The organism is Streptomyces sp. NPDC018964 (assembly GCF_044390325.1).
Lineage (GTDB): Bacteria > Actinomycetota > Actinomycetes > Streptomycetales > Streptomycetaceae > Streptomyces.
On sequence record NZ_JBIRYZ010000019.1, the window covers coordinates 1 to 57,671 of the forward strand.

Below are 57,671 nucleotides of genomic sequence, written 5' to 3' on the forward strand. Positions count from 1 at the left end.
TCCTGGTGGGTGGTGGACGAGGAGGTGGGCGGTGCGCTGGAGCGGGCGCTGGACGCGTTCGTGCCGCGCTGGATCGCCGAGGACTGGCCCTTCGAGCGGCCGCGTTTCATCGGCCGGGACGTCACCTGGGAGGAGTGGCTCCGGCTTCCGGACCATCCGTGAGCGGGGCCGTCCGGCCGGTGTGCCGTCCACTCCGGGCCGGCCGCCGGTGTTCCGCCGGCGTCCCGTGTCACCCATGACGCCGGATCCGGCCGGTTCGAGGGTGCTGCGCCGGTTCCGGTGGGCAGACATGCCCCTGCCGGTGATCGAGCGAAGGGGACAAGGTGACACGGAACTCCGCTGACGCGGTGGAATCGATGGAGCAGCTCGCCACGGTCTGGCGGGTGATGGTCCTCGACCGGAATCCGGGCGCGGACGTACGGGACCTGCCGGGCATCGCGGTGCGCTGGGCGGAGTGCCGGTTCGGTTTCTGGAACTGCGTCACGCTCACCGAGACGGGGACGGACGCGGACCTCATGGAGGAGCGGCTGCGTCAGGCGGCGGACATCATGCGCTCGAAGAGGCACGCCGGCTTCCTGTGGGTCTTCGAGGACCTCCTCGACGCCGAGGCGCGCCCGCGCCTGACGGAAGCGGCCGGGCGGGCCGGTCTGGTGCACGCCTTCTCGGGCGTCGGCATGGCCGGTGACCTGCTGCCGGTCCCCGAACCGACGCACCCGGACCTGACGTTCGTGCGGGTCGCCACGGACGAACACCTGCGGGCCTACGCCGACCTCAACTCGCGTGCCTACGGCATGCCGCTGGAGGACGGCCGCGACGGCCTCGCGGGCTCGGGGCTGTGGCGGACGGGGGTGCACGCCTACCTGGGCCTGCGGGACGGTGTGCCGGTGACGTGCGCCGGGACCGTGGAGGCGGACGGCCGCCTCTTCGTCGTCCTGGTGGCCACGGACCCACGATGGGAGCGCAGGGGGTACGGGGAGGCGGTGACCCGCAAAGCCCTGTACGAGGGTGCCCGGGCCACCGGACTGACCCGCGCCACGCTGCACGCGACCGCCGCCGGGGCTCCCGTGTACCCGCGGATCGGCTTCGAGCCGAACAGCCCGCTGCACTTCTTCGCCCCGGGAAGCTGACGGACCGCGCCGGGAGACCCCCTGTCACCGGGTGGACGGCGGGCCGCCGGGGCGGCCTCGGACCGGGCGCGCCGACGCACGCCCGGTCCGTGGTCACCGGGTTCCTGTCCGCCGGCCCCGTGGCGCACTCCCCCGGCCGGCCCCACCACGCGCCTCGCCTTGTTCGCCCTGGCGGCCTATCGGTCACTCCAGGTCAAAAGCGGCAGGTGGCGGGCGATTTCAGGGTCAGGGCAGGGTCCACTTCTGGTTGGCGCCGGTGTGGCAGGTCCACAGGTGGACCGGCGTTCCGTCGTTCCAGGTGCCGCCCGAGGCGTCCAGGCACTTGCCCGACTGCGGATTGCGCACCGTGCCGTCCGACTGGGCCGCCCACTTCTGCGCCCCCGTCCCGTTGCACGTCCACAACTGGATCCGCGTACCGTCCGCACTCCCGCCACCAGAGACGTCCAGACACTTGCCCAACGCCCTCAACGAACCGTCGTCGGCCACCGTCCACCGCTGCGCCGCCGTCGTGTTGCACGTCCAGATCTGCACCTCCGTACCGTCCGCCGTGCCCGCGTTGTCCACGTCCAGGCACTTGCCGCCGACCCCCTTCACCTCACCCGTGCGCGGGTCGGACGGGGTTCCGGCCTGTTTGATCCGGATGTTGCGGAAGGCCGCGTCGTCGCCGTCGCCGTGGTTCTGGAGGCCGATGTGGCCCTGGGCCAGGCTGCGCGCCGGGTCGGTGTTGGTGAAGTCGTTGATCTTCCGGCCGTTGAGGAAGACCTCCAGCCGCTCTCCGGTGACGCGGATCTCGTACGTGTTCCACTCCCCCGGCGGATTCAGCGCCGCGTCGCGCGCGGCGAGGTCGGCGGACCGGAATCCGTACACGGATCCCGTGGTGCGGTCGGCCGTGTCGGTGGCGTCGATCTGGATCTCGTAGCCGTTGTCCACCGCCGACCAGGGGTCGTCGGAGGCCGGGAAGCCCACGAAGACACCGGAGTTGTCGTCACCGTTCAGCTTCCAGTCGAGCTTCAGCGAGTAGTCGCCGGTGAACTCCCGGGCGTCGTACCAGAGCAGGCCCAGTCCGCCGTGCGAGGTGAGGGTGCCGTCGGCCAGGGTGAAGCCGCCCGGTCCCGCCTGTTTCCAGCCGGTCGTGCCGGTGCCGTCGAACAGAGGCGTGTAGCCGGTCTCCGGGCGGCAGTCGGCCTTGGTCGTGCCGGCCGCCCAGCGGATGCCGCCGAGCAGGTGACGGCGGAAGGCGGGGTCCGCGTAGGACTCCTCCGTGTGACCGCCGCCGGTGTAGAAGGCCCGGCCGCCGGCGTAGTCCTTGCACCAGGCGATCGGGTGGTCGCCGGACATGGAGCCGCCGGAGTAGCTGGACTCGTCCAGCGAGGCCAGGACGTGGGCGGTGGTGCGGGGGTTGGTGCGGTAGTTGTACCACTCGTCGGTGCGCTGCCAGGTGCCGGCGAGGTGCGCGGTGGCGTCGTGCGCCCGGTCCTCGACCTCGACGGTCGCGGGCTGGATGGCGGGGTGGGACTGGAAGAGGGCGCCGGCCAGTCCTTCGTAGAAGGGCCAGTCGTACTCGGTGTCGGCGGCGGCGTGGATGCCGACGTAGCCGCCGCCCGTGCCGAGGTACTGCTCGAACGCGGTCTGCTGGGCGGGGCCCAGGACGTCGCCGGTGGTCGACAGGAAGACCACGGTCCGGTACTGCGCGAGGTTGGCGGTGGTGAAGGCCGCCGGGTCCTCGGTGGCGGTGACGGTGAAGTTGTTCGCCGCCCCGAGGTCGCGCAGGGCCGTGACGCCCTCGTCTATCGAGGAGTGGCGGAAGCCCGCCGTCCGGGAGAAGACGAGGATCTTGTACGCCGGGTCGGCCGCCGCGGCGGCCGTGCGGTCGGCGGTGTCAAGGGCCGCCGGTGCGGTGCCGGGCAGGGCCGTGGCCCGGGGTGTCAGGCAGAGCACGGCGCCGGCACACAGGCTGAGCGCTGTCTTGAACAGGGTACGCATCGTGGGTCGCCTCCTTTCTACGGCAGGGTCCACTTCTGGTTGGCGCCGGTGTGGCAGGTCCACAGATGGACGGGTGTCCCGTCCTCCCAGGTACCGCCCGAGGCGTCCAGGCACTTGCCCGACTGCGGATTGCGCACCGTGCCGTCCGACTGGGCCGCCCACTTCTGCGCCCCCGTCCCGTTGCACGTCCACAACTGGATCCGCGTACCGTCCGCACTCCCGCCACCGGAGACGTCCAGACACTTGCCCAACGCCCTCAACGAGCCGTCGTCGGCCACCGTCCACCGCTGCGCCGCCGTCGTGTTGCACGTCCAGATCTGCACCTCCGTACCGTCCGCCGTGCCCGCGTTGTCCACGTCCAGGCACTTGCCGCCGACCCCCTTCACCTCACCCGTGCGGGTGCCGCCGGTGGCGGTGGTGAAGGAGAACTCGTCCACGTCGAAGAGCGCGCCGCTGCCGCCCTTGAAGACGAGGTACAGGGTGGTGGTGCCGGCCGGCTGACCGGTCAGGGGCGCGGTGACGTCCTGGAAGGTCTCCCAGCCGCCGGTGACCGGTGCGGTGGCCGTGCCGAGCAGGGTGCCGGTCGGGGAGCCGGCGCGGACCTCGAGGGTGCCGCCGGTGCCGGCCGAGGAGACGCGGGCGGTGAAGCCGGTGGTGTTGTCGAGGCTGTAGGGCGTGAAGGAGATCCAGTCGCCGTTGTGGATCTCGCCGACCGTCTTGCCGCCGTGCGCGTTGGTGTGGTTGATGACCTGGACGCCGGAGGAGCCGCCGTAGTGCTCGGCCTGCCGGTGGCTGGGCTGGGTGATGTGCTGGTCGTGCGTGGTGAGCGCGGGCTGGCCGTTGGCGCCGTTGTCGGTGTACTCGGCGTCGACGACGCCGAAGATGTTGGCGTTGGGGTCGTGTTCGCCGTCCGCCAGGGTGTGCAGGGTGCCGGTGCAGCCGGTGGCGGAGGTCTGCGGGTGTCCGTGGCTGTCGTGACCGACGATGAAGGTGACCTTGACCTTGGCGCAGTCGACCGTGCCGTCCTCGGGGTCGGTGACGGTGACCTTGAAGGGGATGGCGGCGCCGAAGTCGTAGATCCGTCCGTCGGCGGGGGTGTCGAGCCGTACGGTCGGGGCGGTGTTGCCGACGGTGATCTGCACGGAGGCCGTGGCGGACTTGCCGGTGGGGTCGGTGACCTTCAGGGTGGCGGTGTACTGGCCGTTGGTGGTGTAGGTGTGGGACGGGTCGGCGGCGGTGGAGGTGGCGCCGTCGCCGAAGGTCCAGGCGTGGGTGAGCGCGCCCCCGTCCGGGTCGGAGCTGCCCGCCGAGGAGAAGCCGACGGTCAGGGGGGCCTTGCCGGAGGTGGTGTTCGCCTTGGCCTGGGCGAGCGGTGCGCGTCCGCCGGTGACGTGCTCGATGCGGTAGAGGGCGGAGTTGGCGTCGCCGTTGAAGTAGCCGGTGCCGTAGTCGAGGACGTAGAGGGCGCCGTCCGGGCCGAACGCCATGTCCATCACCTGGGTACCGCTCCAGGGGAAGGCGTTGACGGCCTGCACGGTGCCGTCGCCGCCGGTCTCGATGCGCTTGATCCAGCGGCGGCCGAACTCGCCGGCGAAGAAGTCGCCGTCGTACTCGGCGGGGAACTTCACCTCGGAGGCGGAGTTCGCGTCGTACCGGTAGACGGGTCCGCCCATGGGGGACTCGGATCCGTTGCCGAACTCGGGGACGGAGCCGCCGTCGTAGGGGATCCAGGCGGGCTGGGCGGGCGGCAGGTCGGTGAGGCCCGTGTTGCGCGGTGACGTGTTCCTCGGCGCCGCGCAGTCGAAGGACGAACCGGAGGCGCCGGTGGCGAAGTCGTAGTCGACGTAGGCGTTGTTCTTGCCGGTGCAGTAGGGCCAGCCGAAGTTGCCGGCCTTGGTGATCCGGTTGAACTCGACCTGCCCGCCGGGCCCGCGGGAACCGCTGGCGGTGCCCGCGTCGGGGCCGTAGTCACCGACGTAGACGGTGCCCGTGGCCTTGTCGACGCTCATCCGGAAGGGGTTGCGGAAGCCCATCGCGTAGATCTCGGGCCGGGTCCGGGCGGTGCCGGGTGCGAAGAGGTTGCCGGCCGGGATGCCGTACGTGCCGTCGGCGTTCACCTTGATGCGGAGGATCTTGCCGCGCAGGTCGTTGGTGTTGCCCGAGGAACGCTGGGCGTCATAGGCGGGGTTGCGGGAGGCGCGCTCGTCGATGGGGGTGTAACCGTCCGAGGCGAAGGGGTTGGTGTCGTCACCCGTCGACAGGTACAGATTGCCCGCGGCGTCGAAGTCGATGTCGCCGCCGACGTGACAGCACAGCCCGCGGGAGGCGGGCACGTCGAGGATCTTCTTCTCGCTGCCCACGTCGAGGGTGCCGTCGGTGCGCAGGACGAACCGGGACAGCCGGTTGACGCCGTCGAACGGGGTGAAGTCGGACGCCGATCCGTCGGCCGGAGCGTCGCCCGCCGGGGTGTCCAGCGGGGGCGCGTAGTACAGGTAGACGAAGCGGTTGGAGGCGAAGCCGGGGTCGGCGGCGACGCCCTGCAGGCCCTCCTCGTCGTGGCTGTAGACGTTCAGCCGGCCGGCGACGGTGGTGGTGCCGGACGCGTCGGTCCGGCGCAGGGTGCCGTCGCGTGAGGTGTGCAGTACGGAGCGGTCCGGCAGGACGGCCAGGGTCATGGGCTCGCCCGTTTCGGCCACGCCCTTGGCGAGGGTGACCTGCTGGAAGTCCTCGGCCGCGGCGGCGCCGACCGGTCCGGCCGGGGCGGAGGCGGGCGCCGCCGCGGCGGGGCCCACGGGCAGCGCCAGGCCCGTGGCGCACGCCAGGGCCGTCAGCAGTACGCGGACACGTCTGTGTCCGATCGGTCTCGTGCGCACGGAAGTCTCCTGGATATGGGGGGTGGCGGCAGGCCACGGGGCCCACCGTGAAGGAGTACGGGCGCGCGCCGTCGCGCCGTCGAACACCGGCCCGTCACCCCCGACAGGGGCATGACCGGTTCATTTCAAGGAAGTTAGCGGGCCTCGCGTGAACGCGTAACCCCTTTCGCACGGGGTCCCGCTTCTTCTTCCTCGCGTGGGACAAAGTGCCGGTGTGGCGTCAGTGGAGCGTGCGGCAGTACAGGGCGTCCGGGGTCCGTGAGGAGCCGATACGGCCGGTGTAGGCGATGCCGGCGGCGTACTCGCCGTCCGCGCACTGGCCCTTGTAACGGCCGTGCGCGAAGTCGCCTCCCTCGGGCAGGGGGCCCCGGTTGTCGCTCCGGTCGAACCAGACCGTACGGCCGCCCGTGCCGGTGATTCCGCCGGGCACGGCCTTCGCGCACAGGGCGGCCGAGACGGCGGCGCCGCGGACGCTGTAACCGGTGAGGAAGTGGCCCTCGGGGCAGTGGAGTTTGGTGTATCCGGAGGCCCAGTCCCCGCCGGGCGGGACGTGCCGCTCGTCCTTGACCACTTCGTGCCCGCCGTCCGGATCCCACAGCGGTCCGGCGGTCACGTCGGAGCACAGGCCCCGGTTGCCGGTGTGCCCGAGGCCCAGGAGGCGCTGCCCGTCGGGACAGACGGCCTTGCGCGCGCCGGAGTCCCAGTCGGGCAGCGCGCGCATGCGGCGCGAGGCGACGAAGTCGGCGTGGTCGGGGCTGAGCATCGACCAGTCGGCCACGGGGTCGACGTGGCCGGTGCGGCCGGTGGCCCCGACGAGACGGGTCCAGGCCGCTGCCCGCCAGTCGTCGCCGTCGTGGACACCCATGCGGCGCCCCGCGGAATCCCAGTGCAGCAGTGCCCAGCCGTTGCCCCGGCGGTTCTCGTGCCATCCGACGAGCGGCCAGTACGCGAAGTCGGTGTCCGCGCGGATCAGTCGGTCGACGAAGTTCTCGAACCAGGCGCGCGGGGCGGCACCCGTCTCCTCGCGGCCGCCGACGCCGAACTCGCTGATCCAGACGGGGGCGGTGAAGTGCCGGTCCTGTTCGGCGGTGACGAAGAAGGCCTGGCGGTCCAGTACGTCGGCCAGTTCGGCGGGTGAGAGGTCCTGGTAGCGGGGGTCGGTGGTCTCGCCGATCCCGGTGGCGCCACTGTGGTTCGGGCCGGTGTAGCCGTAGAAGTGGGCGGAGTACACGAGTTTGCCCGATTCGACGAGGGTGTGCGAGAGACGGCGTACGGGCTCCAGGGTGGGGCGCCCGTGGGCGAACCCGTCGACGGGGATGCCGGTCCAGTTGATGCCCTCGACGACGATGAGGAGATCGGGGTCGGCCTCCGTCAGGAGGCGGTCGCCGAGGCGCTGGGAGGCGCTGAACCAGTCGTGGTCGTCGCCGAGGCCCCAGTTGGGGTCGTCCCAGATGTCACGGCGGACCTCGTTGTAGAGGTCCGCGCCCACGACACGCTTGTCGTCCCGGTAGCGGCGGGCCATGAACAGCCAGTCGTCCTCCCAGGTCTTCGTGGACCGGCTCGCGTTCCAGCGTTCGTTGCCGTCCACTCCGCAGCACCAACGGGTGGTGTTGGTGTGGTTGTTGAGGATCACCGCGAGGCCGGAGCCGGTGAGTTCACGCACTACGGCGTCGTAGACCTGGAGCGGGGTCCGCCCTCTCAGGGCGGGGTTGGCGGCGACGGCGTCGTCGGTGACGGGGCGCGTGTCGTGGATCATCTCGTTGGAGAAGGGCAGCCGGACGCTGTTGATCCCGATCTCCCGGAAGCCGGCGATGATGTCGGCCATGGGGGCGCGGTCGAGGCCGAGCGGTATCCGGCCGGCGTTCTCCCCCGCGTGGTGGTTGGCGCCCTCGTCCGCGCTGCCGGTGCCGTTCCACGTGCCGCTGGCACCGTGCCAGTTGCCGGAGCGCAGTCTGAACCGGTTCCCGTCCGCGTCGACGATCCAGCGGCCCCGTGTGCTGAGCGGCGCCGTCCAGTCCGTGGCGGCACGAGCCTCTTCCGCGCGGGAAGTGCCCTGGTGCGGGGCCGCCGTCGCGGGAGCGGGCGCCAGGAGCGCCGGCAGGAGGAGAGTGGTCAGCAGTGCCTTGCCCAGGGAGCCGCGCACGGTCACCGTCCCGGTCGTCATCGCGACGCATGGTGTGTCATGTAAGCGTCATAATGCGGGAGGGAGCCGCCGTCGTCCAGCTCCGAAGGCATGGGCTCGGTGCGCGCGGCCGGCCGAGGGCGCGTCGGGTCAGGACCCGGGGGCCGGACGAACGGAGTCGTTCCGCTGGGACGCATGCTCACGAAGAAGAGGTCCTGGCCCGGATCGCCAAGGGGCTCGTCCACACCGAGCCGGAAGCGGCCTTCCAGGCTCCCCGGCGCCGCACCGAGGAGATCTTCGAGTACAACCACACACCGCCGGCAGTGTCGTCAGCCGTGACGTTCCCCCGATGACCGTCGCGCTCGGCACCCCTTGCCGCGTGGTCCGCGCCATCCCGACGAGGATCTCGCCACACGTACCGCCGGCCGGTGAGTGGCGTCGTCCTGCCGTGGGCCGGGGCCTCGGGCGGGGCGCGCCGCGCCTGAGCAGGTCGGTCCTCCGAAGCTCTTCCGCGGGTTCAGCCTCGGGGACACGCACGGTTCAGTTCTGGGGGACGCGCAGGGCCAGGAGGGCGACGTCGTCGTCGTTGCCGGCGGGGCGGACACGGTGGAGCAGCTGGTCGGTGAAGGGGACGAGGGGGCGGTGGGCGAGGGCGGCGGCGTGCCGGCGCAGCCGGTTCAGACCCGTGTCGAGGCTCTGGACGGGTGCTTCGATGAGGCCGTCCGTGTACAGCACCAGGGTGGACCCCGGCGGGAGCAGCGCTGTGGCGTCGGGGCGCCGGAGGCCCGCCTGGGTGCCCAGGAGGATGCCGTGGCCGTCGGTGAGGTAGCTCGTCAGGCCGTCCCGGCTGATCAGCAGCGGCGGAGGGTGGCCCGCGTTGGTCCAGGACAGCCGCCAGTGGCCGTCGTGGGCCGCTTCGATCCGGCCGAAGATCATGGTGGCCATGGCGACGTCGGTGATGTGCTGGATCGCCTCGTCGAGCCGTTCGACGATGCGGCTGGGGGGTTCGTGCTGGGACCAGGCGTAGGCGCGGAGCATGTTGCGGACCTGCGCCATGCCGGCCGCCGCCTCCAGGTCGTGGCCGACGACGTCGCCGATGGCCAGGGCGGTGGACGCGTCGGGCAGGGGGAAGGCGTCGTACCAGTCGCCGCCGACGTGCGAGGCGTCGGGTGCGGGCAGGTAGCGGACGGCCATCTCCAGGCCCGCGACGCCCGGCATCTGGGGCAGCAGGTGGTTCTGCATGGTCTCGGCCACCTTGCGCTGGCGCTGGTAGAGGCGGGCGTTGTCCAGTGCCAGGCCGGCCCGGCGCGCGATGTCCTCGATCAGCGGAAGGTCCATGGGGGCGAAGGCCACCGGAGTCTCGGTACGGCCCAGGGTCAGCGCGCCCAGGACCGCGCGCGTGCTGCGGATGGGTGCGATGGCCGCGGAGTGCATTCCCGTGGCGCTGAACAGGCGGGCCTGCTCGACCGCGATGCCGGAATCCGGCGTCCCCTGGTAGGTCCGCGGTCCGGCCAGGGTGGAGGAGACACCGCGCAGGGCTCTGGACAGGGGCATCGGGGATTCCTCGGGGATCGGCGGCATCGGCCCCTGCAGGTCCTCGCGCTGCACCAGTGTGTCGCCCTCGGCGTGGATCACCACGGCGCGCCAGACCTCGTCACGTTCGGTGATCAGGTCGACGACCGCCCAGTCCGCCAGCCGGGGCACGACCAGGGCCACCAGCCGGCGCAGCGCCTCGTCGGCGTCGAGGGTGGAGGTCAGCTGCGTGGTGGTCTCGGCCAGCAGGGCCAGCCGTTGCAGTTCCGACAGCGACCGGCCCGCCGGCTCCGGTCGCGGGCCGGTGTCCCGCGGCTGTTCGGGGACGTGGAAGACGACGAGTGTGGCGGCTCGGTGGTCGCCGACGCCGTACGGGGTGATCAGCCAGGAGACCGGCAGCACCGAACCGTCGGCGTGCACGAAGTAGTCCTCGTCGGCCTGGGCGGTGTGTCCGGCGTGGAACGCCTGTCGCATCGCGCATTGGGTCCTCGGCAGTTGCTGCCCCTGCGGACCGCGGTGCAGCAGGTCGTGCGCGTCATGGCCGAGGAGCTCCGCGGCGGGCCGGCCCAGCAGTTCCTCGGCGCGGGCGTTGACGGCGGTGATGCAGCCCTGCTCGTCGACGACGTAGGCGCCCGCGCCGATGGCTTCCAGCGCGGCGGAAGCGGCCGGCACGGACAGCCCGTGGACCTCCGTGTGCTCCGGTCCTGTCATCGTGACCTCCTTGCCGATCGGGTCGGTGCCCCGCCCGCCGCCCGTGTGCCCGGCCGCATGTGCCTTCGCCCGCTTTCCCGCCTTCCCGTATGCCTATGCGGGTGAGAATCCCACGTCGTCCGACGGCTCCGGTGAAGTTCGCCCCGCTGAAGCCGGGCGGGAGCGCGCATGGATTCCCCACCGTGTTTCACGCCGGCCTCGACCGCGCTCGACGCGTCCGCCGCCCGGGAACTCGCGCGGTTCTGCCAGGGCCTGCCCGGGCGGCCACTGCGGAAGGAGGGGCCGGATCAGGCCGGGCCGGGGCGGGCCGCGCCGGGATCGGACCGTCCGACGGCGGCGCCGGACCGTCGTCCCGGAGCCGCTCTTCTCCCGCCCGCGATGGCCCTCCAGCCGGATCGGACAGCGCGGGACGGCGCATCCGGACATCGGGGTGGACGACCCGTCGTCGGCCGTCGAACCCGCCCTCCCGCCTCGGGGTCGACCTCGGCCGGCTTGGTACGCGTCCTGCGCGACCCGGCGGGCCGCCCGTTCCGCCCCTTCACGCGCGCCGGGCCGGGCGACTGACGGGCCGGGCCGGCGCCGCGCACGCGGAAAACCAGGGGCGCGTCGCCGGGCCGCGGAGGTAGCGTCCCGGAACGGTGTCCGGGAGACCGCTCCCGGAGGAACGAGGAACGGAGACGGGGCATGACGGGCGAGGACGTGGCCGGGCTGTTCGCCGACGAGACCCGGGTACGGGTCTTCGCCGCCGTGGCGCTGGGCGCGACGAGCACCGCCGAGGTCGTCGAGCGGACCGGGCTGCCGGCCAAGGAGGTCCTCCTCGCGCTGCGCCGGCTCGAGGAACGGGAGGCCCTCGCGGCGAACGCCGACGGACTCGTGGTGTCCTACGACTCGTTCCGCCGCCTGGCGCGCGAGGCGGCCGGGCGGCGGCCCGCGCAGGACCACGGCACCGGGGACGAGCGGGGCGAGACGCTGCTCCGCACGTTCGTGCGGGACGGACGGCTGGTGAGGCTTCCCGCGCGGTGGAACCGGAAGGAACTCGTACTGCGCCACATCGCCGAGCACACGTTCGAGCCGGGCCGGGAGTACGCGGAGAGCGAGGTGGACGAGAGGCTCCGCGCCTGGTGCGCGGGGGGTCGCACCGACCACGTGACCCTGCGTCGATACCTCGTCGACCTGCGCCATCTGCACCGGAGCGACGGCGTCTACCGCCGTCCGGCCGAGGACACGGCCCGGATCGGCTGAGGAGCGGGCGGGCTCTCCCGGTCACCAGACGGGGGGCACGTCGGAGCCGAAGCCGCCGCCGGCCGGGCGCTTCTCGAAGTGGAGGTGAGGGCCGGTGGCGTTCCCCGTGGAGCCGACTTCTCCGATTTTCTGACCGGCCTTGACCGGGCCCTTTTCCACCGTCTTATCGGAGAGGTGGCAGTAGTAGAAGTCGAACCTGTCGACGCGCAACACGAGGAAGTCACCGAAACCGCGGTTCTCGTGTCCGCTGCGGACGATGGAACCGTTGCGCACCGCCACACAGGGCTTCCCCTCCGGAGCGGCGTAGTCCGCGCCGGTGTGACGGCCCAGGATCCAGTGGGGTCCCTTCTTCCCGTGGGGGGTCGTGACGCCGTGCCCCGGTACGGGAGACGCTGCGCGGTCACCGCCGGGCGCCGGGGCCGGTGGAACGCGGAGCCGGTCCCAGCTCGTCCTGCCCGGGATGCCGTTGGCATCGGCTCCCTCGAACCCGATCTTGTGCTGCCAGGCGGCGTACGACTGCCGGTCGACGTCGGTCCACTCGGGGCCCGGACCCGTCCGGTACTTGCCGCAGCCTTCCGCCACCAGGCGTTTGCCCATCGAGGCGATCACAGGGCTGCGTTGTCCCTTGTGGAAGAATCCCGCTCCTGGGAACGGTGCCGTCGCGGGCATGGCCCTCTCCTTTCCACAGGGCTCGGCAAGGCACCGGACGATGGTGCGGATTCGTCTGCCGCATGCGCGAGATGTCACCGTACCGGTGCCAAGAAGCGGCCGATCGGCGTGGGAACCGGCAAGGAGCGGCCTGCCGGGCAGGCGCGGGGAAGCCCCTGCCCGGGAGCCACGGATCTTTCCCGGACCGTGCACCGCCGGCTGTCACCGTCGCCCTCTTCCACCATGCGCCTGATGGAGGTGGCGCGCAAACCCTGGAAATACGCTGACATGCGGGTTTCCTGACGATCCGTCGGCCGGTTCCGACACGGGTCCTTCCGGCGTGACACCCGCACCGCCCCGGCCGTCGGGGTCGGCCGGCCGGGAACGCCGTCGGCGGAGCTGCCCCCGGGACCCGGTTTCCGCTGCCAGGCGGTGCGGGACCTCACGTCGCCCGGTCCCCGCACGTCGGTGCCAGTACCGGACGTGCGGTGGTCGCGGTCCTCGGCGACGAGCCGGTCGTGCGTTTCCGCGACGACGGGCGATGCGCGTCCCGCCCGGAGGGACGCCGCCCCGGGAAACGGCTCGGCCTGGACCGCTCAGGGGCTGTCCGGAAGGAAGCCGGAGAGATCTCCGTATCACTCGGACGGGCGGAAAGCACGACGTCCTGGCGGCGCGACAGGCGCCCCGCCAGGACACATAGGACAGTAAGACCATGAACCGTCACCGACGCCCGCCCCGGCGTGCCCCGTGGATCGCAGGCGGCGCCGCTGTGCTCGTCCTCGGTGGCATCGGCGTGTGGGCATGGGTGGCGCAGGACGGCGGCACGCCCGGTCCCACGCCCTCGGCCTCGAACGACCTGTCCCTTCCGACGCTGAACCCGTTGCCGTCCTGGACGTTCGGAACGGAGCCGTCGAGCACCGCACGGCGGACGCCGACGCCCACCCTGTCGCCCGGGCCAACGACGTCCCCGCCCCGCCGGCCGGCCTCGCCGGACCGGCGGCCGACGACCCGGCCGGTCCCGCCGGCGCAGCGACCGACCGGCGAACCGCCACCACCGGCACGGCGGACGGCAACCGAACCGGTACCGCCGGGACAAAGGCCCACGACCCGGCCGGCGCCGCCCAGCCGCCGGCCGGTGCCCCACCGGACCTCGGCCGGCGCTTCGACCATGCGCACTCCGATGACGGGACCGGCGACACCACCGCCACCGACGCGGTCCGCGGCACCCCGGCTTTCACCGGACTCCCCGGCACCCACGCCCCCACCTCCACCTCCGCCCTCGCCCTCGCCCTCGCCACGGTCCGCCATGCCCGAACGACCGCCGAAGCCCGCCACACCCGAACCACCACAGCGGCCCACCGCACCCGAACCAGTGCCGAAGTCCGCGACGCCGAAGCCCTCGGCGTCATCCGCCCGCCCGGCGCCGGCACGGACACCGGCGACGCGGCCGGCGCCCTCGAAGCACGTACCGACGCCGTCCGCAAGGACGCACAGGCCGACGCCGACGACCGGTGGCGACGAACGGACGACCACCACGTGGTACACCTCCCCGGCCGCGACGGCCGCCGCCCGCCGCATGGCGAACGCCGACGTGGTCGGTGACCCCGCCTGCTCGATGGCGTCCGTGGGCCGGCCGGACCCCGGCCTGGTTCCGCGGAACAGCCGTATCGGCATCGGGCATCACGGCGCGTACTGGTGCCTGATCTGGTGAGGCGGCACCCGGCAGCGGGCGGTCACCCGGTGAGCCGGCCGACGTCCGGCCCGGGCCTTCCCCCGGGCCCCGTGACGGACGGCCCGGCGCGCGTGGTCCGTGCCGGCACCGGGACCTGGCAGGACCGGCGACGGGTCACCGCGTAGGCTGCCCTCGGCACGGACACGGCGGGGTGGGGGAACACATGACGGCTGGGGCGGCCCCGAGGTGGGCGTCGGCTCTCGATTCGGTGGTGGTGTACGCGCGGGGCGCGCTCTGCCGCCGCCTGGCCCGGGGCACGGTGCCGACGGACGGACGCGTGCGGGTGGCGGGACTGCCCCGCTCGCTGGACCCGGGCTCGTTGCGGGCACGCGTCGTCGGAGCGTCCGGGGTACGTGTCACCGAGGCCCGGGTGGAGGTGGAGGCCGAACTCCTCGGCACCGAGCCGTCCGACGAGTTGCGGCGCGAAGAGGAACGGCTGCGCGACGACTGTGCGGCGGTACGGGGTCGCCGGGACCGGCAACTGGGGCTGATCCAGGAGGTCGCGGCGCTCCGTCCGGTGCCGCCGGCCCGCGAGCGGGACGATCCGCACCGCCGTACCCCGGTCGACGCGTGGCTGGAGCTCTCCGAGTTCGTCGACGAGCGCCTGACCGGGCTGCACGGCGGGCTCCGCGAGCTGGAGGAGGAGCTGCGCCGGGCCGAGCACGAGCTCGCGGTCGTCGTGGACAGGATCTCCCGTGCCTCCACCGATGTGCCCTCGGCACCGGTGGCCGGCTCGATGTGCGCGGCCCTGACGCTGGACGGCGCGGGCGGAGCGGGCGGCGCGGAGGTGGAGCTGGAGGTGGAGTACGGGGTGCCCGGTGCCGTCTGGGTGCCCGCCTACCGGCTCACCCATCGGGAGGGCGAGAGCGACGGGTCCCTGGTGCTGCGGGCCTCGGTCGCCCAGCGCACGGGTGAGGACTGGACCGGTGTCCGTATCGCCCTGGCCACCGCCGATCTGCGCCGTCGCACCGGCCTGCCCCGGCTCCGCTCGATCCGCGTGGGACGCAGTCAGTCCGCTCCCGCGCCTTCGGGCTGGCGTGAGCACCCGGCGGGGCTGACCGATCTCTTCGCCGGTTACGACACGGCGGGCCCCCGCCCCGGCACGGGGCCGGCGCCCGATGCGGTGGCCGGTGCCGCGCCCGGCCCCGTTCCCCCACCACCGCCCGTCCCGTTCCCGGAGGGCGCCTCCCCACCGGCCTTCGGCGGCGCCGTGGCGCCGGTCCGGGCCCGGCCGGACGCCGGGCCGCGCACCGCCGCCCGGCGCTCGGCACCCGCGGCACCCGCAGCACCAGCGGCCTACGGAGCGGCTCCGCCACCGCCCGTCGCGTCCGCGGCCTTCCCCGCGTCCGCGCCGCCGGTGCCCGTGGCCGGTCCTCCGCAGCCGGACGGCGCCGAACTCGACTACTCCGCACTCGTCCTGTGCGGCCCGGACGAGCCTGTCGGCCGCCGGGGCAGGCTGTTCCCCGACTCCGGTTTCGACCCGGTGGCCGCCGAGCACCGCCGCCGCGCCGAGACGGTGGGCGCGCTGCCCCTTCCCGGGTACGCCGTGCGGCCCCGCGAGTCGGCGGGCTCCTTCGACCACCGGTTCGATGCCGCCGCCCCCGCCGACATCCCCTCGGACGGCACCTGGCACACCGTCACCGTCGGCGAGATCCCGGTCGGTCTGCGCACCGAGTACGTCTGCGTTCCGTCCGTGGAGCAGACCGTGTACACGACGCTGGTGCTCTCCAACGCCACCGATCAGGCCCTGCTGGCCGGTCCGGTGGAGGTCACCGTGAACGAGGATTTCCTGCTGACCGCCGCGCTGCCCACGCTCGCCCCGGGCGGTGTGTCCCGGGTGGGGCTCGGACCGGCCGAGGCCATCGGGGTCACCCGCCGGGTGAATCTGCACGAGTCGACCGCGGGGCTGCGCAACAACGTCACGGTGCTCGACCACCGCGTCCACGTGGAGCTGGCCAACCGGCTTCCGGTGCCCGTCTCCGTGGAGGTGCGCGAGCGCGTGCCCGTCACCTCCGACGCGGACATCCGGATCGAGGAACGGGCCGGCTGGACGGCACCGGGGGACGACACCGGCCTTGAGCGCCACGCGCCGGGCACCCGCCTGTGGCGGATCGAGCTGCCCGCCGGCGGCACCGCCGCCCTCGACGGCGGCTACGAGATCCGGATCCCGGCCGGCAAGGCCCTCACCGGCGGCAACCGCAGGAGCTGACCCAGCATGTCTACGTCATCGGGGCTCATCCCCCTCCCCGTCACCGCCGTCACCTGTACGGAGGACCGCGCTCACGTCGAGCGGACGGCCGTGCTCGATCTGGAGGCCGGCACGCAGCGGCTGCGTCTCGGACCGGTCAGCGCGCTGGCCGTCGACCGTACCCTCCACGCCGAGCTGACCGACGGCCACCCGGCGACCGTGCTCGACGCGCGGATCGTCCGCAGCTGGACGCCGCGCGGGCCGGGGCCCGCCGACGGCGACTCCGCGCTGCGCCGGCGGGTGACGGCCCTGGAGGAGAAGCGGACGGACCTGGAGCAACGGCGTGACCGGCTGCGTACCCGCCTCGACCTGCTCGGCCGTCTCGCCACCGATCTGCTGCGGGAGATCGGCGAGGGCGCCGGCTCCGGAGAGGCGGAGAGGGACCGCTGGGCCCGGGAACTGGACCGGGTGGACGGCGAACGCGACTCCCACGGCGAGCGGCTGCGCTCCGTGGAGGCCGAGTTGTCCGCCGTCACCGCCGAACTGTCCGAGACCCGGCGGGCCCTGGACCTCTCCGAGACGGAGCCCGCCGAGCTGGTCGGCCACATCGAGCTGACCGTGCGCGCCCCGGCCGCCGGGCGGGCCGGGCTGCGGCTGAGCCATCTCACGCCGTGCGCGGTGTGGCGGCCCGCCTACCGGGCCGTGCTCGACGGGGACTCCCTCACGCTGGACACGGACGCGATCGTCTGGCAGCGCACCGGCGAGGACTGGTCGGACGTACGGCTGACCCTGTCGACGGCCCGCTCCGCGGGGGCCGCGGAACCGCCCCGGCTCGGCGAGGACCGGCTGACGCTCCAGGAGCGTTCCGCCGCGGAGCGCCGCACCGTCCACGTCGACCTGCGCGAGGAGGAGGTCGCGGAGCTCGGCCCCGTCCCCGTGCTCGGACTGCCGGGCGTGGACGACGGCGGGGAGGTGCGCGTGCTCCACTCCCCCGCGCCGGTCTCCGTGCCGGCCGACGGCCGCGCCCACCGGGTGCCGCTCTCCTCCTTCACCGCGCCCGCGAGGAGTGAGTACGCCAGTTCCCCCGAGCTGTCGCCCCTGGTCGACCAGGTGGTGCGGTGCGACAACCGGTCCGGCCACGCCCTGCTCGCCGGGCCGGTCGACCTCGTCCGCGGCAGTGGGTTCACCGGACGCGGCACCCTGGACTTCACCGCCCCCGGTGCCCCCCTCGAGCTCGCCTTCGGCAGCCGGGACGACCACCGGGTGCTGCGGCACACCGAGGAGACCCGCGAGACCGCCGGGATCACCCAGCGGACCGTCCTCACCCGGACCGTCCGCCTGCACCTCTCCAGGTTCTCCGCCCCCGGCGAGCACGACGACAGGACGGTCGTCGTCCGGGAGCGCGTCCCGGTCTCCGAGGTCTCGGCGGTGGAGGTGCGCCTGCGCCGGGACGACTGCTCCCCCGCGCCCGACGCGGTCGACGCGGACGGCATCGTCCGCTGGAACGTCCCGCTGGCCCCGGGCGGCCGGCGCACCGTCACCCTGGTCTACGAGGTCTCGGCGAGCAGCAAGGTCACCGGCCTGTGACCTCGGACGCGGAAGCGGGGCAGCCGGCCGGCCCGAGCCGTCCGCCCGGTGCCCGGCGGGTTCACGCGGACGGGTGGTGCCCCGGGGCGTGTCCGGCCAGGGTGATCGGTTCCGGGTGAGGCCGCGGGGCCGGTGGCGTCCGCCCGGTGGGCCCGGCGGTCGCGCCGGGTGTGCCCGCGCCGTCAGAACTTCGGTGTCGGTGTCTGTGACCGCACCAGCTCCGCCGCCTCCTGTTCCGTCTGCACCGAGGGCGGCGAGCCCTCCAGCGGCTGCCGGGCCGTCTCCTTCATGCAGGCCACCGCGATGACACCGACCAGGGCCGCGGCCATCGCGTAGTACGCCGGCATCATGTCCGAGCCGGTCGCGCCGATGAGGGCCGTGATGACCAGCGGTGTCGTGCCGCCGAACAGGGACGCCGACAGGTTGTAGCCGACCGACAGGGAGCCGTAGCGCACCGGCGTCGGGAACATGGCCGGCAGCGCCGCCGACATGGTGCCCAGCAGGCAGACCAGGGACAGGCCGAGCATCAGCATGCCGCCCGAGACGGCGAGCAGGCTGCCCTGCCGCACCAGCAGGAACGCCGGGGCGGACAGGACGAAGAAGCCCAGCATGCCGGTCATCAGCAACGGCTTGCGGCCGAACCGGTCGTTCAGCCGGCCCACCTGGTTGATGATCAGCATCAGCACCACCATGGTGGCCACCAGGATCAGCAGACCGTGGGTCTCGCTGTAGTGCAGCTCGTCCGACAGGTACGTCGGCATGTACGACAGCAGCATGTAGTCGGTGATGTTGTACGCGCCGACCAGGGCGATGCACAGCACCAGCGTCCGCCAGTGCTGCCGGAAGATCTTGGCGAGGTCGCCGTGGGCGGTGGTCTCCACCGCGTTCGCGGCCTCGGTGATGTGGACCGTGCCCTGCTCCAGCTTCAGATACGCCGGTGTGTCGTCCAGCTTCAGCCGCAGGTAGATGCCGACGATGCCCAGCGGCCCGGCGAGCAGGAATGGGATGCGCCAGCCCCAGGCGTCCATCGTGTCGGAGCCGAGCCAGGCGGTGAGGGCCGTGACCAGGCCCGCCGCACCGGTGTACCCGGCCAGCGTGCCCAGTTCGAGGAAGCTGCCGAAGTAGCCGCGCCGCTTGTCCGGGGCGTACTCCGCGATGAAGGTGGAGGCACCGCCGTACTCTCCGCCGGTGGAGAAGCCCTGGAGCAGCCGGAAGAGGATCAGCAGCAGCGGTGACCAGAAGCCGACGGCCGCGTAGGTCGGGAGCATGCCGATGGCGGCGGTGCCGACCGCCATCAGGATCATCGTCAGCGCGAGGACCTTCTTACGGCCGACCTTGTCGCCCATCGGCCCGAAGACCATGCCGCCGAGCGGGCGCACCAGGAAGGCGACGGCGAAGGTGGCGAAGGACGACAGCAGCTGCGCGGTCTCGCTCCCGGAGGGGAAGAAGACGCGGCCGATGGTGCCGGCCAGGTAGGCGTAGATGCCGAAGTCGAACCACTCCATGGCGTTGCCGAGCGAGGCCGCCTTCACCGCTCGCCTGACCGCCCGCTCGTCCGTCACCGTGATGTCCGACCGGCGCAGTGGCGGGTTCCGCCGGCGGCGGACGGCACGGAAGAGGGCGGGATGACGCCTGGCCGCCTCGGAAGGGGGCGTGGGTTCGCTGTCGATGGGGGACGTGGCGGGGTTCCTTTCCAGGTCATGCCATAGCAAACGGAACGTATCAGCGTCATCGGAACGACGCGGGGAAGCACGCTCGGAATCGCTTCTTCCCGGTGATTCCTCCGCTACGCAGGTGTGCGGCCGGGGCGGTTCTCACCCATGTGCCTCCGCTGCGCTGGTCGCCCGGGCGGACCGGTGATGCGGTGGGAGGACAAGGGCAGAAAAGCGCTCGGGGCAGGTCGGCGCCGGGGCGCTCGTCCCATCCACAGGAGGCACTCGTGACCACCCCTCGCCCGTTCGTCTGCTCGTCCCGTGTCCTGGCCGCCGTACTGGCCACCGGGACCCTGCTCACCACGGCGGCCTGTTCCGACGCGGACGACAGCGCGTCGACCGGGTCGAAGACCGCCGCCGCGGCCGTCGCGCAGACCGAATCACCCACGTCCACGTCGACCACCATGTCCCCGACCACCACGTCCCCGACCGCCTCCCCGACGTCGTCACCCGGCGCGACGCTCAGCGAGACGAGCGCGCGGAACGCGCTGATCACCTCGGCGGACCTCGAGGGCGACTGGACCCAGGCCGACAAGCCGCGGACCTGGCGGGACTCCCTGCTCGTCGGGGAGGTCGACGTGGCCGCCTTCCTCAGCGGGAAGAGCGACGCCCCGGACTGCCAGCGGCTGATCGACTCGCTGTACGACGAGACCCTGCTGGGGACCCCGTCCGGGTCGTCGGCGCTCACCGGCTTCGAGCAGGGCGACTCCCGGCTGCTCTACCAGGTGGCGGCCTACGAGAAGGCGGACCTCGACGAGTCGATGAAGTCGCTGCGGTCGCTTCCCGACACCTGCGACCAGTTCACCGTGACCGGCGGGGACGACGGTGAGCGCACCGTCCAGGTCGTGGAGATGTCCCTGCCCGAGGAGGGGGACGCGCGGCAGGGAATGACCGTGACGGTGAAGGGTGACAGCGGGGGTGAGCCCGTGACCCTCACCCTGGACGTGGCCGTCGTCCAGATCGGCGCGAACGCGATCACGGTGACCAACGGCGGGCTCGACGGCGCCGACCACGACGCCACCACGGCCGCCGTCCAGCAGGGCACGCAGCGCCTCAAGGACGTCCTCGCCGGCGGCACGCCGACGCCCACTCCCAGCGGAATCGAGTGACCGCGGGACCGAAGGCCGTGGGACCCGGCCGGCCGCGCTGACGGCGCGTGACGAGCCTGGTGACCCTCACCCGCCCGGGCCGGCCGGCGGCGCCGGGCCGGCCGGCGGCATGCAGCGTCGTGAGCATCCGTTCCTCCCGCGGAAGGAGTGCTCATGACGCGCGTACGGCACGCCGCCCGGTGGGTGTTCTCCCTGGCCGCCCTCGTCCCCGCCGCCGCGCTGACGGCCGCCGGCCCGTCCCCGGCGTCCGGGAGCGGCGGCGGTGCGGGCTCCGGCACGGGCACCGGGCCGACCGCCGTGCTGGTGCACGGGGCCGGTGTTCCGGCGGCGCTCCTTTGCTACTTAGGGGTAGGAACGCGACTCCTCTTGCTATACAGTTCGTCAGCAAAGCGGGTAGTTACCCGCGGTAATACTGATCGGACTCGAGGCGAGGAGCCCTCGGCATGGGGAACACGATCTACGGCGACGACGTGGCCCGGCGGCTGCTGGACTCGTCGGCGCAGCTCTCCTACGACCCGCTCACCGAGGTCGACTGGGACACACCGCTCGACACGGACTTCCACGGCGCCAGCCCGGAGTGGAGCACGCTCTACGGGACGGCCTACTGGGACGAGATGACCGACGCGCAGCGCAAGGAGCTGACGCGTCAGGAGGCGGCGTCCGTCGCGAGCACCGGCATCTGGTTCGAGATGATCCTCCAGCAGATGGTGCTGCGGGACATCTACGCCAAGGACCCGACGGACGACACCGTCCAGTGGGCGCTCACCGAGATAGCCGACGAGTGCCGGCACTCGATCATGTTCGCCCGCGGGGCGAAGAAGCTCCGGGCCCCGGCCTACCGGCCGCACCGGGTCGCGCTGGAACTGGGCCGGTTCTTCAAGACCGTCGCCTTCGGTGAGGCCGCGTACGCGGCGATCCTGGTCGCCGAGGAGGTCCTCGACGTCATGCAGCGCGACTGGATGCGCGACGAGCGGGTCGTGCCCTTCGTCCGCACCATCAACAACATCCATGTCGTCGAGGAATCCCGGCACATGAAGTTCGCCCGCGAGGAGACCCGTCGTCATCTCGCGCGCGCCGGGTGGCTGCGCCGCCGTGTGCACGCTCTGCTGATCGCGGTCGCCGCCCACGTCATCGTCACCAGCATGGTGAACCGGAAGGTCTACGCGAACGCCGGCCTGGACGAGGCACGCGCGCTGCGCGAGGCGAAGGCCAACGAGCACCACAAGTCGATGATGCGGGCGAGCTGTTCGGGCCTGATGGAGTTCCTGGACTCGGTGGGGCTGCTCACCGGGCCCGCGCTCTTCTTCTACCGGCGCGCCCACCTCGTCTGACGACCCGCACCCTGCACCTGCACCGGCCCTCGGCGGAGTGGACGACCATGGCCTTCGCGATCACCCAGACCTGCTGCAGCGACGCCACCTGTGTGTCCGTCTGCCCGGTCAACTGCATTCACCCCACGCCCGAGGAACGGGCCTTCGGCAGCACGGAAATGCTGCACATCGACCCGAGGAGCTGCATCGACTGCGGTGCCTGCGCCGACGCCTGCCCGGTGGACGCCGTCCTCCCGCTCGACCGGCTGACCGGCGGGCAGCGGGAGTACGCGCGGATCAACGCCGCCTACTTCGAGCAGGACCTCCCTGTGGGGACGGAGTCACCGGCGCGTCCGGGGCCGAACCTCCACGCCTGGGGCGCGCCGTCCTTCGACCGGGTGCTGCCCTCGGACTTCGGACCGCTGCGGGTCGCAATCGTCGGCACCGGCCCGGCCGGCATGTACGCCGCCAGGGACCTGCTGCTGCACACCCGGGCCGAGGTGACGTTCGTCGACCGGCTTCCGGTCGCCGGCGGGCTCGTCCGGTACGGCGTGGCGCCGGACCACCCGGCCACCAAGAAGGTGGGTGAGTCCTTCGCCCGCTTCCTCACCCATCCGCGCGCGCGGACCTACCTGGGTCTCGACGTGGGCACCCACGTCACCGCGGAGGAACTCGCCGCCCACCACGACGCGGTGATCTACGCGGTGGGCGCCGCCGCGGACCGGCGTCTCGGCATCCCGGGCGAGGACCTGCCGGGCAGCGTCTCCGCGACCACCTTCGTCGCCTGGTGCAACGCGCATCCGGAGGTCGCCGCGGACGCCGTCGACCTGTCGTGCGAGCGTGTCGTCGTGGTCGGCAACGGCAACGTCGCCCTCGACGTCGCGCGGATCCTGGTCTCCGATCCCGGGACGCTGGCCGGCACCGGGATCGCCGGCCACGCGCTGGCGGAACTGCGCCGCGGCAAGGTGCGCGAGGTCGTACTGCTCGGACGCCGCGGGCCGGAGCACGCGGCGTACACCAGACCCGAGCTGCTCGCCCTGAAGCACCTTCCCGGGGTGGATCTGCTCGTCGACGACCACGATCCGCGCACCGGGGCGGTGATCGACGCCGCCGGTCCGGGGGACAAGGCGGCGGTGCTGCGAGGTGTGGCGCGGGAGACCGTCGACTGGTCCCTGCCGCCGGGTGCGGCAGGCGGGCGGCGGCGCATCGTGTTCCGCTTCCACTCCTCCCCCATGGCGGTCCGCGGGGGCGAGGACACGCGTGCCGTGCGGGTCACCGGCGGCACCGCCGAGCCGGAGATTCCGGCCGGCCTGGTCCTGCGGGCGGTCGGCTGTCGCGGGGTGGCCCCGGCGGGGCTGCCGTTCGACGAGGCCACCGGGACCGTGCCGCACGAGCGCGGTCGGGTGACCGGCCGGCCCGGGACGTACGTCGCCGGCTGGATCAAACGCGGCCCGTCGGGAGGCATCGGCGCCAACCGCGCCTGCGCGGCGGAGACCGTCGGCTCCCTGTTGGCCGACGCGGTGGCGGGCACCCTGCCCGCGCCGGCCGGCGGGCCGAGGGCGTTCCGCCGCCTCGTACGCCGTCGGCGCCGCTGAGGTTCCCACCTCCCACTCCTGGCCGGGGTGAGGCAGAACGTCATGTTCCCGCCCGTGGACCGCGTCCTCGGGCGTCACCCGAGGGCGTTCACCCCGTCGCCGTCAGGTCCGGGGCGTTGTGGGCACGGCGGTAGGCCAGCGGGGACAGGCCGAGGTGGGCGGAGAAGTGCTTGCGCAGGGCCACGGCGTCGCCGAAGCCGCTCGCCGTGGCCACGCGCGCGACGGTCAGCTCGGTGGACTCCAGCAGCAGGCGCGCCTGGTTCAGCCGGCACTGCAGCAGCCATTGAAGGGGGCTGGTGCCCACCTCGTCGCGGAACCGCCGGGTGAAGGTGCGTACGCTCATGTGCGCGTGCCGGGCCAGGTCCTCCAGCGTGAGGGGCTCGGCCAGCCGGTTCAGGGCCCACTGCCGGGTGGCCGAGGTGGAACGGTCGGCGTCCTTGGGTACCGGGTGCTCGATGAACTGCGCCTGTCCGCCCTCGCGCCAGGGCGCGACCACACACCGGCGCGCCGCCGCGCCGGCCACCGCCGCGCCGTGGTCCCGGCGGATCAGGTGCAGGCACACGTCGATGCCGGCGGCGCCGCCCGCCGAGGTCAGGATGCGCCCGTTGTCGACGAACAGGACGTCCGGATCGACCTCGACCCGGGGGAAGCGCCGGGCGAACGCGTCGCAGAGCACCCAGTGGGTGGTGGCCCTCAGACCGTCCAGCATTCCGGCCGCCGCGAGCAGGAACGCCGAGGTGCACAGGCTGACGACACGGGTGCGCGGACCGATCCGGGCGAACGCCCCGGCGACCTCCGCGGGCAGTTCGCCGGTGGCGAGCAGATGTCTCCCGGGCTCCTGGGTGGCGATCACCACGGTGTCCACGCGTTCCAGGAGGGACTCGTCGTCGTCGACGACGATCCGGAAGCCCTCGTGGGTACGGACCGGCCGGCCGCCGAGCGAGCAGGTCGTCACGGAGTACAGCGGCGCGCCGGACGGATCGCACGCCGCGTCGAACACGCGCGAGGCGATCCCGAGGTCCATGGCGAGGACGCCTTCGAGAGCGAGAACGGCGATACGGTGCACCATGGCCGGAATGGTACGACAGGTGGCCCTCCGGCCACTCACTCCGTCCAGGGGTACGGGGCGAGACTGGGTGATCACCGGGCCCGGCCCGGTCTTCGTACAAACGGAACAAAACAGGAGACGAGAAGAACATGAGCGAGCGCACCATGCGTGCCGTCACCATCGGCGAGTTCGGCGGGCCGGAGGTGCTGACCGTCGGGCGGATCGCGCGGCCCGAACCGCTGCCGACCGAGGTGCTGGTGCGGGTGCACGCCGCCGGGATCAACCCGGTGGACTGGAAGACCCGCGCGGGACAGGGCATGGCGGGACTGCAGACGCTGCCGCTGGTCCTCGGCTGGGACGTCTCCGGGGTCGTCGAGGAGGTCGGTTTCGGCGTCACCACGCTCGCGCCCGGTGACGAGGTGTACGCGATGCCCTGGTTCCCGCGCCCGGCCGGCGGTTACGCCGAGTACGTGACGGCGCCGTCGCGCCAGTTCGCGCGCAAGCCCGCCTCGATCGGGCACGCCGAGGCCGCCGCCCTGCCCCTCGCGGCGCTCACCGCGTGGCACGCGCTGGTCGACACGGCGGGCGTCAAGGCCGGTCAGCGGGTCCTGGTGCACGCGGCGGCCGGCGGTGTCGGGCATCTGGCGGTACAGATCGCCAGGCATCTGGGCGCCGAAGTGGTCGCGACCGCCCGTGAGCCCCGGCACGCCTGGCTCAAGGAGCTGGGCGCCGACGAGACGATCGACTACACGCGGCAGCGGTTCGAGGACGTGACCGGCGGGATCGATGTCGTCATCGACCTGATCGGCGACGCGGACGCCACCGACGCACGGTCGGTGGCGGTGACCCGGCCCGGCGGCCTGGTCATCTCCGTCCCGAGCGGTGTCTCCCCGGCGCTGGCCGCCGCGGCCGAGCGGGCCGGGGTGCGCACCAGCCCGCTCCTGGTCGAGCCGGACGGCGCGGCCCTGACCACCATCGCCGGTCTGGTCGACGCGGGCGACCTCCGGGTGGAGGTCGAGCACGTGTTCCCGCTGGAGCAGGCCGCCGAGGCGCACCGCCGGGGCGAGACCCACCACACCCGCGGCAAGCTCGTCCTGGACGTCACGCGGTGACCCGCCGGCGCGGTGTCGGCCGCTCCTCCGCGGCACCGGCGTAGTAGACATCCCTGAGAGGGGCACTGGAAGGGGGCCCGTCGTCCGGCGACGAGCACGACGAGGGAGTGGGGAGTGCCGCGTGCTGCTGAAGACGTTCCGCTGGGCCTTCGCCGTCACGGGCCTCGGTCTGGCCGCCGGGGTGCTCTACGACGGCTGGACGGCCCTGGGACTGGTCGCCGTCCTCGCCGTTCTGGAGGTGTCGCTGTCCTTCGACAACGCGGTGATCAACGCCGGCATCCTCAAGAAGCTCGACGCCTTCTGGCAGAAGATCTTCCTCACCATCGGCATTCTGATCGCCGTCTTCGGCATGCGGCTGCTCTTCCCCGTCGTCATCGTCGCCGTCAGCGCGCGGCTCGCGCCGGCCGAGGCCGTCCACCTCGCGCTCACCGACAAGGACCGCTATCAGGAACTCGTCACCGACGCACACCCGTCGATCGCCGCGTTCGGCGGGATGTTCCTGTTGATGATCTTCCTCGACTTCGTCCTGGAGGACCGTGAGGTCAAGTGGCTGGGCCCGGTCGAACGGCTGCTGGCCCGGCTCGGCCGGATCGACATGCTGTCGGTCTGCGTCGCCCTCGGGGTCCTCCTCGTCACCGCCGTGACGTTCGCCGCCCACGCCCACCAGCACGGCGGCGAACATGCCGACAAGGCCCAGACGGTTCTCGTCTCGGGCCTCGCGGGACTGATCACCTATCTGGTCGTGGGCGGGCTCTCCGACTTCTTCGAGAGGAGGCTGGCCGCCGAGGAGGCCGGGGAGCCCGCCGGGCAGCGGTCCGGGGACGCCGGGGCGGGGCGGCCGGCGGTCGCCCTGGCGGGCAGGGCCGCCTTCTTCACCTTCCTCTACCTGGAGGTGCTGGACGCGTCGTTCTCCTTCGACGGCGTCATCGGCGCGTTCGCCATCACCAACGACATCGTGCTGATGGCGCTCGGCCTGGGCATCGGCGCCATGTACGTCCGTTCCCTGACCGTGTATCTGGTCCGCCAGGGCACCCTCGACGACTACGTCTACCTCGAACACGGCGCCCACTACGCGATCGGCGCGCTCGCCCTCGTCCTTCTCGTCAGCATCCGGTACGAGGTCGACGACGTCGTCACCGGCCTCATCGGCGTCGCGCTCATCAGCGCGTCGTTCCTCTCCTCCGTCCGCCGCAACCGCGCCGCACGCCGGTGAGCTCCTCACCACGTCAGCGTCAGCGAACCGCCGGCCGGCAGGGCGTGCCAGCGGTCGGCGTACACGTCGAACCGGGACACGATCCGGTCGACCACCGGGGGGGATCCCTCCCGCCGTCACATACGCGGGCAACCGCCGCGCATGACCGCGTCGCACCTCCCACACGGGTACGGCGATGCCCGCCAGGTGTTCCGACAGGGCCATGTCCGCCCGCGCCCGGGGGGAAGGCTTCACCGGCCTGGACTTGCGGCGCCTCGCGGCCCTGGCGCGTTCCGCGGGGTCGGCGGGCCAGAACAGGCCGTTGTCGCCGGCGGCCAGCCGCCCGTAGACCCCGAGCTCGATGCCCGCCTCCGCCTCGACCAGGAAGTGCACCAGGTCGTGCGGCAGGTACGGATGCCCGCCGGGCCCGTTGCGCGGGGCGAGCGCCGCCCCGGTCTCGCGGTGCACCGCGATGTCGTAGCTCGTACCGGGACCCTTGGTGAAGACGACGCGCATGACCGCACGGTAGGAGGCGGCCACCACCGGCCGCACCTCATTTCCGTGCCGGACCGTGCGGCACGGCGGGGTCGTGACGAACCCCGTGGCCCCGATGGGCCCGCATCGAACCGTCCGGGAACGGGCAGATTCGTACCATGTCCATCGACGCGACGGATTCGCCCGGAGTGCAGGTGTGTTCGCTGAAGCGGGACACTCCGCAGCCGGTCCCGGCCGACAGCCCCTACACGGTCGTACGGTTCCCGTTCGGGTCCGCGGAGTCCACCGACCGGTTCTCCATGCACCAGGTGAACCAGCCGGACGGGTACGTGGTCACGGACTGGGACTCGGACGACCGGTCCGGGCTGATATGGCCCAGCACGGCCGGCTGGGGCGTCCTGTACGCGATGATCCAGTGGGAGGCCGGGAACTACGGCGAACTGCGGGACCAGTTCGTCCGGGACCCGCTCGGCCTCACCCCTGCACCCCGTGACACCACGGCGACGGAACACCGGCCGCCGAGTCCCGGCATGCAGTGCTGGACGAAGCAGTGGGGCGTCTTCGTCGACCCGGCCGTCCCGCTCGCGGTGCGCGCCACCCACGACGACAGCGTGACGCGGGACATCGTCCTGGCGGAGTTCAAGCTCGTCATCCACCCGGCCGCCTGACGGCTCGTCCGCCGGCCGCGTCTCCCCTCATGGACGGCGTCACCGGACGCTGCGCCGAGGACGGCCAGGAGGCGCCGGCCGGCCTACGCACCGCGCGCCTCGGTGGCGGACGCTCCCCAGGCGGCCGCGCACAGGGCCCGTTCGACCGTGTCGGTGTAGACGGCGGCGGCGAGCCAGGCCCGGGCGAAGCGGCCGGTGTCGGCCGGGAGCAGACGGCCGAAGGTGTCGCGGGAGCGGTCCGCGGCGGCGGTGTGGAGGTCGTCGAGGAGGTCGCCCGCCGTGGCGAGGCCGAGACGGCGCAGCCGGGCGCCGTCGCCCGACCGGTTCCCGGCGAGGGTGAGGACACGGCGGCCTCCCGGTACCGCCTGGTGGACTCGGCGGCGCAGCAGGTGCAGCGGGGCCTCGTCGCCGACGGGCACGGCCCGCGCGGGTGGTGCGACGGCCCCGGCGGGCAGGTCCGCGCGCCGGAGGCGGTCCAGGCCGAGGTCCACCCGGGCGCCGGGGTCGGTGGGGTGTTCGGTGGCGAGCAGCAGGGCGCGGGGACACGGTCCCGGTGCCAGGCGCGCGACGATCCGCAGCCGGCTGCCCCCGGCGGCGGCGAGCAGGCGGAGGTTGTCGCGGTACGGGAGTGCGGGATCGTCGTGGGCGGTGGCCAGCCGCAGGGGCAGGCCCGCGCAGTCGGCCAGCAGGCAGTCGCCCGTCGTCTCCCGCACCGTGCCCTCGAGGGTCACCTCCAGGAACAGCAGGTCCTGCCCGCCGTCCAGTGCCCGGGCCACCTGCTCGGCGGCGGGGACCGCCCACAGCCGGTCCAGCGGCTCGGCGCGCCAGTCGGCGCCGGAGGCGCGGACCGCCCGCACGCCCGCCCCCGCGCCGAGACGGCCCGTCGGGGAGACGGTGGCCCCGGACACGGCGAGGCCCGCGCGCGACAGTTCGCGGTGGGTCAGGGTGGTGTCACCGATCCGTACGGCCCGGTCGGCGGCGCCGGTCGCCCGGGCGGGTCCGCCCGGTGCCACGTCCGAGACCGTGTACAGGCGTCCGTCGGCGTCGGCGGTCCAGGTGACCGCGCCCGCGTATCCGGTCGCGGTGAGGACGGGCTCGGAGAAGAGCCCGTACAGCCGCAGGGAGCCGTCGGGGCGGTACGGCTGCCGGACCGTGCCGCGCAGTTCGGTCAGGTCCGGGCCGGTGGCGTGCGGGAAGCGGTGGGTGACACCCAGGACCGCGGCCAGCGCGTCGGCGAGGCCGGTGAGGCGGTGGCCGGGGTCGGCGGAGCGGGCCGCGCGCACCCCGGTCACCACGGAGACCGCCGCGGCCGAGGCCCGTGGGAGGCCGGCGAGGCGGGCGGTGTGCGCGGCGTGCAGGAGCTCTGCCTGGAGCACGGCGCCGGCGCCGTCGGTGCCGGCTTCCAGGACGGCCGCGGCCGCATCGAACACCGCTCGGGCCGCGGCGCGTTGTTCCGCGGTGGCGGCGTCGGGCTCCGGCTGCGCCGACCCTGTCCCCTCCTCCGTCTCCATGGCCTCGGCGGGGGCCGGGGTCTCCTCGGCGACCGGTGCGGCCGAGGCCGCCGCCGCGCGGTGCAGGCAGTCGGGGGCCAGCAGGCATCCGCAGTGGATGGCGTCCGCGCCGGTCACCGTACCGCCGGGCGCCCGCAGGACGACGTCGGTCTCGTCGTCGACGGCGATCCGCACGGTGTCGCCCTCCCGGACGGCCGGACGCGCCAGGAGCTTGGTCACGCCCGCGTCCAGCCGCTTGCGCAGCCGGGGCGAGAGCGCCGCGACGAGTTCGGCGGTGACGGACGGGACGACCGGAGGCAGGTCCGGGCTCATGCGATCTTCTCCCCTACCCAGCGGGCGAGTTCGAGCGGGCTGAGAGCGGCCACGGGCATGCCGGCGGCGACGAGCTGCCCGGCGACGCCCGTGGAGTAGCGGGGCCGGCCCGTGTCGTCGAGGCTCGCGCAGCCCAGGACGTGGCAGCCGGCACCGACCAGTGCGCGGACCTCGGCGAGGAGACCGCCGAGCGGGTAGCCCTCCTCGAAGTCGCTGACGACCACGACGAGGGTGCGCGACGGCACGGTGACGAGCTCGCGGGCGTGCCGCAGTCCGGCGGCGATGTGGGTGCCGCCGCCCACGCTGACCTCCAGCAGCAGCGACAGCGGGTCCTCCACGTGCCCGGTGAGGTCGATGACCTCCGTGGAGAACGCCAGGAAGTGGGTGGAGAGGGTCGGCACCCCGGCCAGGACGGAGGCGGTGAGCGCGGCCCACACCGTGGACGCCTCCATGGACCCCGACACGTCCGTGACCAGGATGAGCCGCCAGTCGGCGGCCCGGCGGGCCCGGGTGCGGAACACCGGGTGTTCGGGGATCACCCGCACCGTGCCCTCCGGGGTACGGCGCGCGGTCGCCAGGTTGGCGCGCAGGGTGCGGGGCAGGTCCAGGCCGCCGCCGGGCCGCCGGCTGGGGCGGGGCAGGGCGGTGCCGTGCAGGGCGGGGCGCAGGCGGGTGGCGAGCTGCCGGGTCAGCGCGTCGACCAGCCGCCGTACGAGCGGGCGCAGGGCGGCCAGCCGGGCCTCGGGCAGTCCGCCCGCGTGCCGCAACACGGTGCGCAGGAGGTCCACCGAGGGCCGCACGCTGTCCGCGTCCAACTCGGCGAGGACGTCCTTGCGGCCCGACGCGGCGGCGGTCGCCAGCACTTCCTCCCGGATGCCGGGGCCGAACAGCGCGGCCAGTTCCTCGGACCACTCCCGCACCCCGGGGTACGGCGCCTGCCGTCCCCCGCCGGTTCCCGGGCCCGTGAGGTCTCCCCGGCTGCCTTCGCCGCGTCCGCTGCCGTACAGCTCGTCCAGCGCGGTGGCGAGCGGTGCGGCGGACGGCGGCAGCCGGTCGGCGCGGCGGCCGAGGAGGAGGCGCCAGCGGTCGGCGGGGGCGAGGGTGTGCTCCCCGGCGGTCTTTGGGGCACCGCGCTCCGGGCGCTGTGGCGCGTCCTTTGCCGGACCGCCGCCCGGTGGGGGCAGCAGGCCGAGCGACCGCAGGGTTTCGCGGGCGGCGAAGTCCGCTGCGGTCCAGGTGGCGAGGGCGACCGGGTCGACGTCGTCCGTGTCGGCGACGTGCGTGGCGCCGAGGCGTTCCTCGACGGCCGTGAGGAGGCGGTCGCGGGCCGCGGGGCTCAGGGTGTCGAAGCCGCCGCGCAGGGCGGGGAGCCGGTCGAGGAACGCCCGGTCGGGCAGTTCGGTCACCCGGGTGAGCAGGGGCTCCAGCGCGGGGGGTGCCGCCTCCAGCAGGGGGCCGGCGGCGGTCAGCAGTCCGCCGAGCCGGGCGGTGAGGGCGGCGCGGGAGCCGGGGTCGGTGGCCCCGTCGACCCAGGAGGCCACGCGGTCGCCGAAGGCGCGGGCGTCCTCGTGTCCGAGCAGGACGCGTACGGCGCCGGCGGCGCCGCGCATCAGCGGGGAGCCGCCGGCGGACAGGCGGTCCAGGGCGTCGGTGAGCCGGATGCCGCCCAGCGGGTCGGCGCGGTGGGAGAATTCGAGCAGGGCGTGGGCGTCGGCGGGGTCCTCCGACCCGGTCAGTCCGTCGACCTGCCGCACCGCCGCCGCCGTGAGCAGTTCCGCGGCGGCGGCCGCCCGGGGCTCGCGGTCCGGGTCGGCGGGGAGCCCGGGGACGTGGCCGGCCCGCAGCCGGTCGAGCAGGGCCAGTCCGGCGAGGAGTTCCGGCAGGGTGCCGGCCTGGGGCAGGACGCCGGCGACGTCGTCGAGCCGTTGGTCCGCGAGTCCGGGCAGGCCGCACTCCGCCGCCCGTTCCAGCCCTTCGAGGGCCTGTGCGGCGGTCGGCCCGCCCTCGTCGCACTCCTGGCGGCGCCGTTCGCGCAGGACTCCTTCGGCGGCCTGCGCGGGGGTGACTCCGCGTACGCCGGCCGTGGTCAGCACGGCCGCCGTGGCGGGGGTCCAGCGCACCTCCCAGCGGGAGGTGAGGGCCTCGGCGCCGCCCGCGCCGACGACCTCCCTGGCCTCCCCGTAGGGCACGCCGCACACCGTGAGCCGGCGCAGCAGCAGTTCGCGGCGCCGGTCGAGGTCGGACCGCAGCGGGTCGAGCCGCAGGTCCCGGGCGGGGCCGGGGCCGCCCTCCTCGGGGCCGGGCAGGCCGAGCCGGGCCAGTTCGGCCTCGACCGCGGGGACGAGTCCGCTGCGCGGCGCCCCCGGCGCGGGACGCCCGGTGCGGGTGCCGACGAGCACGCGCTCCATCGCCCGTGCCACGGCCCGGCCGCGCCCGTACGGCTCGCCCTGCGCGAGCACCGTCTGGACCGCCTCGACCAGTTCGCCGCGGCCCGCCGCGGGCAGGCCGCGCAGCCGGGCGAGGTCGGAGGCGAGCCGGCTGATCTCCTGGGCGTCGGCCGGTCCCGAGGGGTGGCCGAGGCTCCTCAGCTCGGCGCAGACGCGTACGGCCGCCCGGGTCAGCCCCTCCTCCAGCGCGGCCGGGTCGCCCGCCGCGCGCAGGACCATGTCCTGCCACTCCGGGTCCCGGATGCCCGCCGGGTAGCCGGACCGCTCGTCGAGGAGGGCGTAGGTGTACGGGATCAGCGAGGTGTTCCACACGGGCCGTCGTCCGTCCGCGGGCGTCGCCCCGTCCTCGTCCCCCGCGTCCTGCCGCAGCAGCGCCGGGGCGTGGAAGGCGCCGACCACCACGGCGGTCCGCTCGCCGCCCGCGGTGGCCTCGGCCAGCCGGGCCCGCATCCAGCGTTCGCGCCGCAGGTCCAGCTCCGGTACGCCGCCCGAGGCGACCGCGTCCTCGCGCAGGGCCCACCCGGTGAGCAGGGCGGCCCGGCGCAGCGCCTCGGGCGGGGAGCCGGGTGCGGTCGCCTCGACGAGCCGGTCCCAGAGGTCGTCACCGGGGCGGCCCGTCAGCCGGGTGCGCAGCACGGTGGCGAGACCGGGGCCGCCCGCCCCCGTCCCCGTGGCCCGGCGTCCGCCGGTCCAGGCCCGGTCGGCGAGCGGCAGGTCGCAGGCGACCACGGGCACGCCGTGCCGGACGGCCCAGCGCACGGCGGCCAGTTCGGGCGAGAAGTCGGCGAACGGGTAGAACGCCGGTCCGCCGTCGCCGTCGCCGGGTGCGGCGGCGAGCGCCACGGGGGCCCGGGTCTCCTCGTGCCCCAGCCAGGGCAGCCACTGCTGCGTCTCCGCGGGCAGTTCGACGAGCAGCACCTCCGGCTCCGCCTCGTCCAGCAGCGCGGGCACGGCGGCGGCCAGGGAGGGCGCGTGGTGCCGTACGCCGACGAGGTAGGGCGCGGACGGGTCGGTGAGGGCGGCGAGCGCCTCGTCGGGCGGGACAGGCGGGGCGGCGGCGGCCCCGTGGGAGAGGGACACGGCCGTCAGCCCTCCAGGACCGTGCGCAGGTCCCACAGGGTGCGCCAGGTGGCGGAGCCCTGCTCGGCACGGCGCCGGACGGGGCCGTCCCAGTAGCCGCGCAGCCGGGCGGCGTCGGCGGGGTCGTCCTTGCGGACCACGCCGAGCAGGTGTCCGGGCAGCAGGCCGAGGATGTCGCGGTCTCCCGGGAAGTAGGCCGCCGCGAGGGCGAGCGCGCCGGCGACGGACACGGCTTCGGCGGTGCTCATCACCGTCGACGGCCGTTCCACCTCCCAGCCCTCCGCCGACCGGCCCTCGCGCAGGTCCCGGAACGCGGTGACCAGGGCCTCCAGCACGGCGTCGTCGACCTGGAACGGCGCTCCGGCGCGCTCCACGGACGCCCGCGCCCGGCCGCGCACCAGCGCGGTCTCCGCGTCGAGGTCGCCGATGGGGCCGACGGTCTCGAAGTTGAAGCGGCGCTTGAGGGCCGCGGACATCTCGGAGACGCCCTTGTCGCGGAGGTTGGCGGTGGCGATGAGGTTGAAGCCGGGTGCCGCGTGCGCCAGCGCGTCCTCGGTGCCGGCCAGTTCGGGTACGGCGATGCGCCGCTCGGAGAGCAACGACACCAGGGAGTCCTGCACTTCGGGCAGGCAGCGGGTGACCTCCTCGACGCGGGCGATCGCGCCCCGGGACATGGCGGTCAGGACGGGGGACGGCACGAGCGCCTGCCGGGTGGGGCCCTGGGCCAGCAGCAGCGCGTAGTTCCAGCCGTACTTGAGCTGGTCCTCGGTGGTGCCGGCGGTGCCCTGCACGACCAGGCCGCTGGTGCCGCACACGGCGGCGGAGAGCAGTTCCGACAGCATCGACTTGGCGGTGCCGGGTTCGCCGACGAGGAGCAGACCGCGCTCGCCGGCGAGGGTCACCACGCACCGTTCGACCAGGGCCCGGTCGCCGACGAACTTGTCCTCGATCACCATGCGGTGCGGGACTCCCTCGGGTGCTCCGGCGCCGTCGGGGAGCTTCAGGGCCCGGCCGCCGCTGCCCATGACGAACGTGACGACCGCGCGCGGGCTGAGCCGCCAGGCGGGCGGGCGCGGTCCGTCGTCGTGGGCGGCGAGGAAGGCGAGTTCGGTGGCGTACCGGTCCTCGGGCGGGACGATCTGGCGGGCCGGGGAGGGGGACGGGGTGGTGGTCATCGGCGCGGGTTCTTCCGAGTGCGGGTGGACGGTGGTCATCGGCGGCGGCCCTTGCGGGTGGCGCGGGTGGTGAGTTCCTCGTAGGCGGGTGCGTCGCCGGCGCGGACACGGTCCCAGGCGCGGGTGAACAGCTCGGGCACCGGTATCAGCGGTACCGCGTGGGAGTGGTCGTGGAGCGGGTAGAGGCCCTTCTTCCAGATCTCCACCGGCAGGGCGGGGGACTTCAGGTCGAGCCAGCCGCACGGCAGGAAGAGGGTGCGTCCGGCGCGGGCCCGCTTCGCCTCGACGACCAGGCCGGTGGCGGCCAGTTCGGTGCGGGCCTTCTTCGCGCGGGCGGGCTTCCAGCCGGTCCAGCGGGCGCGGTTGCGGTCCGTCGGGTCGGGCAGGGCCAGCAGTTGCAGGTAGAGCGCCGCCGCGTCCTCGCTCAGGCCGTGGGTTCCGGCGACCTCGGTAACCAGGGCGGGCACGCTCAGGGTCGGGTCCTGGGCGTAGCCGGCGGGTCCCGCGGGGTCCGTTCCGGCCGCGAGGGCGCGGGCGAGTTCGTCGCCAAGGACGGTCCGCAGCGCGTGCATGCCGTCGCGCCGTCCGGGGCCGACGATTCCCTCGATCAGCCCGAACAGGGGGTCGTCCACCGAGCCGAGGGCGCTCGTGCGGACCAGGACTGTTTCCTGGTCGCCGTACCAGGGGCGCAGTACCAGTGCCTCGCCGACGTGGGTCATTCCGTGCGCGTCGGCGCCGCCGGTGGCGGGCAGTCCGTAGGCCTTGCGCAGTTCGGCGGCGGTCGGCGTGCCCTTCTCGGTCCACTCCAGGTCGAGGTCGAGCAGCAGCCCGGGGTCCGCGACGCGGCGGCGCAGCGCGGTGAGTCCCGCGGGCAGGGCGGCGCGCAGGGGGTGCCCGTACGGCAGGGAGTAGGCGAGCCCGGCCAGGACGGCCACGGCGCGCGTCAGGTGGTACCGGCCGGGGACGGCCCCGGGGTCCTCCGCCACGAGGTTGCCGTCCTTGTCGGGGCGCTGCACGGTGGTGCGGCTGAGCCAGGGGGTGCGGTGCGGGTTGAGCAGTTCCTCGACGGAGTCGGCGGGCACACCGGCCGGGGAGAGTTCCGCGGCGAGGTCCTCGGGCAGGCGGACGACCCCGTCGAGGCGTTCGGCCCACACGCGGCCCGCCGCGTCCGTGTCCGGTCCGGCGGTCCACAGGTCGGCGGGGTTCCCGGGGAGGAGCGCGCCGATGAGCGCCAGGCGGTCGCCGGGCTCCAGCGAGCCCAGCAGCGCGTCGCCGAACTGCTTCTGGCGCGGTTTCAGCCCGGTGGCGGCGATCACCTCGTCGGTGAGCTGTGACGGCCGCCCGGCGAGCAGCAGGGCCGCCTGGATGGGGCCCAGGCCGCCGCGGGTGGCCGCGGTCAGGGCGGCGGGGGCCTCCGGCTGCCAGGGCGCCGCGCCCTTGTCCCGGACGAGCGCGGTGACCGCGGCGAGCGCGTCGGCCGGGAACACCGGCGGGTGCGCGGTCTCCCGTTCCAGGGTGAAGTGCGCGACGGCGCCGAAGGCGCCGGCCGGGTCGTGGTCCAGGGCGAGCCAGTTGACCCGTCCGGTGCGGTGGTCGACGTTCCGGCAGCCGAGGACGACGACGGTACGGCCTTCCCGGCGCAGCACCTGGCCGACGCGCTCCTGCTTGTCGTGCGGCTCGCTCAGCACCACCTCGCGCAGCGCGCCCCCGGGTGCGGCCAGGGGCCCTTCCGTGATGGCCTCGAACAGCAGGAGCAGGGCCCGGCGGTGCGGTTCCGTCAGGGTGGGTGAGGCGGCGCGGTAGGCGAGCGGGCGCAGTGCGTCCAGTACGGACGGCCACACCGCGCCGATGCCGGGGACGGTGAACTCGTCGCTGCGCCACCCGTCGGTGGCCCCGGTGGACCGGGACGACGCGGGCAGGGGCCTGCCGTCGGCGGGCTTGCCGGACAGGACGTGGTTCACGGCGCGGATCTGCCGCAGGGTGCTCCAGCTCTGTCCGCCGCCCCACCAGCCGCGCAGGTCGGCGAGGCCGGAGGTCGCCTCGCGCAGCGTCTGCTCGTCGCCGTCCTCGGGGCTGTAGTCGGCGAACATGCCCTCGGTGCGCCCGCGTTCCGTCCTGGGCCGCTCGGCCGGGGGCGTGACGAAGGTGGCGACGGACGCCGCCAGGCGCAGCACCGCGTGCACGAGGGCGGCGACGCCGGTGAGCAGGTGCGGCTCGGTGAGGGCGGGCAGGGTGCGGGACACGGCCTCCCGCACCACCTGGTCGGCGGTCGGGACGGCGGGCTTGCCGGTGGTGGTCACCGCGGGGTTCCGTCCTCCGGTGGCCTGCGGTGAGCCGGTCTGTGCCCCAGCCGCCACGATCTCCGCCTGCCGCTCGGCCAGCGCCTGCGCCCCGGCGCGCAGCAGTTCCTCCGCCTGTTCGTCGCTCAGCGCCCTCAGGAGCGCCGAGGCGTTCTCGTCGCGCGGCCGCAGCGCGTGCCAGAAGTCGATGGGCGGTACGAGCCGCGTGCCGGCGGCGAACTCGCCGCCGCGTTCCAGCGGTGTCAGCCGGCCCAGTTCCCGCACACCGGTGGTGTCGTCCGTCGTGTACAGGGCGACTTGACGGTAGTGGGCGACGACCAGGGGCTCGACGCCGCCGGGCAGCCGCAGCGCGCCGACCGGTGTCCCTCCGTGTGCCGCCGGCAGGGTGACGGTCCGGCCGTCCGGGGTGCCGACGGTGGTGCGGGCCTCGTCGCCGTCGCCCTCGGTGCGCACCCAGCGGCCGAGGACCGTGCCGTCCGTGCCGAACGGGCTGTCCTCGAGGCCGGGTTGCAGGGGCAGCACCGAGCAGTGCTCCTGGCGGAGGGTGGCGCCGTCGCGGATGCCGGAGTTCAGGAAGGCGGGCAGCGAGGCACGTCCGTGGGTGCCGGTGGCCGGGTCGTACTCGAGCCACACCTGCCGCGTCCCCTGCCGTCCCTGGCGCCAGTAGGAGGTGCCGTCGCCGAGGACGCGGCGCGCGGGCGGCAGGACCGTGTCGCCGGCGTGCAGGGCGCGTCCGCCGGTGGCCCGTCCGCCGTCCGGCAGCGGGATCGAGGTCTCGCCGGCGTCGCCGCCGCTGTACCAGTGCGGGAGCTTCTCGCCGCCCAGCGGGAACACCTCGGCCGGGCGGGCCGACCAGTAGCCGTACTGCTTGTTGTCCTGCCGCCACATCACCAGCAGTTCGCCGTCGGTGTAGCGGAACGAGGGGCGCTGCCAGCGGTCCAGTTCGACGGGCAGCCGCAGGTCGTGCTCGAGCAGGACGTCCCGCGGTCCCACGACGATCGCCTTGTGCCTACGGGAGAGGATCAGGGCGGGCCAGGCCTCGTGGACGGCGAGGGTGTCCTCGCTGTCGCGCCGGGTCTCGGCGTCGAGCCGGCGCAGCGCCTCGTCGAGGGCGGGCCAGCCCAGTTCGTCCGGGATGCCGGCGCGCAGGGTGCTGCCGAGCAGCGGTGCCACGTCGAGCGCGGCGGCGCGGGCGACGGCATCCGGGCTGATCCGTGCGGCGATCGCGCGGAACGGGCTCAGCCGCTTCAATGCGGTGCGGGCGGCCTCCAGACCGGCCGCGCCGTCCAGCTCGCGGGCGGCGTCGTCCAGCCACTCGCGGAGCACCTCGGCGAGCACGGGGTGGGCGGCGATCGCCTCCAGCGTCTCCTGGCCAGTGTGCCGGCCCTGCTGGTTGCCGACGGCGTGACGGAGCGTGCGGCGGCCGAAGCGGTCCACCGCGACGGCTGTCAGGTCGCGTCGCCCGGGCCGGGTGTCGCGCAGCCACCGGTCGAGGGCGATGTGGACGTCGGTGTCGTCCCCGGGCGGGGCCAACGGCACGTCCAGCGCCAGGCACAGGTCCAGCAGGTCGAGGTCGGTGCCGGCGTGCCAGCGGCCGGTGAACAGGTCGACGGGGCGGCCCCGTTCGCGCAGGCGCGGGGCCATGCGCTCCACGAGGGTGAGGGTGGCCGGCGAGCGGTCGCTGACGGTGCCGCCGTGCTTGCGGTGCAGGGACCAGCGGCTGAGCCAGTCCGCCGCGTCGGTCCCGTCCGCCGTCTCCGTCTCCCCCGTCAGCAGCCGGTCGGCGCCGGTCTCGGAGAGCAGCGCCAGCCAGAACTCGTCGTCCTCGGTGGAGCGGCCGAGACCGGCCGGCATGATCTCCAGCAGCCGGCCGCGTACCGAGGGCTGCTGTCCGGCCAGGACGACGAGGGTCGCCCGGTAGGTGTTCCAGAAGGACGCGGGCGCCCGGACCGCCGCCGGCGAGGCGAGCAGGTCCGCGACCAGGGCGCACTCCTCGGTGACCCGGTCCAGGCCGGCGGCCTTGATCAGGGCGCGGGCGTCCTGGGGCAGCGACGCGTAGGGCGGCATGCCGGCCGCGCAGCGTTCCACGGTGAGCTGCCGGAACTGCGCCCAGGCCTCGGCCGGGGTGAGCCGGGCGGCGAGGGCCTTCACGTGTTCCTTGAGGGCCTTGACCGTCAGCGCCCCGGCGAAGGCGAACTCCAGGAACACGGCGCGCTGCCGCTCCTCGTCCACGGTCAGCGCGTGCACCCGCTCCGCCTCGCGGGCCTTGCCGAAGAACGCCGCCGCGTAGGTGGTGTTCTCGTGCTGGAGGAAGACGCGGGCGGCCTGCTCGTAGAAGGTGGGCAGGAAGTGCGGTACGGCACGGCCGAGCCGCTCGCCGAGCGCCTCGAAGCCCTCCTTGGCGTTGCCGGGGCGGGACTTCGCCTGGCGGGCGAGCCGCTCGACGTCCTTGACCAGCGCCAGCGCGTGGCGTCCGTTCGCCGGGTCGTTGACCAGCGCCCACGCGGGGAAGCCGAGGGTCTCCCGGCGCACCTGTCCGACCTCGCGGGTCTCCGGCTCGCGGGCCAGTCCGAGGAAGTCCAGGGCGAGGTCCTCCGCCTCGCCCAGCGTGCCCGGCACCAGCCGCACGACCTTCCGCTCGTCCAGCGCGGTGTGCGTGTACGTGCGGACGGTGAGGAGGTCGGCGTCCTCCCGGTCCGTGGTGCCCGGGGGTAGTACGGCGCCGGCGTCGAGCAGCGCGGCGGAGGTGGTCTCGTCGTAGGTGAATCCGTCGTACGTCGTCACGCCGCACGCTCCTCGTCCTCGATGTCGCGTCCGGCGTACAGCGCGGCCGCCATGCGCATGCCCTCCGACCAGGCCACCGGCCCGACCCGGCCGAGCTTCAGCACCCGGCCGGCCGGGTCGGTGAAGACCAGGGGGCCGGTCTCCGTCTCCATGTAGCCGTCGTGGTCGCCGACCCACACCCGGGCCTCGACGGTGTGGCCGTCCTCCACCACGGAGCACACGGCGTGGCCGCCGCGCACGCGGTAGCCGAGCTGGGTCGCCCGGCCGTGCAGGAACCGCAGTTCCTTGAAGACGCCGCCCGCGTGGTCCTCGACGGAGGCGGCCTCGGCGTCGAGTGCCGCGGGCCGGTGCCACACCTCGCGGAAGAGCTGCTGGGCGCGCTGTTCGACGCCGAGCTCGACGGCGAACTCCCGCAGCTCCTCCAGGTCGTCGAGGAGCACCGGGTGCGGCAGGCGGACCAGGCCGGGGGTGAGGCGGACGGTGTCGCCGTCGAGGTCGACCAGGCCGAGGCCGCGCTCGGGGTCGGCATCCCGCAGGAACCCGGCCACCGCGCCGTCCGTGCCCGTGACCACCAGGTCGCGGAGGGCGGCCTGCCAGGCGAGGTCCGGCCACACCCGCGCCAGCACCTCGAACGGCACCGGCAGCGAGCGCACCATCCACCGCTCCACATCGGCCAGGCACTGCCGTTCGTGCCGCTCCAGCCACTCGGTGAGCTGGCGCAGCCCCACCACCGCCGGATCGTCGGCGATCTTGGACGGTACGGACTTCAGCCGCCGTCCGGCCGCGTTGCGGCACACCACCTTGCCGCCGTCGAGGGCGACCTCGTAGCCGCCTGCCGACACCCACCCCATGCGTGCCTCCCGCACCCGCAGTGATCAAGTGACGGGAACTGTAGGGCAGGGCTCTGACAACGGGTCCCGGTATCCCCGTCCCACGGCGGTGGAGGGGGCGCCCGGCGGGCGGGGTGTCCCGCGGGGCCCTGCCTGCCCGGCACCGGTGGTCCCGTGCGGGCCGCCGTCGGCGGGGCGGGGCCATCAGGGTGGTCGCAGGCCGTGTCGGGCGGCCGTCCCGGGGCCGGCTGGCCATCCTGGGTCGGTAGCGCGGCCCCTTCCCAGCGACAAGGAGCACGGCATGCCCACGGACCCGGTCGGACGATTCCTCGCGGCCCTGGACCCTCACCACCGGGAGGCCGTCAGCGGCAGACCACACGAGGAACAGGAACGGCTGGCGGCGGACTGGGAACGGGAACTGGAGGCCGACACCGAGCTCGACTCCCTCGACGAGCTGTCCCCGCCGGCGGCGGAGGCCGAGGCGGCCCGCCGCGTCCTGGACCGCGAGCGCTAGGGAGGGCCGTCCGGATCGGGACGGCTCCGGTGAGCGGTGCCTCGTGGCCTGGCCGAGCGGGGTCCGGGGCGGGGGTACCTCCCACGCAGGGGGTCCCTCCCGCTCGAGCGAGGCCGGGCGAGGGAAAGGTGCCGGCCCTCGCGCCCTTGGCAGGATCCGAACGCCTCCTGAGGCGGTCAGTGGTGGGCGTGGACGACGGCGTGGCCCTTGCCGCGGCCGATCATCCACTTGTTGACCGGTGTGGTGACCGCGAACGCCACGGCGAAGCCGCCGAGCAGCGCCGACCAGAACAGTCCGTCCGACAGGTGTGCGTCCATCGCGCCCGGTGTCAGGGCGATGATCGCGTTGTCGACCAGTTCCATCACCGCGATGGAGACCGTGTCGGCGGCCAGCGCCACCTTGACCGCGGCCCGCGGGGACAGGCCCGCGCGCACCACCGCGAAGAGGGTGAAGGAGTAGCCGAAGACGAAGGCGAGGGCGATCGCGAGGATCATGGTCGGTACGTCGCCCCACAGCAGGGCCGTGCCGATGACCATGCCGAGGATCTCGCCGATGGCGCACCCGGTCAGGCAGTGGAGCGTCGCCTTCACCGCCATCGCCCAGGACGCGTGCCCGTGCCCGGCGGCGGTGTGACGAGTGCCGTGATCCATGACCTTCATCCCCATCCGGCATTCGGCGGCTCGGTGACCGGTGTCGGCCCACAGGGAGCAACATATACCCCCAAGGGGTATATTCCCAAGGATTCCGGGGTGGCACGGACGGTCTCGTTCCCCCCGCGGGCCGGAAGCGTCGCGCCGGACGGCGAGGACCGCCCGGTCGTCCGCCCGTCGTGCTGTCCGGGCACACCGGTCCGATCGTGTCCATGCGCTTCGACCGCAGCGGTGACACCCTCGTCACCAGCAGCCGGGACGGTACCGCGCGGCTGTGGGACGTCCCCCGCCGGGCACCGAAGGCGACACTGCGCGGGCACACCGGCCGGGTCGCGGACGCCGTGTTCGACGGTGACGACACCTTGCACACGGTCAGCCGCGACGGCACCTGGCGCACCTGGGACCTGGACCCGCGCCAGGTGGCGGCACACGTCTGTGAGCGGGTGTCGCCGCCGACCCGGGCGTACTGGGAGCGCATCGCCCCCGGCACGCCGTACCGCGACGGCTGCTGACGCCGGCCGGGGAGCCGGGGTCAGTTGCCCACGCCGAGGGAGGACATGAACGCCGCCGGGTAGCGGTCGCCGCGGGCGGCGCCCGGCGGTACCGCCTTCTCGATCTCCGCGAGGTCGTCCGCGGTGAGGACGAGGTCCAGCGCGGGCAGCGCCTCGGTCAGCCGCTCGCGGGTGCGGGGGCCGACCAGCGGCACGATGTCCTCGCCCTGGGCTGCGACCCAGGCGATGACCAGCTGGGCGACGGTGCAGCCCTTCGCGTCGGCGACCCGGCGCAGGGCCTCCACGAGGGCGAGGTTGTGTTCCACGTTGCCGACGGAGAACCGAGGGCTGAGCGCCCGGTGGTCGCCGGTGCCGGCGCCGCGGCCGGCCGACCAGTGCCCGGAGATGAGGCCGCGCCCGAGGACTCCGTACGCGGTCAGACCGATGCCGAGCTCCCGCAGCGTGGGCAGGACCTCCGCCTCGACCGCGCGGGAGATCAGCGAGTACTCGATCTGCAGGTCGGTGACCGGGTGCACGGCGTGCGCCCGGCGGATCGTCGCCGCGTCGACCTCCGAGAGGCCGAGATGGCGTACGTACCCGGCGTCGATCAGTTCCTTGATCGCGCCCACCGTCTCCTCGATCGGCACCGCCGGGTCCAGCCGCGCGGGACGGTAGATGTCGATGTGGTCGGTGCCCAGCCGGGTCAGCGAGTAGGCGACGAAGTTCCTCACCGCCTCGGGACGGCCGTCGAACCCGCCCGGGGTGGGGGTCGGCCCGCTCAGCATGCCGAACTTGACGCTCAGCCGGTAGCTGTCCCGGTCGCGGCCGCGCAACGCCTCGGCGAGCAGCAGTTCGTTGTGGCCCATGGCGTAGAAGTCGCCCGTGTCGATCAGCGTGACGCCGGCGTCCAGCGCGGCGTGCACGGTGGCGATGCTCTCGGTGCGGTCGGCCGCGCCGTAGGCACCCGACATGCTCATCGCGCCGAGGCCCAGCGCGGAGACGGCCGGACCGTCGCTGCCCAGAGTGCGTGTCTGCATGGTGTTCTCCTTCGTGGTCGCTTTCGTCGTCCACCTTGTGCCGGTGCCGGGCCCGCCGGGAGCGGAGCGTTCATCGTGGGAGAGCCGCTCCCTGGCTCGGCGGGCGCGCCGCGAGGGACCATGAGGTCATGCAACGTGAGGAACTCGCCGACTTCCTGCGCCGCCGCCGTGAGGCGATCCGTCCGGCCGACGTAGGGATCACCGACGGCCCGCGCCGCCGCACGGCCGGGCTGCGCCGGGAGGAGGTCGCGATGCTGGCGGGCATGTCGGTGGACTACGTCGTACGCCTCGAACAGGGCCGCAGCAGTCAGCCGTCGACGCAGCTGCTCGTCGCGCTGGCCAGGGCGCTGCGGCTGTCCGACGACGAGCGCGACCACCTGTTCCATCTGGCCGGTCACCGGCCGCCGCCCGCCGACGGGGTGGCCCGGCTGGCCCGGGCGGGGCTGATACGACTGCTGGACCTGCTCGGCGACACTCCGGCGCTGGTGCTGTCCGACCTGGGAGAGGTGCTGGCGCAGAACCGGGCGTCGGTGCTGCTGACGGGCGACCTCACCGGCTTCCCGGGCGACCGCCGCTACCTCGTGTACCGCTGGTTCACCGAACCGGCCGCCCGCGCCGTCGGCCCCGTCGAGGAGGAGGAGTACTACGGCCGTCAGCTCGTGGCCGATCTGCGCGCGGCCGCCGGGCGCCGGGCCGGCGACCCCACGGTCACCGGGCTCGTCGAGCGGTTGTCGGCCGCCAGTACACGCTTTCGCCGGCTCTGGGCGGAGCACGAGGTGTCGGTGCGGCGCGCCGACCGCAAGACGTTCCTGCACCCGCGGGTGGGCCGGGTGCTGATGGACTGCGAGACCCTGGTCACTCCCGACCAGGGGCAGCAACTGCTGGTGCTCACCCCGGCGGACGCCGAGGCCCGCGAGCGGCTGGAACTGCTGCGCGTGCTCGGCAGCGAGGAGTTCCCGACGGGCACGCCCGGCGGCTGAGACCGCCCGCCGGCCCGACGCGGAACAGCGGAACAGCGGAACAAGAGAGTCGACGGTGGTCGCGCCCGTCGGGGAGGCCGACGGCCTGGTCGCTGTCAGCGCCCGCGCCTCACCGGCCCCCGTCAGTCCGGCCGGCCCGCGGGCGGCTCGCCGCCGCCGGCATGGCGGAGGCAGGAGGCGGCGACCACGAAGGGCCAGACGGACTGAAGGGCCGTCACCACGCGTTCCGCGACGCCCGCCGCGCCGTGGCGGTGCGTCTCGACGAGGAACCATGCCGCGCCGAGGACCATCGAGGCGGTCGCCGCGGCCGAGGCCGCCGACCGCAGCGCCCAGGGAGCGGTACGACCGCCGTCTGCGGCCAGCAGCGGCCACAGGGCCAGCAGCGCGAATCCGACCGCGGCCACCGAACCGTGGCGCAGGGACCCCCCGCTGCTCGGCGCCGGCAGCAGCGCCACCACCAGCGCCGCCGCTCCCCCGCCGGCCAGCGCCACGCGTCCGGCCGTCGCCGCCGCCCGCAGCCCCCAGGCGGTGAGCAGATGGCAGGCGCCCAGCGCCAGCAGCGCGGCGGTCATCACCCAGGACCCCGCGGCTCCGTAGGCCGCCAGGACGCTGATCGTCTGAGTGGCGGGGTCGTAGGCGGGCCCCTCCAGTGACGCCGCGACCGTCCAGCCCCCGATCAGCAGGAGGGGCGCACACCCCGAGGAGAGGAGGACCCATCTGGGAACGAGCGGCATCGAAACACCATAAGGCGCATCCGGCCGTCCTCGGGGGGACGTTCAGGAGGTGAGGCGTGCCAGGACGGCGCGTAAGGTGAGTGCCGTCGGTCCGGATCACGCGGAGGGATCACCCATGAGCACGGTCACCACACCCGACGGCACGACCATCTTCTACAAGGACTGGGGTCCGCGCGACGGACAGCCGATCGTCTTCCACCACGGCTGGCCGCTCAGCGCCGACGACTGGGACAACCAGATGCTGTTCTTCCTGTCCCGGGGCTACCGCGTGATCGCTCACGACCGGCGTGGTCACGGCCGCTCCAGCCAGACCTCGACCGGCCACGAGATGGACACCTACGCCGCGGACGTGGCCGTGCTGACCGGCGCCCTCGATCTCCGGGGGGCCGTACACGTCGGGCACTCGACCGGCGGCGGAGAGGTCGCGCGGTACGTCGCGCGGGCCGAGCCGGGCCGGGTCGCCAAGGCGGTGCTGGTGGGCGCGGTGCCCCCGGTCATGGTCAAGTCCGAGAGCAACCCCGGCGGGCTGCCGATCGACGTCTTCGACGGGTTCCGCGCGGCCCTGGCCGCCAACCGCGCGCAGTTCTACATCGACGTGCCGTCGGGTCCGTTCTACGGATTCAACCGGCCCGGCGCGGAGGTCTCCCAGGGTCTGATCGACAACTGGTGGCGGCAGGGCATGATGGGGGCGGCCAACGCCCACTACGAGTGCGTCAAGGCGTTCTCGGAGACCGACTTCACCGAGGACCTGAAGAAGATCGACGTCCCGGTCCTCGTCGCGCACGGCACCGACGACCAGGTCGTTCCCTACGAGAACTCCGCGCCGTTGACGGTCGAGCTGCTCAAGAACGGCACCCTGAAGACCTACGAGGGGTACCCCCACGGCATGCTGTCGACCCATCCGGACGTCCTCAACCGCGACATCCTGGAATTCATCGAGTCGTAAGTAGGGCCCGGTCACCCGAGCAACGCCGAAGGCACCTCGGCCGGCCGGGCGCGCGGCCGGTGTTCAGGTTCCCTCCTGCGCCGGCCGGCGCAGGAGGTAGCCGGCCGCCGCCACGACGAGGGCTCCCATGCAGGCGATGAACACCAGTCCCGCGCCCTCCAGGCCCATCGGGCCGGTCAGCAGCCCCACACCGATGACCGGCACCGAGATGCCCAGGTACGCCACCACGAACAGCGTCGAGATCACCGCCGCGCGCCGGTCCGGCGGGGAGGCCTCGCTCACGGCGGACAGCGCGCCGCGGAACGCGAGCCCTTGACCGAACCCGCCGGTGAGCGCGCTCAGCACCACCAGGGCCAGCAGGTCCCCGTACAGCGCGCCCGCGAGGAGCGCCAGCCCGGCGAGGAGCCCGGCACACCCCAGCGGCAGTGACCGCACCGGGCCGGCCCGGCCGGCGGCCAGCTGGCCGCCGGTCGAGGAGAAGAAGGCCAGCGCCACGACGAGTCCGCTCACCGCGTGATCGGTCACGTCCAGGTACCGCGCGAGGAAGGCGGGGCTGACGGCGGTGAACACGCCGAACAGCGCGAACCCCGTGAACGAGGCGGTCGCCGCCGGGCCGAACACCGGCCGTACCGGTGGCGGCACGCCGGGCCGTCGCGGTCGTACGGTGCTCAGCGGGCGGCGCTCCGCCACGGTCTCGGGAAGCCACAGCAGGACGGCGGTCGAGCAGGCGACCAGGGCGAGGTGCACCACGAACGGCAGGTACAGCGGCCAGGGCGCGTACTCGGCGAGGATCCCGGCGAGCAGCGGGCCGCAGCCCAGGCCGCCCATGTTGACGGCGGTGGCGACGAACGTGGCACGGGAGGCCGCGCCGGGCGGGGCCGACTCCATGACGTACGCCGTGGCGGCCCCGGTGAACAGTCCGGCGGACAGCCCCGACAGCAGCCGTCCGGCGTACAGCCAGCCCAGTGCGGTGGCGCACAGGAAGCAGACGGCGCTCGCGGCCGCGCAGCCCAGGCCCCACCACAGCACCGGACGTCTGCCCACGGCGTCCGAGGCGTCGCCGGCCAGCAGCAGTGCTCCGATGACCGCGAAGGCGTACGCGGCGTAGACGACGGTGACCGTCAGCTCGGAGAAGCCGAACTTCTCCTGGTACAGGGGGTAGAGCGGGGTCGGCAGCGTGGTGCCGGTCATGCACACCGCGAACACCGCGCCGCCGAGCAGACACACCCGCCATCCGCGGCGATCACCGGCCATGTCCCGACGCTAACGCCTCATCCGGCCCCGGTCTCCCGGTGGCACGCCACCGGGGTCACTGACCGCCGAGGCCGGTCGTCGCCACCGACTTCACGATGTGCCGCTGGAAGAACACGAACACCAGCACGAGAGGCAGCGCGGCCAGTACCGAGGACGCCATCGTCTGGGCGTAGTTGACGCCGTAGGCGTCCTTCACGGCGGTGATGCCGACCGGCAGGGTCATCAGCGCCGGGTCGGACGTGGACACGAAGGGCCACAGGAAGTTGTTCCACGCGCCGATGAACACGAAGATCGACACCGCGGCGAGCATGGGGCGGGACAGCGGCAGCATCACGGACCAGAAGATCCGGGCGTGTCCGGCGCCGTCGAGGCGGGCGGCCTCCTCCAGCTCGCGCGGGAGGGAGTCGAAGTGCTTCTTCAGGATGAAGACCATCACCGGCGCGACCGTCTGCGGCAGGATCACCGCCGCGTAGGTGTCCACCAGGTCCAGGGTGAGCATCTGCTGGAACCACGGCACGATCAGCAGCTGCGGCGGCACCAGGATCGACGCCATGGTGACGGTGAACAGCCACCGCCTGCCGCGGAACAGCGTGCGGGAGAAGGCGTAGCCGGCCATCGCGGACACGGCCACGGTGACGGCGGTGACGGCCGCCGAGACGAAGAAGCTGTTCAGCATCCACAGGGGCAGGTCGCCGCGCTCGATGACGGTGCGGAAGCCGTCCAGGGTGAAGCCGCCCCGCGGCCGGATCCAGTGGACCGGGTCGCTGGCGTCCTGCTCGGACTTGAACGCCGTGAGCACGGCCCAGGCCATCGGCAGCAGCCAGATCAGCGCCATCACCGTGAGGGCCGCCAGGGCCAGCGCGCGGGCGAGCCGGCTCGGGCCGAGGGTGAGGTGGGGGCCGCGCCCCGGGGCCTGCCGGTCGCGGTGGGCGCGGCGGGCGGCGGGGAGCGGGGAGACCGAGCGGCGCGCGGGCCGTGTCGGGACGTCGATGGAGGTCATGTCACTTCTCCCTGCGGCGAAGGGCGACGAACTGCACGGCGGAGGCGAGGACGATGAGGGCGAAGAAGACGTAGGCGATGGCGGAGGCGTAGCCGAGGCGGTAGCCGGTGAAGCCCATGTCGTAGAGGTACTCGACGACGGGGCGGGTGGAGCCGTCGGGCCCGCCCTTGGTGAGCAGGTACACCTGGTCGAAGACCTTCAGCGAGGCGAGGACCTGCAGCACCGTGACGACGCCGATGATGCGCCGCAGCTGCGGGAGCGTCACGTGCCACAGCCGCCGCCAGGCGCCGGCGCCGTCCAGGGCGGCGGCCTCGTAGAGGTGGTCGGGCACGGCTTGCAGCGCGGCCAGGAACAGCAGGAAGTTGAAGCCGACGGTCCACCACAGGGTGGCGATCACGATGGCGTACAGGGCGACGGACTCGTCGCTGAGCCAGGCGAACCCGTCCAGTCCGACCGCTTGCAGCAGGTGGTTGTAGAGGCCGAGGTCGGGCTGGTACAGCCAGCCCCACAGCAGGCCGATCACGCCGACCGGCAGCAGGTAGGGGGCGAAGAACGCGAGCCGCCACACCCACTGTCCGGGCAGCCCGGTGTACACCAGCAGGGCCATGCCGAGGGCGACGACCACCAGGGGCACGGTGGAGACGGCGGTGAACCACACGGTGTGCCACAGCGAGCGCCACATCTCGGCGTCGCCGAGCGCCTCCGTGTAGTTGTCCGGTCCGATGAAGGACGGGTCCTGGGCGGCGAGCGAGGTGTCGGTGAGGCTCATCCAGGCGCCCTGGACCAGCGGCCAGAGCATGAAGAGGACGAACAGGACGAGGAACGGCAGGGCGAAGAGGAGTCCCGGTGAGAAGGCGCGGCGCGGTGTCGCGCCGGGTCCCCGGGTGGGGCGGGCGGCCTTGGGACGGCCGCGGGAAGCGAGTTCGGTGGACATCTGCTGCCTCCTTCGCGGCGGCTCAGGCCGGGCTGGGCTTGGAGAGGGCGGTGTTGATCCGTTCGACCATGGCGCGGGCCGCGCGGTCGGGCGCCAGGCCGTCGAGCAACGCCTGTTGGAGCACCTGTGACATGGAGTTCTGGAAGTCGGAGCCGGCTCCGGCGAACCAGACGGCCGGGTCGAGCACCACGTGGTCGGCCGCCTGCGCGTACCGCGCCTGCGGCTCCAGCCGCGCGTACTCCCGGGTGCGGGTCACCGGCCGGTAGGCGGGGATGTGACCGGCCTTCGCCCAGGTCTGGCCGGTCTTGAGGATCGCGGCCACCGCCTGGTGGGTGCGCCTGCGGTGTGCCTCGTCGGGCTCGGGCCGGCGCGGCAGCACGAAGGAGTGGGAGTCGGCGTAGACCGCCGGGGTGCCGAACACGGTGGGGAAGGGCGCGGCCCCGAGCTTCGGGTCGGCGGCCCGGAAGGTGCCGAGTTCCCATTCGCCGGAGAGGATCATGGCGCTCTGGCTGTTGGTGAAGTGGGCGAGGGCCGCCGGGTAGTCGAGGCGGCGCGGGTTGGCGCGGCCGTCGACGAGTTTCTGCATGAAGGCGATGACCTCGGTCATCGCGTCGGTGTTCGCCGTGACCTCCCCGCCGACGGGCAGGTCGAAGTCGTTGCCGGTCTGCCGGTAGAGCCCGTAGAACAGTCGCCAGCCCTGTGCCGTGTCGTTGACGTAGCCGAAGGCGATGCCCTGTTCGCCGGAGGCCCTGGCCAGTTCCCGGCCGGCTTCGAGGAACCGCTCGGGGGTGGAGAAGGCGTCCTGGTCGAGGCTTCCGTCACCGGTCAGCAGTCCGGCCTCGCGGACGGGTTCCGGGTGGTAGAAGACGATGAACGGGTGGGTGTCCAGCGGGATGGCGAAGGTCCGGTCCTCGAACTGGGTACGGCCCCAGACCGCCGCGGCGAAGTCCTGTTCGCGGACGCCGAATTCGGCGAGCAGGTCGGTGTCCCAGGGGTCGAGCAGTCCGAGCGGGGCGTATCCGGCCAGGCGCGACATGTGGGAGACGGCGACGTCCGGGCCGCGCCCGCCGGCCGAGGCCATGGCGAGCTTGGTGTAGTAGGGCGTGCCCCATTCCAGCACGGTCCGCTCGACGCGGGTGCCGGGCATGTCGGACCGTGCGGTGTCGATGAGTTCGTCGAGCAGGGCGCCGTCGGCGCCGCTGAACAGGTCCCACATGCGCACGGTGCGCGGGTCCGGCGCGGCTGACGCGGAACCGCAGCCGGCGAGCGCCCCGCCGCCGAGGAGTACGGCGGCGGAGGCCAGCGAGGCGCGGAGCAGGCCGCGGCGGGACGGCGCGGCGCGGTTGCCTTCCGGCACGGCGGAGGCGGCCCGTGGGCCAGGCAGGTCGACCATGGCACTACCTTTCTTCTACATCGATGTACATCGCCGTCGGACGCCGCGGACGACATGCCGTGGGGAAGGGGTCCCGGTTCCGGTCGTCCGCCGGGCCGGGGGCGGCGGACGTCAGCCGGCGGACTCGCAGGCGGCCGTGCGCTGCTGGACGCGGCGCAGGACGGCGGTGTCGAACTTGTCGGCGCGGTCGAAGCCGTAGACGCCGTTGCGCTCCTGGAAGACGTCGGTGAGCTGCGTGTAGCAGTAGCCGAACATGTCCGGGTCGTCGAGCAGGACGTCCACCAGGCCGGTGAAGCGGGCCAGGAACTCCTCGGCGGTGCGCGGCCGTTCGCCGTACCCCCAGGACGTTCCCCGCTCGTCGCCGGCCGCGGTCGCGGCGACGGCCGCGTCCCACCAGATGCCGCCGAACTCGCTGCAGAAGTAGGGCTGTCCGCGGTAGGGGACGGACCAGTCGCGGCCGTCGGGTGCGGTGTTGACGTACGGGCGGTCCTCGGCGAGTCCGGCCATGGTCTCGGCGAAGGCCCGCGGGTCCTGCTCGTAGCAGTGCGCGTCGTAGACGTCGGTCTCCGGCACGCGGTGGGCGTAGCCGGAGGCGTCGATCACCGGGCGGCTGGGGTCGGCCTGTTTGGTGGCCAGGAACATCGCCCGGGTGACGTCGTCGAGCTGGGTGATCCGGTCGTGCAGGTGCTGGTACGTCTCGTTGAGCGGGCACCAGCCGATGATCGACGGGTGGGAGTGGTCGCGTTCCAGGGCCTCCAGCCACTGGGCGACGTAACTGGCGTCGGGGCGCTGGTTGTCGTCGCGTACGCCGGTCTCGCAGCCCCAGTCGCCGAACTCGCCCCACACCAGGTAGCCGAGGCGGTCGGCGTGGTAGAGGTAGCGCTCCTCGAACACCTTCTGGTGCAGCCGGGCCCCGTTGAAGCCGGCCCGCAGCCCGAGTTCGATGTCGCGCACGAGGTCGGCGTCGGTGGGCGCGGTCATCAGGCCGTCCGGGTAGTACCCCTGGTCGAGCACCAGCCGCTGGAAGACGGGCTCGCCGTTGATCAGGACCCGCTTGCCGTGGAGGGCGACCGACCGCAGGCCCGCGTACGACGTCGCCTCGTCGACGACCCCGCCCGCCGCGTCGAGGAGCTGCAGGCGCAGGTCGTACAGGTGCGGGTCGGCCGGGGACCAGGTGCGCAGCCGGTCCTCGGGCACGGTCAGCACCAGCCGGGGGCACAGGTCGAGGTCGGCGCGGGCGGAGGCGGACACGACCTCGCCGCGCTCGTCGGTGAGGACCGCGCGCACCCGGTGGCCCGGCAGGTTGCCGGTGACCGGGAGGTCGACGTGGAAGGAGCCCGAGCCCAGGTCGGGGGTGATGTGCGGACGCTTGAGGCGGGCCGCGGCCGGTACCGGTTCGAGCCACACGGTCTGCCAGATGCCGGTGGTACGGGTGTAGTGGCAGTGGGTGTTGGCGTACCAGGTGGCCTGCTTCCCGCGGGCCTGCGGGCCGTGCCGGGTGTCGCGGGCGCGGACCACGATCACGGCCTCCTCGCCGGGTGCGGCCGCCCCGCGCAGTTCCGCGGTGAACGGGGTGAAGCCGCCGCGGTGGCGGGCCACCTCGGTGCCGTTGACCCAGACGGTGGCGTCGTGGTCCACCGCTCCGAAGTGCAGCAGTACGTCACCGCCGGACCACTCGGCCGGGATGGTGACCGTGCGCCGGTACCAGACGGCCTCCAGGAAGTCCGTGTCGCCGATGCCCGACAGCTCGGACTCGGGGCAGAAAGGGACGAGGATCTCGCCCGCGAGGTCGCGGTCGCGCAGTCCGCGCTCCAGTCCGCTGTCCCCGCGGTCCGTCTCGAACTGCCAGCGGCCGTTGAGGTTCAGCCATGCCTCGCGGACGAACTGGGGCCGGGGGTACTCCGGACGCGGGACGTCCGGGGGCGGGGGCGTGCTCATGCTGCTCCTCATCAGTGCAGGTGCGCTGCGTACGGGGTCATGCGACCATACGATTACATCGATGTAAATGGCGGCGGCGGAAAGTTTTCGACACGACGGTCCGCACCGCCCGCGACCGGGCCCGCCGGAGCTGCGGTTACGATCCCCAGGCAGCGGGAGGGGCGAGAAGGGAAGCATGGGCAGGCCCAGGATCAAGGACGTCGCGGAGTACGCCGGCGTCTCGGCGAAGACGGTGTCGAACGTCCTCAACGACTACGAGCACGTCTCCGAGCGGACCCGGGCCGCGGTGCGGGAGGCCATCGACGCCCTCGGCTACCGGGTCAACATCGCCGGACGGCAACTGCGCCGGGGCCGTACGGGCATGATCGCGCTGGCCGTGCCGGACCTGGACGTCGCCTACTTCGCCGAGCTGGCCCGGCACGTCATGGCGGAGACCGAACGCCGGGGCAGCACCACGCTGCTGGTCGAGACCGGCGGACGGCACGAGAAGGAACTGGCCGCGGTGCGCGGGTTCGACGCCCAGTTCACCGACGGCGTCATCCTCTCGCCGCTCGCCCTGCTCCCCCGCGACCTGGCCGGCCGCGACACCCGGCTGCCGCTGGTGCTGCTGGGCGAGTGCAACCTGCCCGGCAGCGCCGACCACGTGGCGATCGACAACGTGACGGCGGCGCGCGAGGCGACCGAGCACCTGCTGGCGCGGGGGCGCCGGCGCATCGCGGTGATCGGCGGTGATCTGCACGGGTCGCGGAACACCAGCCGGCTGCGCACGGTCGGCCACCAGGAGGCCCTGGCCGCGGCCGGGGTGGCGCTGCCGGACGAACTGGTCCTGCCGGTACCCGCGTTCCGCTGGGCCGACGGGGCCGCCGCCGCCCGCACGCTGATGCGGTCGCCGAAGCCGCCGGACGCGATGCTCTGCCTCAACGACCACTTGGCGCTCGGGGCGGTGCGGGCGCTCCACGAGGACGGCTGGTCGGTGCCCGGGGACCTCGACGTGGTCGGGTTCGACGACATCGAGGCCACCCGGTTCAGCATCCCCACCATCACCACGGTCGCCCCGGACAAGCGCGGCATCGCGCGGCGGGCGGTGGAGCTGCTGCTGGACCGCATCGACGCGGGCGGATCCGGCGGGCCGGCGGTCGACGAGACGGCGGGGCACCGGCTGATCGTGCGGGAGAGTTCGGGAGGCTGAGGGGCCGGGCCGGCGCGATCCGGTCCGGTTCGATCCGGACGACGGCCCGTCCGCCCGTGGACACGGGGCCGCTCCGGTGCGTCCGGCGGCGGGACGACGACGGGAGCGGGCCTCCCACCGGAACGGCCCGCCGGCGGCGTGCCGGCGGCGTGCCGCCGGGAGATTCGCTCCCCTCGCGCCACCGGGGCTCGCGTCCGGCAGCGGGGTGGCGGGTTCGCCGGCAGGAGCCGGTGGACGGTGCGGGTCCTCCGGGACGACACTTTCGGTGACGGCGCCGTCGTCCGGGAGCCGTCCGGGCCGGTGAGGTCCGTGGGGCCGTTCCCGACACGCTCCCGTTCACGCCTTGTCAGTGTCACGGGACGGCATGTATAACGTTGTAAAACTTGAGCCCAGCGGCTCGGCGCACGGCTCGTGGTGACGGCGCGCATCCGCACCGACCGACCGGGTCGGGCCGCTCACGAAGGGATTGCCGTGCGGGTCAGCCTCAAGGACGTCGCCGCGCACGCGGGGGTCTCCATCAAGACCGTCTCCAACGTGGTGAACAACTACCAGCACGTCACCCCGGGCATGCGCGAGCGTGTCCAGCGGTCCATCGACGCGCTCGGCTACCGGCCCAACCTCGCCGCCAGGCATCTGCGGAAGGGGCGTACGGGCATCATCGCGCTCGCCCTGCCCGAACTGGGCAACCCCTACTTCGCCGAGCTGGCCGCCTCCGTCATCGACGCCGCGTCCGAGCACGACTACATCGTGCTGCTCGACCACACCGGGGGCATGCGCGAGCAGGAACTGCTGGTGAGCCAGGGCTTCCGGGCCCGGGTCATCGACGGACTCATCCTCAGCCCCATCGAGCTGGAGGCCGAGGACCTGCGCGACCGCGCCCAGGACGTGCCGCTGGTGCTGCTCGGGGAGCGGGACTACGACCTGCCGTACGACCACATCGCCATCGACAACGTGGCCGCGGCCCGCGCCGCCGTCCGGCACCTGGTCGGTCTGGGGCGCCGGGAGGTGGCGTTCATCGGGGCCCGGCGCGGGCGCAGCGAGCCGGCGCAACTGCGGGTGCGCGGCTGGCGCGAGGAGCTCGGCGCGGCCGGACTGCCGGCCGACGAAGGGCTCGTCGCCGCCACCGACGGCTGGGGACACGCCGACGGGGCGCTGGCCATGAACCACATCCTCGACAGCGGGCGGCGGCCCGACGCGGTGTTCGCCTACAACGACCCGATGGCGATCGGGGCGATGCGGGTGCTGCACGAACGGGGGCTGCGGGTACCGGAGGACATCGCCGTCGTCGGCTTCGACGACGTGATCGAGGGACGCTTCGGGGCGGTGACCCTCACGTCCGTGTCGCCGGACAAGGCCGCCATCGGCCGGCTGGCGGTGGAGTCGGTGCTCGCCCGTCTCAACGACCGGGCGCCGGAGCCGCGCCGGATCTGGGCGGACTACCAACTCGCCGAGCGGGAGAGCACCTTGGGACGGTCTTCGGCCGGGAAGGCGACGGACGGCTGACGCACCGGGCATGGCGCGGGCGGTGCCCGCGGCTGCGGAACGAGCCCTCGCCGGGGCACCCTGGCGTGCGCCCGCGCGTCGGCAGTGCTCACGGCACTCCTGAGGCAGGGCCGTCGGAGCGGCCGACACGCCGAAGCCCTTGAGGGAGGTGCCCTCCGACACGCCGACGCCGGGCGGAAGCACCGCGACGGCGCTCGCGGAGGCGGGGCCGTCCCGCGCTCGCACGCGCCCGCAGTGCCGCACACCGGATCGGCCGGGGCCGGGCCGAGCGGGCGCGTCGGCACGCGACACGCCCGCGGAACCGGCGCGCGGCCTTCCGTGTTCCTGAACGGCCGACGCGCCGGGAGGGGTTTCACGGAGCCCGGCACCACGGGCACCTCCCTCCCGCAGGGGGTACCCCAGCGCTCACCCGTGCCGCTGCGGGGTGCCTCCCAGGTCCTTGAAGCACGGGGAGGAAAAGCACGACCCCCGTGGTCGCGGCGGTGTGCGGGTGCCTCCCGGCATCCTTGTCGCCCCCCGTGCGTGCTCAAGCCGACGACCGGTACCGCGGGTTCCGGGAGCCGGGGGCAGCCCGGACCGCCGGGAGCCGGGGCCCGGTCCCCGCCGGCACGCGCGCCGTGCGCCGACGGGGCTCCGTGTGCGTGGGACCGGGGCCCGGCCCCCTCGCGCACACGCCCTACGCCGGAGGTGATCCGCGGTGGGCGGGCAGGGCGCGGGGCAAGCGCTTGTCCTGCCGGACGGTGGCCGGGGCGGCGCCGGAACGGACCGTCACCTCCCCGCTCCGCTCGCTGCGCACCTTGTGCACAGGGGGTTTACAGCCCCCTTCCAACGATGTAAAACCTCCTTGCGGCGCACCGGACGCCGCTTCGCACAGGGGGAGCAGCTCCACATCCGCGCGTCCTTCGGCTCCCCAGTTCCCTTTCAGCGTCACCCGGATCGGGGTCACCATGCAGCGCACCACTCACCGTTCCCTCCTCCTCGCCCGTCCCGTGGTCGTGGCCTTGGCCGCCGCCGTGGCCCTGACCGCCACCTCCTGCGCCAAGTCCGAGGACGACGCGTCGGACAGCAAGAAGTCCACGGCGGCCGCCGCCGACGCCGGCCAGAAGGTCGTCACGCCGAAGCCGGGCGGCAAGACCTGCACCATCGACGCCTACGGCGGCGAGAAGAAGGACCTGAAGGACGCCACGATCGGCTTCTCCCAGTCGGAGAAGGAGGCCAACCCGTTCCGCATCGCGGAGACGCAGTCCATCAAGGACGAGGCCGCCAAGAGAGGCGTCAAGCTTCTCACCGCCAACGCCCAGTCGCAGTTCTCCAAGCAGATCAGTGACGTCCAGGACCTCCTCGCCAAGGGCGCCGACCTGCTGGTGATCGCCCCGCTCAACTCCGACGGCTGGGACCCGGTCCTGCAGGCCGCCGCGGCGAAGAAGGTCCCGATCGTCACCATCGACCGCAAGATCAACGCCACGGCCTGCAAGGACTACGTCTCCTTCATCGCCTCGGACTTCGTCGAGCAGGGCCGCCGCGCCGCCGACCAGATGATCGAGGCCACCGGCGGCAAGGGCGAGGTCGCCATCCTGCTGGGCTCGGCCGGGAACAACGTCACCACCGAGCGCACCCAGGGCTTCAAGGAGCGCGTCGCCGAGAAGGCCCCCGGCCTGAAGGTCGTCTTCGAGCAGACCGGTGACTTCACCCGTGAGAAGGGCCAGCAGGTCACCGAGCAGCTCATCCAGTCCAAGCCCGGCATCAAGGGCATCTACGCGGAGAACGACGAGATGGGCCTGGGCGCGGTCGCCGCGCTGAAGGGCGCCGGCAAGAAGGCCGGCGACATCAAGATCGTCACGGTCGACGGCACGCGCAACGCCGTCCAGGGCGTCGTCGACGGCTGGATCAGCGGCGTCATCGAGTCCAACCCGAGGTTCGGCCCGCTGGCGTTCCAGACGCTGGACACCTTCACCCAGGGCGAGGAGGTCGCCCAGGACATCGTGATCCAGGACAGCGCCTACAACGCGGACAACGCCGAGCAGGACCTCGGCAAGGCCTACTGATCCCGCTCCGGGGCCCGGTCCGCCCGGGCCCTCGTCCGTCCGTCACCCTTTTCTTCCTGGAGGCACAGGTGGCTCCCCCCGCCGAAGTCCTCGCCGTCCGCGGACTGAGCAAGTCCTTCCCCGGCGTCCGGGCCCTGGACGACGTGGACCTGACCCTGCACCCCGGTGAGGTCCACGCCCTGATCGGCGAGAACGGCGCCGGCAAGTCGACCCTCATCAAACTCCTCACCGGGGTCTACCGGCCCGACGCCGGTGACATCGTTTTCCAGGGCCGTGACGTCTCCTTCGCCACGCCGCTGGAGGCGCAGAAGGCCGGGATCTCGACCATCTACCAAGAGGTCAACCTGATCCCGCTGCTGAGCGTGGCCCGCAACCTCTTCCTGGGCCGCGAGCCGCGGAACCGTTTCGGCCTGCTGGACTCCGCCCGCATGAACCGGGAGGCCGAACAGGCGCTGCGCGCCTACGGCGTCCGGGTGGACGTCCGCCGGCCGCTGCGGACCCTCGGTGTCGGCGCGCAGCAGATGGTCGCCCTGGCCCGTGCCGTGGCGAGCGAGGCCCGGATCGTCATCATGGACGAGCCGACCTCGTCCCTGGAACCGCGGGAGGTCGAGACGCTGTTCTCGGTCATCCGCCGGTT

General features: G+C 73.6%; 40 protein-coding genes and 1 pseudogene (1 of these 41 running past the window's edge). 21 read left to right on the top strand and 20 right to left on the bottom strand.

All coding sequences use genetic code 11. The features are described from left to right. A pseudogene (locus tag ACH5AO_RS26605) lies at window positions 1–162 on the top strand (N-acetyltransferase); the annotation flags it as partial. A gap of 194 nt (window positions 163–356) precedes the next feature. Beyond that, complete coding sequence (locus tag ACH5AO_RS26610; RefSeq protein ID WP_398929028.1) at window positions 357–1,127, top strand: GNAT family N-acetyltransferase; 771 nt, start codon at window positions 357–359, stop codon at window positions 1,125–1,127. A gap of 225 nt (window positions 1,128–1,352) precedes the next feature. On the opposite strand, the gene ACH5AO_RS26615 is transcribed toward ACH5AO_RS26610, so the two are convergent. The 4 genes from ACH5AO_RS26615 to ACH5AO_RS26630 form a co-directional block, all read right to left on the bottom strand. Beyond that, a complete protein-coding gene (locus ACH5AO_RS26615) occupies window positions 1,353–3,110 on the bottom strand; it encodes a lectin (RefSeq protein ID WP_398928849.1) in 1,758 nt (585 codons plus the stop codon). A gap of 17 nt (window positions 3,111–3,127) precedes the next feature. Beyond that, complete coding sequence (locus tag ACH5AO_RS26620; protein ID WP_398928851.1) at window positions 3,128–5,983, bottom strand: lectin; 2,856 nt, start codon at window positions 5,981–5,983, stop codon at window positions 3,128–3,130. Between the two features lie 220 nt (window positions 5,984–6,203). Beyond that, the gene (locus ACH5AO_RS26625; protein WP_398928854.1) at window positions 6,204–8,147 is read right to left on the bottom strand and encodes a glycoside hydrolase family 5 protein; all 1,944 of its coding nucleotides are present in this window, start codon (window positions 8,145–8,147) and stop codon (window positions 6,204–6,206) included. Between the two features lie 498 nt (window positions 8,148–8,645). Then, a complete protein-coding gene (locus ACH5AO_RS26630) occupies window positions 8,646–10,349 on the bottom strand; it encodes a SpoIIE family protein phosphatase (RefSeq protein ID WP_398928856.1) in 1,704 nt (567 codons plus the stop codon). Window positions 10,350–11,033: 684 nt separating this feature from the next. On the opposite strand from ACH5AO_RS26630, the gene ACH5AO_RS26635 reads away from it, so the two are divergent. Further along, the gene (locus ACH5AO_RS26635) at window positions 11,034–11,591 is read left to right on the top strand and encodes a DUF2087 domain-containing protein (RefSeq protein ID WP_398928858.1); all 558 of its coding nucleotides are present in this window, start codon (window positions 11,034–11,036) and stop codon (window positions 11,589–11,591) included. A 21-nt stretch (window positions 11,592–11,612) separates the two neighbouring features. Here the strand turns inward: ACH5AO_RS26635 and ACH5AO_RS26640 are convergent, their stop codons facing one another. After that, window positions 11,613–12,260, bottom strand: coding sequence for a peptidoglycan-binding protein (locus ACH5AO_RS26640; RefSeq protein ID WP_398928860.1), 648 nt, complete (start codon window positions 12,258–12,260; stop codon window positions 11,613–11,615). Window positions 12,261–13,040: 780 nt separating this feature from the next. Here ACH5AO_RS26640 and ACH5AO_RS26645 point away from each other — a divergent pair. The 4 genes from ACH5AO_RS26645 to ACH5AO_RS26660 all read left to right on the top strand — a co-directional run bounded on the left by ACH5AO_RS26645 (window position 13,041) and on the right by ACH5AO_RS26660 (window position 17,746). Next, on the top strand, window positions 13,041–13,841 hold the full coding sequence (locus ACH5AO_RS26645) for a hypothetical protein (protein ID WP_398928862.1): 801 nt from the start codon (window positions 13,041–13,043) through the stop codon (window positions 13,839–13,841). Beyond that, entirely contained in the window at window positions 13,816–13,950 is a 135-nt protein-coding gene (locus ACH5AO_RS26650; protein ID WP_398928864.1) for a hypothetical protein, read from the top strand. Before ACH5AO_RS26645 ends, ACH5AO_RS26650 begins: the two co-directional genes overlap by 26 nt. A 184-nt stretch (window positions 13,951–14,134) precedes the next feature. Next, window positions 14,135–16,180, top strand: coding sequence for a DUF4139 domain-containing protein (locus tag ACH5AO_RS26655; protein ID WP_398928866.1), 2,046 nt, complete (start codon window positions 14,135–14,137; stop codon window positions 16,178–16,180). A 6-nt stretch (window positions 16,181–16,186) separates the two neighbouring features. Next, entirely contained in the window at window positions 16,187–17,746 is a 1,560-nt protein-coding gene (locus ACH5AO_RS26660) for a DUF4139 domain-containing protein (RefSeq protein WP_398928868.1), read from the top strand. A gap of 182 nt (window positions 17,747–17,928) precedes the next feature. Here the strand turns inward: ACH5AO_RS26660 and ACH5AO_RS26665 are convergent, their stop codons facing one another. Next, window positions 17,929–19,443: an MFS transporter gene (locus ACH5AO_RS26665; protein WP_398929030.1), complete on the bottom strand. Its 1,515-nt coding sequence runs from the start codon at window positions 19,441–19,443 to the stop codon at window positions 17,929–17,931. 242 nt (window positions 19,444–19,685) lie between these two features. Here ACH5AO_RS26665 and ACH5AO_RS26670 point away from each other — a divergent pair, with 242 nt between their 5' ends. The 3 genes from ACH5AO_RS26670 to ACH5AO_RS26680 all read left to right on the top strand — a co-directional run bounded on the left by ACH5AO_RS26670 (window position 19,686) and on the right by ACH5AO_RS26680 (window position 23,472). Next, on the top strand, window positions 19,686–20,567 hold the full coding sequence (locus tag ACH5AO_RS26670; RefSeq protein ID WP_398928870.1) for a hypothetical protein: 882 nt from the start codon (window positions 19,686–19,688) through the stop codon (window positions 20,565–20,567). 443 nt (window positions 20,568–21,010) lie between these two features. Then, a complete protein-coding gene (locus tag ACH5AO_RS26675) occupies window positions 21,011–21,898 on the top strand; it encodes a diiron oxygenase (protein ID WP_398928871.1) in 888 nt (295 codons plus the stop codon). 47 nt (window positions 21,899–21,945) lie between these two features. Beyond that, the gene (locus tag ACH5AO_RS26680) at window positions 21,946–23,472 is read left to right on the top strand and encodes an FAD-dependent oxidoreductase (RefSeq protein ID WP_398928873.1); all 1,527 of its coding nucleotides are present in this window, start codon (window positions 21,946–21,948) and stop codon (window positions 23,470–23,472) included. A gap of 88 nt (window positions 23,473–23,560) precedes the next feature. Here the strand turns inward: ACH5AO_RS26680 and ACH5AO_RS26685 are convergent, their stop codons facing one another. Next, window positions 23,561–24,541 (bottom strand): GlxA family transcriptional regulator, encoded by a 981-nt coding sequence (locus ACH5AO_RS26685; RefSeq protein WP_398928875.1) that lies wholly within the window; start codon window positions 24,539–24,541, stop codon window positions 23,561–23,563. A gap of 128 nt (window positions 24,542–24,669) precedes the next feature. Between ACH5AO_RS26685 and ACH5AO_RS26690 the strand changes: the two genes are divergently transcribed. The 3 genes from ACH5AO_RS26690 (at window position 24,670) to ACH5AO_RS26700 (ending at window position 27,987) form a co-directional block, all read left to right on the top strand. After that, a complete protein-coding gene (locus tag ACH5AO_RS26690) occupies window positions 24,670–25,632 on the top strand; it encodes an NADP-dependent oxidoreductase (RefSeq protein WP_398928877.1) in 963 nt (320 codons plus the stop codon). Between the two features lie 121 nt (window positions 25,633–25,753). After that, window positions 25,754–26,845, top strand: coding sequence for a DUF475 domain-containing protein (locus tag ACH5AO_RS26695; protein ID WP_398928879.1), 1,092 nt, complete (start codon window positions 25,754–25,756; stop codon window positions 26,843–26,845). 632 nt (window positions 26,846–27,477) lie between these two features. Then, window positions 27,478–27,987 carry a hypothetical protein gene (locus tag ACH5AO_RS26700; RefSeq protein ID WP_398928881.1) on the top strand — a complete coding sequence of 170 codons (510 nt, stop codon included), beginning with the start codon at window positions 27,478–27,480 and terminating at the stop codon, window positions 27,985–27,987. A gap of 83 nt (window positions 27,988–28,070) precedes the next feature. On the opposite strand, the gene ACH5AO_RS26705 is transcribed toward ACH5AO_RS26700, so the two are convergent. From ACH5AO_RS26705 to ACH5AO_RS26725, 5 genes are read right to left on the bottom strand one after another with little or no spacing between them, the layout of a single operon-like run. Then, window positions 28,071–29,810: a hypothetical protein gene (locus ACH5AO_RS26705; protein WP_398928882.1), complete on the bottom strand. Its 1,740-nt coding sequence runs from the start codon at window positions 29,808–29,810 to the stop codon at window positions 28,071–28,073. Continuing rightward, the gene (locus ACH5AO_RS26710) at window positions 29,807–33,337 is read right to left on the bottom strand and encodes a DUF5682 family protein (RefSeq protein ID WP_398928884.1); all 3,531 of its coding nucleotides are present in this window, start codon (window positions 33,335–33,337) and stop codon (window positions 29,807–29,809) included. Before ACH5AO_RS26710 ends, ACH5AO_RS26705 begins: the two co-directional genes overlap by 4 nt. 5 nt (window positions 33,338–33,342) lie before the next feature. Next, window positions 33,343–34,512, bottom strand: coding sequence for an AAA family ATPase (locus tag ACH5AO_RS26715; RefSeq protein ID WP_398928886.1), 1,170 nt, complete (start codon window positions 34,510–34,512; stop codon window positions 33,343–33,345). A 35-nt stretch (window positions 34,513–34,547) separates the two neighbouring features. After that, entirely contained in the window at window positions 34,548–39,596 is a 5,049-nt protein-coding gene (locus ACH5AO_RS26720; RefSeq protein ID WP_398928888.1) for a hypothetical protein, read from the bottom strand. After that, complete coding sequence (locus ACH5AO_RS26725) at window positions 39,593–40,447, bottom strand: DUF4132 domain-containing protein (RefSeq protein ID WP_398928890.1); 855 nt, start codon at window positions 40,445–40,447, stop codon at window positions 39,593–39,595. The genes ACH5AO_RS26720 and ACH5AO_RS26725 overlap by 4 nt, the downstream gene beginning before the upstream one ends. Before the next feature lie 280 nt (window positions 40,448–40,727). Between ACH5AO_RS26725 and ACH5AO_RS26730 the strand changes: the two genes are divergently transcribed. Further along, window positions 40,728–40,940, top strand: coding sequence for a hypothetical protein (locus ACH5AO_RS26730; RefSeq protein ID WP_398928892.1), 213 nt, complete (start codon window positions 40,728–40,730; stop codon window positions 40,938–40,940). Window positions 40,941–41,116: 176 nt separating this feature from the next. Here ACH5AO_RS26730 and ACH5AO_RS26735 read toward each other — a convergent pair whose 3' ends face one another. Then, a complete protein-coding gene (locus ACH5AO_RS26735) occupies window positions 41,117–41,590 on the bottom strand; it encodes a DUF4396 domain-containing protein (protein ID WP_398928894.1) in 474 nt (157 codons plus the stop codon). Window positions 41,591–41,769: 179 nt separating this feature from the next. Between ACH5AO_RS26735 and ACH5AO_RS26740 the strand changes: the two genes are divergently transcribed. Further along, a complete protein-coding gene (locus ACH5AO_RS26740) occupies window positions 41,770–42,102 on the top strand; it encodes a hypothetical protein (protein WP_398928896.1) in 333 nt (110 codons plus the stop codon). Between the two features lie 20 nt (window positions 42,103–42,122). Here the strand turns inward: ACH5AO_RS26740 and ACH5AO_RS26745 are convergent, their stop codons facing one another. After that, window positions 42,123–43,118 (bottom strand): aldo/keto reductase, encoded by a 996-nt coding sequence (locus ACH5AO_RS26745; protein ID WP_398928898.1) that lies wholly within the window; start codon window positions 43,116–43,118, stop codon window positions 42,123–42,125. Between the two features lie 128 nt (window positions 43,119–43,246). Between ACH5AO_RS26745 and ACH5AO_RS26750 the strand changes: the two genes are divergently transcribed. Next, window positions 43,247–44,098: a helix-turn-helix transcriptional regulator gene (locus tag ACH5AO_RS26750; RefSeq protein WP_398928900.1), complete on the top strand. Its 852-nt coding sequence runs from the start codon at window positions 43,247–43,249 to the stop codon at window positions 44,096–44,098. Window positions 44,099–44,220: 122 nt separating this feature from the next. Here ACH5AO_RS26750 and ACH5AO_RS26755 read toward each other — a convergent pair whose 3' ends face one another. Beyond that, on the bottom strand, window positions 44,221–44,832 hold the full coding sequence (locus ACH5AO_RS26755; RefSeq protein WP_398928902.1) for a DUF998 domain-containing protein: 612 nt from the start codon (window positions 44,830–44,832) through the stop codon (window positions 44,221–44,223). A gap of 115 nt (window positions 44,833–44,947) precedes the next feature. Between ACH5AO_RS26755 and ACH5AO_RS26760 the strand changes: the two genes are divergently transcribed. After that, window positions 44,948–45,778 (top strand): alpha/beta fold hydrolase, encoded by an 831-nt coding sequence (locus ACH5AO_RS26760; protein ID WP_398928904.1) that lies wholly within the window; start codon window positions 44,948–44,950, stop codon window positions 45,776–45,778. Window positions 45,779–45,841: 63 nt separating this feature from the next. Here ACH5AO_RS26760 and ACH5AO_RS26765 read toward each other — a convergent pair whose 3' ends face one another. The 5 genes from ACH5AO_RS26765 to ACH5AO_RS26785 all read right to left on the bottom strand — a co-directional run bounded on the left by ACH5AO_RS26765 (window position 45,842) and on the right by ACH5AO_RS26785 (window position 52,297). Beyond that, complete coding sequence (locus ACH5AO_RS26765; protein ID WP_398928905.1) at window positions 45,842–47,032, bottom strand: MFS transporter; 1,191 nt, start codon at window positions 47,030–47,032, stop codon at window positions 45,842–45,844. Between the two features lie 55 nt (window positions 47,033–47,087). Beyond that, on the bottom strand, window positions 47,088–48,032 hold the full coding sequence (locus ACH5AO_RS26770; protein ID WP_398928907.1) for a carbohydrate ABC transporter permease: 945 nt from the start codon (window positions 48,030–48,032) through the stop codon (window positions 47,088–47,090). A 1-nt stretch (window position 48,033) separates the two neighbouring features. Then, entirely contained in the window at window positions 48,034–48,966 is a 933-nt protein-coding gene (locus ACH5AO_RS26775) for a carbohydrate ABC transporter permease (RefSeq protein ID WP_398928909.1), read from the bottom strand. 22 nt (window positions 48,967–48,988) lie between these two features. Next, on the bottom strand, window positions 48,989–50,359 hold the full coding sequence (locus ACH5AO_RS26780) for an extracellular solute-binding protein (RefSeq protein WP_398928911.1): 1,371 nt from the start codon (window positions 50,357–50,359) through the stop codon (window positions 48,989–48,991). Between the two features lie 111 nt (window positions 50,360–50,470). Further along, window positions 50,471–52,297, bottom strand: a complete 1,827-nt coding sequence (locus ACH5AO_RS26785; RefSeq protein WP_398928913.1) for a glycoside hydrolase family 2 protein — start codon at window positions 52,295–52,297, stop codon at window positions 50,471–50,473. 175 nt (window positions 52,298–52,472) lie between these two features. Here ACH5AO_RS26785 and ACH5AO_RS26790 point away from each other — a divergent pair, with 175 nt between their 5' ends. The 4 genes from ACH5AO_RS26790 to ACH5AO_RS26805 all read left to right on the top strand — a co-directional run. Continuing rightward, the gene (locus ACH5AO_RS26790; protein WP_398928914.1) at window positions 52,473–53,486 is read left to right on the top strand and encodes a LacI family DNA-binding transcriptional regulator; all 1,014 of its coding nucleotides are present in this window, start codon (window positions 52,473–52,475) and stop codon (window positions 53,484–53,486) included. 471 nt (window positions 53,487–53,957) lie between these two features. Further along, complete coding sequence (locus ACH5AO_RS26795; RefSeq protein ID WP_398928916.1) at window positions 53,958–54,989, top strand: LacI family DNA-binding transcriptional regulator; 1,032 nt, start codon at window positions 53,958–53,960, stop codon at window positions 54,987–54,989. A 947-nt stretch (window positions 54,990–55,936) separates the two neighbouring features. Further along, window positions 55,937–57,034, top strand: coding sequence for an ABC transporter substrate-binding protein (locus ACH5AO_RS26800; protein WP_398928918.1), 1,098 nt, complete (start codon window positions 55,937–55,939; stop codon window positions 57,032–57,034). A 68-nt stretch (window positions 57,035–57,102) separates the two neighbouring features. Further along, window positions 57,103–57,671: the start of a sugar ABC transporter ATP-binding protein gene (locus tag ACH5AO_RS26805; RefSeq protein WP_398928920.1), read on the top strand. It continues 991 nt past the right edge of the window; the window shows 569 of its 1,560 coding nt (coding positions 1–569); its start codon is at window positions 57,103–57,105; its stop codon lies off the right edge, out of view.

Coding starts and splice junctions, on each gene's coding strand:
- ACH5AO_RS26610 (WP_398929028.1), top strand. CDS start 357: ATGGAGCAGCTCGCCACGGTCTGGCGGGTGATGGTCCTCGACCGGAAT.
- ACH5AO_RS26615 (WP_398928849.1), bottom strand. CDS start 3,110: ATGCGTACCCTGTTCAAGACAGCGCTCAGCCTGTGTGCCGGCGCCGTG.
- ACH5AO_RS26625 (WP_398928854.1), bottom strand. CDS start 8,147: ATGACGACCGGGACGGTGACCGTGCGCGGCTCCCTGGGCAAGGCACTG.
- ACH5AO_RS26630 (WP_398928856.1), bottom strand. CDS start 10,349: ATGACAGGACCGGAGCACACGGAGGTCCACGGGCTGTCCGTGCCGGCC.
- ACH5AO_RS26635 (WP_398928858.1), top strand. CDS start 11,034: ATGACGGGCGAGGACGTGGCCGGGCTGTTCGCCGACGAGACCCGGGTA.
- ACH5AO_RS26640 (WP_398928860.1), bottom strand. CDS start 12,260: ATGCCCGCGACGGCACCGTTCCCAGGAGCGGGATTCTTCCACAAGGGA.
- ACH5AO_RS26645 (WP_398928862.1), top strand. CDS start 13,041: ATGGGTGGCGCAGGACGGCGGCACGCCCGGTCCCACGCCCTCGGCCTC.
- ACH5AO_RS26650 (WP_398928864.1), top strand. CDS start 13,816: ATGGCGAACGCCGACGTGGTCGGTGACCCCGCCTGCTCGATGGCGTCC.
- ACH5AO_RS26655 (WP_398928866.1), top strand. CDS start 14,135: ATGACGGCTGGGGCGGCCCCGAGGTGGGCGTCGGCTCTCGATTCGGTG.
- ACH5AO_RS26660 (WP_398928868.1), top strand. CDS start 16,187: ATGTCTACGTCATCGGGGCTCATCCCCCTCCCCGTCACCGCCGTCACC.
- ACH5AO_RS26675 (WP_398928871.1), top strand. CDS start 21,011: ATGGGGAACACGATCTACGGCGACGACGTGGCCCGGCGGCTGCTGGAC.
- ACH5AO_RS26680 (WP_398928873.1), top strand. CDS start 21,946: ATGGCCTTCGCGATCACCCAGACCTGCTGCAGCGACGCCACCTGTGTG.
- ACH5AO_RS26685 (WP_398928875.1), bottom strand. CDS start 24,541: ATGGTGCACCGTATCGCCGTTCTCGCTCTCGAAGGCGTCCTCGCCATG.
- ACH5AO_RS26690 (WP_398928877.1), top strand. CDS start 24,670: ATGAGCGAGCGCACCATGCGTGCCGTCACCATCGGCGAGTTCGGCGGG.
- ACH5AO_RS26700 (WP_398928881.1), top strand. CDS start 27,478: ATGTCCATCGACGCGACGGATTCGCCCGGAGTGCAGGTGTGTTCGCTG.
- ACH5AO_RS26705 (WP_398928882.1), bottom strand. CDS start 29,810: ATGAGCCCGGACCTGCCTCCGGTCGTCCCGTCCGTCACCGCCGAACTC.
- ACH5AO_RS26715 (WP_398928886.1), bottom strand. CDS start 34,512: ATGACCACCACCCCGTCCCCCTCCCCGGCCCGCCAGATCGTCCCGCCC.
- ACH5AO_RS26725 (WP_398928890.1), bottom strand. CDS start 40,447: ATGGGGTGGGTGTCGGCAGGCGGCTACGAGGTCGCCCTCGACGGCGGC.
- ACH5AO_RS26730 (WP_398928892.1), top strand. CDS start 40,728: ATGCCCACGGACCCGGTCGGACGATTCCTCGCGGCCCTGGACCCTCAC.
- ACH5AO_RS26735 (WP_398928894.1), bottom strand. CDS start 41,590: ATGGATCACGGCACTCGTCACACCGCCGCCGGGCACGGGCACGCGTCC.
- ACH5AO_RS26745 (WP_398928898.1), bottom strand. CDS start 43,118: ATGCAGACACGCACTCTGGGCAGCGACGGTCCGGCCGTCTCCGCGCTG.
- ACH5AO_RS26750 (WP_398928900.1), top strand. CDS start 43,247: ATGCAACGTGAGGAACTCGCCGACTTCCTGCGCCGCCGCCGTGAGGCG.
- ACH5AO_RS26755 (WP_398928902.1), bottom strand. CDS start 44,832: ATGCCGCTCGTTCCCAGATGGGTCCTCCTCTCCTCGGGGTGTGCGCCC.
- ACH5AO_RS26760 (WP_398928904.1), top strand. CDS start 44,948: ATGAGCACGGTCACCACACCCGACGGCACGACCATCTTCTACAAGGAC.
- ACH5AO_RS26765 (WP_398928905.1), bottom strand. CDS start 47,032: ATGGCCGGTGATCGCCGCGGATGGCGGGTGTGTCTGCTCGGCGGCGCG.
- ACH5AO_RS26770 (WP_398928907.1), bottom strand. CDS start 48,032: ATGACCTCCATCGACGTCCCGACACGGCCCGCGCGCCGCTCGGTCTCC.
- ACH5AO_RS26775 (WP_398928909.1), bottom strand. CDS start 48,966: ATGTCCACCGAACTCGCTTCCCGCGGCCGTCCCAAGGCCGCCCGCCCC.
- ACH5AO_RS26780 (WP_398928911.1), bottom strand. CDS start 50,359: ATGGTCGACCTGCCTGGCCCACGGGCCGCCTCCGCCGTGCCGGAAGGC.
- ACH5AO_RS26785 (WP_398928913.1), bottom strand. CDS start 52,297: ATGAGCACGCCCCCGCCCCCGGACGTCCCGCGTCCGGAGTACCCCCGG.
- ACH5AO_RS26790 (WP_398928914.1), top strand. CDS start 52,473: ATGGGCAGGCCCAGGATCAAGGACGTCGCGGAGTACGCCGGCGTCTCG.
- ACH5AO_RS26800 (WP_398928918.1), top strand. CDS start 55,937: ATGCAGCGCACCACTCACCGTTCCCTCCTCCTCGCCCGTCCCGTGGTC.